Consider the following 57671-nt stretch of genomic DNA (forward strand, 5'->3'; position numbering starts at 1 on the left):
GGCGGCAGCAGCGTCGCCCGCTGCCGCCCTATCACCGCGCTGCGCAGCTTCGCTCGCGCGGCCCAGCTCTTGCCCGGCGGCGGCATCTGCCGCGCCGCCGTCCACACCAACGCGCGCGCTGGCATCCGCCGCTGCGCGCTGCGGCGCAGGCAGCGCCGGCCGCGCCACTGGCTGCGGCAGCGCCCTTACGACCTGCGCCGCATGCTGCGCGGCACGCTCCGCCAGCGCCGCAAGCCGCCCTAGCGCCCCGGCTTGCGCATCAAGCGCCGCAAGCCGGCCTCTCACGTCTGCAGCGGCTGCCTCGCTCGCCGCTGCCACATGCGCCGTCAGCGCATCAATCAGCTCATTGCCGCGCTTCCGGTAAAGCTCCTTCACCTCCGCGGCTAATTCGCGCGTATACGTCATCGTATATTCATTGCCGAATACGGCTCCCGTATTTACGCGCTGAATGAGCCAGGAAGCATCCGGCTGCCAGCTAAACTGCTCGGCAAGCTGCTGCTCCAGCGTATCCGCTGCGTAGCCGACCCGCTCAGCGCCGCGGCGCAGCAAATCCTTGACATGCCAATCCACTGCCGCATTCACTTGCCCAGCAAAATCATGACAGAACAGCTCCGCACGGCGTTCCTGCTCAGCCGCCGTCTTCGCTCCAGCGAACAACAGCCCTGTCTTAAAGCCCGGCTTTCTGCTTTCTAGAAACGCATGCGCCAAATCACGCACCGGAGCTGGCGTAATAATCGCATTGTCTACCAGCGCCTGCAAATCCCGGCGCAGCTCCAAACGCAGCCGTTCAGGCTCTGCTTCGAGCTGCTTCGCTTGCAGCGTCAGCTCGCCTTGCTCCGTCTTCACCCGCTGAGCTTCCTCTTCTCCGCCTGCCTCGGCAAGCAGGCGCTCCTTCTCCGGCTCATCTCGCATCTCGCACCATTTCAAATGCTCCGCTGCAAGATGGCGCAGTGAAGCATCGACGCTGTAAGCAGCGAGCGGCTCACGCAATTCCTTCAGCTCGTCAAGCAGCCGCGTAAGCGCCTCCCATTCCTGATGCGGATGATCCGGCTGGCGCAACGACAAATAAACGATTCCCGCTGGCTCCAAATGCCAGGCTTGAAACGCCTCTTCTACGCTTTTGCGGTAATCAGCAAACGTTAGCTCGCGTTCCCTGTGTTTATCAATCTGATTCACGATAAAATATAACGGCTTGCCCCAATCCTTAAGCTGCTTTGCAAACGCAAAATTAATTTCCGATTGCACATGATTATAATCCATGACATAAAACACGACATCCGCCAAATGCAGCGCTGATTCCGTTGCCATTCGGTGTGCATCATCCGTAGAGTCAATGCCCGGCGTATCCAGAAGTACCGTATGATTGCCTAATCTTTCTGTTGGATACGTAATCGAGACCGATTGGAACTGCTCACCGTCTACGCAATAGCGATCCAGATCCTCCAAAGGAACACTGAGGCTAAACGCCTCGCCATCCTTCTCCGTGATGATGCTTGCCCGCGCCTCTGCTCCGCCTCTTATGGATACTACGTTCGCACTGGTCGGAATCGGACTCGAAGGCAGAAGCTGAGCCCCGCACAGCCGATTGATCAGCGTGGACTTGCCTGCGGAAAAATGACCGCAAAAAGCAACAGTAAGCCGACCCTCGGCCAGCTTACTGTGTACCTCCATAACTTGTTTGGCGTGCAGCGCATCACCTGCGTCCGTCATTTCGCGGGCCGCCAGGACTGTTGCTTCTTCAATGCGTTGTACCGTCATTTCAGCCATAATCTATGCAATTTCCTCATCATCGGAAGGCATGCAAATTTCGAATACATTGCCATGCTGCAAAATCATAATGTTACGCTCTTTTTCACGCATAACAACGACTTCCGGTTTTTGACGCATACGCTCGATGTATTGGTCAGGCACGTCGCCGGAGCCGCTAACGGTTACGCCTTCCACTACGATATCTTCGTTTTCTTCTGGCGGGGAGCTCAGCACCTGCTCATAAATATCGGAGAAAAGCTCAAAACTATTTGTATACACGGAAATACACTTCACTGTCATCATCCTTCATTTTAAAAGTATTTGCTTCTTAGCCAACCTTATTTAGCCATTTTCTTAACAGTCTTCTTGTTTAAGCCTGGCTTCATACGTTGTTTTCCTTCTTTGCACATATCCAGCAGCGGACATACCTCGCATTGCGGGTTTTGCGCCTTGCAATGATAGCGGCCGAAAAAAATGAGCCGATGATGGGTAAGGGTCCATTCGTCTTTGGGAACAAGCTTCATGAGCTTCTTCTCAACTTCCAGCACAGAATCATCAGGCTTCGCTACACTAAGGCGCTTGGATACACGCTCAACGTGAGTATCGACGGCAATAGCCGGCACATTAAACGCATTAGACATGACGACATTAGCCGTCTTGCGTCCAACGCCCGGCAGCTCGACCAGCTGCTCATGCGTGGAAGGAGTTTCTCCATCATATTTATCAATGAGTATGCGGCACAATTTTTGAATATTGGAAGCTTTGCTTCGGAATAAACCGATTCTTCGAATATCCTGCTCCAGCTCTTCCAGCGGAACCGCCACATAGTCCTCCGGCTGCTTATACTTCTGAAATAAGTTTGCGGTTACTTTGTTCACCATTTCGTCGGTACATTGTGCAGACATCAGAACGGCAATCGTCAGCTCAAACGGATTAGAATGGTTCAGCTCGCAGTGTGCGTCCGGAAACATCTCCGCAAGAGTATCCAATATGTGCCCGATCTTCTGCTTCGCATTCATCGTCCTCTCTCCCATTCCAAACACTATCGTTCAAAGTGTAGCGAAAAACGTCCCGCCATGCAACTATAATCCACCATAAATATTGAAAAAAGCATAAAAAAACTGCCCCGTAGGGCAGTTTGTCACATAACCTTACCAATTTACACTTTTACAATTTCCACGGCTTTATTTTTGAAAGCATAAACGATGATCTGATCGCCGTATTTAATATCCTGCAGCGAAATCGTTTTTCCATCTTTTAGCAACTTCGTTGAGCCTGTCACATAAAAATAATTGGCGTTGTCGGCATCTGTCGTTTTGAGCGTCCACAGCTGTCCTGCCGTAGCGTCATACTGCCAAAATGTTCTCGTCTGGCCAACAGCTACAGTTACCAGCACGACATCATTTTCATTTTTGCTCAGTTGGATCCGGTCTCCCGTTGCAAGCGTTGACGTAGTCGCAGAGGTCGATGTGCCCTTCGTAATTAGAAATGATTGGCCAAGTGCAGCCGTTGTTGTCTGGCCATTCTCATTCGTCAGCGTAATGCTGTTCGTGCCTACCGATTGAACGGTTCCATAAGAAACGACGATGGATTTCACCGCAGTAATTTGCTTGCCAATGTAGCTGACATTAATGAAAGTGCCCGGAACAAGTGTATCGATCGCCACTTTGCTTCCTGTTTCATTCGTAATGTCGATTCCCGACAGCACTAGATCAGTCTGGACATTTTGCGCATTAACGACCGTAACCTTTTTAGTTCCAGTGTTGACAGCACGTACTTCATATTGGATAGGACGATGAACTTGAATGAGTGTTGCCCGATCCTGATTCACATTCATCACCGTTGTAATCGTATCGCCAACTTTAAGATCAGTCAGAGATGCTGCTGCAATGCCCGGAACTTCTACCGTTGGCGCCGAATAAGTAACCGTAACATCTACGCCGCCAGGCACGCTCATCGTAACGGAATTGCTCGAAGCATTAATAGAGACGAGCTTTCCTGTATATTTGCTTGCAATCGACAAGGACACAACCTTGTCGCCGCTGTAAGTAATCGTCAGTTTGCGGTTTTTAGTCAGCCAAGTGCCGATGTCCTCCAGCTTGATTGCGTTGCCGTTGTTGTCAATTCTCGTTTTCTCAGTCAAATAAAGCGGGTAGGCTTTTGTTCCTGTAGAGTCAAAAACAACAAGGAATTTTTTGTCCGCATTATAGCTTTCCACCTGAGCGCCAACGAGCGTCTGAACGTTGCGGTTTACGACCTCGATTTTTGTAATCTGATCCTGGTCATTCGTAGTAATTTGCAGTTGATCCACATCTTTAATCAAATCGCCAATCGTTGGCCCAACGATGCCTTCGATTATAATTTCAACCGTGCTGCTCAAAAATTTGGAGTTCAGCTTGCCGGCGCTGTCTTCATAAGTAAGAACACTTGCATCGCCTGAAATAAACGTGCCTTTGAGCACGGCCGCTCCTGTTTGCTGGTCAACTGTAATTTTCAGTGCTTTGGGGGATGTACGGAACGTATCCTGCGTCACTGTAATTGCGCTGTTTTCTTTCAAGTCGCTAATGGCAATCGTCTTGCCAGACGTTTCGGTTACGATAAGCGAGTCGTCATAATAAACCTCTATCGGCTTATTATCTATCCACACATACAGCATCTTCTGATCCGGCAGCACACGGCCAACCGTACCTGTTATCGTTTTAATTTGCGGCTTGTCATCCTGGAGCTCCACGTAAGCAGCCCCGCTCGATTTCGTAATGACTGTTACATTCGCATATTGCACAAGATCTTTGGCTGCAATTGGCGTTTCTGAGTCATAGCGATAGATGACCGTATCCGGGCTAAGTGTATATACAACTGATTGAGACTTGCTGTATATCGTAACTCCCGTCTCGCTTGCTTGCAGCAGCACACCCGTTGCTTGGCCTGCATACTCAACCGGATACAGTTTCTCAGCACGGCTGAACAGCGTTGCAAGGCTTGCACGGTTCACATTCGCTTTAGGATCGAACTTGACTGCCGTTACCCCTTTAACCAAATCTAGAGAAACAGCCGCATTCACATAGCCACGGTAGCTGCTAGCAATTTGATCCGCATCATTAAAAGACGAAACGGCGTTTTGCAGGCTGTCCGCTGTACTCTTCTGGTTAATAGCACGAATAAGCAGCTTTGTCACCCATTCACGAGTGGCAGGGCGTTGTCCCCAGCCTACAGCTTGATCGCCGGAAGCGGCAAGCGCATATTCTTCAGCCTGATCCAGCAAGCCTTTATCGAAAGCAAGCTTCACTTCGCCTTTAAAGTCGCTCTTAACGACAAACGTTTCTGGAAAAGCAACGGTATCATCAGCCGGAGCTTCACTTGCTGCGCCAATAAAACGCAAAGCCATAAGAACGGCTTCCTGCTGCGTTACATTATCAGACGGACGGAACAGGCCGTTAGAGCCATTAATGATGCCTTGAAGCGACAGCTTCGTAATATGCTTTTGCGCCCAGTGATTCGATGCTACATCGCTGAACGGATTGGAGCTGACAGACGCCGCATACGAAATAGGGGCGGGAACCGCAAAAGGCCCCGCCAAAATGGAAAATGCAATCGTACCTGCAATGATAGATTTAGATGATCGTGACAATGCCATCGTTATCGTTCCCCCCAAATAGTTTCAAAACGTATTAAATGGAATTTCTATTTTATTACACTCTTTTATTCATTATCTATCATTTTCTTTCTATCAAGCGTAAATGGCTGAAGACGTCCTCTGGCCGCTAAGCTACGGCTTTAGTGTTGGATGCTCAAGCTCAACATGGCCCATCAGCGTATCTGCGCTGTCTCCATCGACAAGCAAATCATAGGATTTTACAAAGTCGAACTGGAACAATGTTTTTTGGAGCGTCTCCAGCACTAATACTTCACCAGGCGAACCAAGCCGCGACTCGTCAGACAAATGAAGATCAATCGTCACCTGTCCATCGCTTCCCAGCAGCACTGATTTAATTTCAATCAGCTTCCACAGCGATACAGCGCCTTCGCCCTCCGCATGCTGCAGTGCTGTGATTGCGTTTTGAACTAACTCCAGATCTGAGCTATATGCAACTTGAACCTGCTGCTCCACTATGCCATCCAGTTCTTCACTTCCCGCGTATACCTTTATTTCTGCTGTCTGTTTTTCAGGCTCAATTGACGGCTCAGCCGTCGGAGCAGCGGATGGCTGAATAGAAGACGACGGGCTGCTGCCCGCGCCTGATTCAGCTGGCTTGTTTACCGCCGCACAGCCCGCAACGAGCCCAACTATACATAAAGTCAATATAAACTGGCTCACCGTTCGCAGCATCTGTTATCCCCCTGTCTCTACGATAGCATCAAATAGTCCTTGATTCCTGCTACAATTCCGGCAGCGATTTTATTTTGCACGGATTCATCAAACAGCTTCTTGTAATCGTCTGCGTTAGACAAAAATCCTGCTTCAAGCAAAATCGCCGGCATCGTCGTTTCTCTCGTCACATGCAAGCTTTGCTGCTTGACGCCGCGATCCTTAAGGCCAGTTGCTTTCGCAAACTGCTTGTGTACCGCATCGGCAAACGCTTTGCTGCTAGCTCTTGTGTAGTAGGTTTCCGTGCCCATTGCGGCGCTGCTCGGATTGCTGTTGGCATGAATAGACAGGAATAGATTGGCTTTAAGATTTTCAGCAAACTTTACCCGGTCCTCCAGCTTGACATAGTTATCATCTGGACGGGATAAATAAGCTTTTATTTTCGACTCCTTATCCAGCAGAGCCTTCACTTTCAAAGAAACGCTGAGATTAAATTCTTTCTCCCATCTGCCGTTAATCCCTTTTGCCCCTGGGTCAGAGCCGCCATGTCCCGCGTCAATTACGATAGAATACACACCGTTTGCTGGCAGTGTCGGACCTGCAGTTGGCGTTGGCGTCGCAGAAGGCGTCGGTGTTGGCGTAGGAGTAGCTTGGACTGGCAGCGGATCAATGACATTGATGCGAATTTCGCCTAGCGCACTGTTCATGACATCCACGTCGGCATCTGCTTTCAGATCAAGCACGATACGTACAGTTGCCGGGCTTGACGAGAACAAGGAATAGCGGATTCCGCTCAAATAAGGATGCTCGCCTACCTCAAGATTGATCTGTCCTGAGCCCAGCTGCGCTAACAGCGTATCCGAATAGGACACCTTGGGTATGTCCATTACGATTCGTTTCGGGCTTTCGAGCTTAAAAGGCTGATTGTAGACAGCGCTTCCCTCGTAATGAATAATAATCGCATTTTCATTGTCATACGAAATGTCTGTCACAACGCCATCAGGCTGTGTAACAACCGGATCTGTTGATGGAGTTGGCGTAGGTGTTGGTTCCGCTTCTTTAAACAATTGGACGGATTTTGTCGTTTGGTCCCAATTGACCTGCATTCCGAGAGATTCCCCAACGAAACGCAGCGGAATAAGGGTTGTCCCTTTTTGCAGCAAAGCTGGCGTATCCAGCTTCACTTGTACATTGTTAACAAAAGCGACGTCCTGATTAATAGTAAGAACGATAGAATCAGAGCCATTATGTACAGTAACTGTCTGTGTAGCTGACGACCAGCCTACATTGTAGCCGATGCTCTCCGACACGAGCCGAATCGGCACAAGCGTATACTTGTTGTCTACAATTTGCGGCGCTACCTTCGAATCCAATAAAGCCCCATTCAAATAAAGCTTTGGCACAACCTCGGAAGCATGTCCTGCATTGGAAAACAGCGTGAATAAAAACGACATGAGCAACAGAATCGGTACAAATTTCTTCATTTTCCACCTCGATGACTGAAATTGCCCTCATCGAATGGGGTGCATTCGACTTAAACAGACTAAAATATTAGACGCATAGCGTCAGAAAAAGTTGCGTATAGAGGAAAAAAGAGGACAATTTTTCCGACAGGAAATTGCCCTCTTTTTTTAAATATAGGAAAGTATGTAGTTTTTTCATCCTTCGCTATATTTCTCGAAATGAAACGCGCTGCGCCGCCAAAGGACGGCGATAGCCGTTTCACCTTATTTGCAGCCTATGCGTGCGCTTTTGCAGCGCGTTTTTGCTCGTAAGCTGTAATTTTATCTTCATGCATCAGCGTAAGGCCGATATCATCAAGACCTTGCAGCAAAAACTGGCGACGGTGCTCATCGAGCTCAAAGTTGATTTCCAAACCGTAATCATCAGTCAGACGATTGTTTTCCAGATCAACATTCAGCTTGTAGCCCTCATGCTTCGCCGTACGCTGGAACAAATCTTCAACCTGCTCTTCGCTCAGCTTAAGCGGCAAAATGCCATTTTTGAAACAGTTGTTGTAGAAAATATCTGCATAAGACGGTGCGATAACGACTTTGTAGCCATAGTCGAGAATGGCCCATGGTGCATGCTCACGTGAAGAGCCGCAACCGAAGTTAGCGCGTGAAATAAGCACGGAGGCACCTTGATAACGAGGCTTATTCGGTTCAAATTCAGCGTTTACTTCCCCGTTCTCATGAAAGCGCCATTCGAAAAATAGAAATTGTCCAAAGCCGCTGCGCTCAATGCGCTTCAAAAATTGTTTAGGAATAATCGCATCCGTATCTACGTTAACGCGATCGACTGGAGCAACAATGCCCGTAAACTGTTTAAATGGTTCCATATCGGTAATACCCCTCTCACACGTCCTGATTAGTTCAATACTTCTGTTTTGATATTCCAATCACGCACATCTGTAAAGCGGCCCATAACAGCTGCAGCAACAGCCATTGCTGGAGATACGAGATGCGTACGGCCTCCGCGGCCTTGACGGCCTTCGAAGTTGCGGTTCGATGTCGAAGCGCAGCGTTGTCCTGGCTCTAGAACGTCCGGGTTCATCGCCAGACACATCGAGCAGCCTGCTTCACGCCATTCGAAACCTGCTTCGATAAATACTTTATCAAGGCCTTCTTTTTCAGCCTGAATTTTAACGCGGCCCGAGCCTGGAACGACGATTGCTGTCACTCTATCGCTAACTTTGTAGCCGCGAGCGATTTCAGCAGCAGCGCGAAGATCCTCAATACGTCCATTTGTGCAAGAACCGATAAACACATAATCGATCTCGATTTCGTTCATAGGCGTACCTGGCTTCAGATCCATATATTCAAGTGCTTTCTCAGCAGCTTTACGCTCATTTTCAGTAGGAAGCTGCTGCGGGAAAGGAACCGAAGAAGTAATATCCGTACCCATACCAGGGCTAGTACCCCAGGTTACTTGCGGGATCAGCGAATCAACGTCAAATTCTACGATAGTGTCGTAAGTTGCGCCTTCATCAGTGGAAAGCAATTTCCACTCTTCTACAGCCGCATCATAATCTGCTGGAGCATATTCACGTCCACGAAGATAGTTGAACGTTGTTTCGTCAGGAGCGATCAGGCCTGCGCGAGCGCCTCCTTCAATCGACATGTTGCAAACGGTCATACGCTCTTCCATCGTCAGCGAGCGAATCGCTTCGCCTGTGTACTCGATAACGTAGCCCGTTGCGAAGTCCGTACCGTATTTTGCGATAACGCCCAAAATCATATCTTTTGCCGTTACGCCCGGTTTACGGCTGCCCGTGAAGCGAACTTCCATCGTTTTTGCTTTCGATTGCTGCAGGCATTGTGTTGCCATTACATGCTCTACCTCGGAAGTACCGATACCAAATGCCAGCGCGCCGAACGCACCATGCGTGGAAGTATGGCTGTCGCCGCAAACGATCGTTTTGCCCGGATGCGTAAGACCAATTTCAGGGCCCATAACGTGTACAACACCTTGGTCAATGTTGTCAAGATCAAACAGCTTTACGCCGAAGTCTTTACAGTTTTGCGTCAGTGTATCAATTTGCTGCTTGGAGATAGGATCTGTAATGTTGAAGCGGTCTTTCGTAGGAACGTTGTGATCCATCGTTGCAAATGTTAAATCTGGACGACGTACTTTACGGCCAGACATGCGAAGACCTTCGAAAGCTTGCGGCGATGTTACTTCGTGAACCAGTTGAAGATCGATATAAATGATACTTGGCTTGCCTTCTTCTTGATTAATGACATGATTGTCCCAAATCTTCTCAAACATCGTTCTTTTAGCCATTAAATTCACCCCATTGTTCGACTTCTCTTCAAAAATGATGCTCTAAGCATAACACTTGGCACTTGATTGATCCAAGATATAATATCTATAATGTCTATAGGTAACGACTATAACGGTAAATGAAGAAGCTCTTCCCAGAAAAATAGAAAGCGAAGGATGCCCATGGAGCTCAGACAACTGCAGTATGTGCTGCAAATCGCAATTGAAAAAAACTTCTCCCGCGCAGCGGAAAAGCTGCATATCGCCCAGCCCTCGCTTAGCCAGCAGCTGTCTAAGCTGGAACAGGAGCTTGGCGTACTCCTGTTTCGGCGCACGACCAACTCGGTTGAGCTAACGCAGGCAGGTCAGGTTTTTGTTGAAAAATCTCAAACGATTCTCGATGCCATTGAGCAATTAAAGCAGGAAATGGATGATATGGCGCAAATGCGGCGCGGACGGCTCGTCGTCGGAACGCTGCCGATAACGGGCTCGCATATTTTGCCGCTCGTCCTGCCGGTATTCGGCGCCCAATATCCACAAATTGAAGTGGTGCTCGTAGAGGATACTTCGGCAAAGCTGGAGCAGCTTACGGCAAGCGGCGGCACCGACCTCAGCTTGCTGTCCCTTCCGCTTGCTGACACCTCGCTAGCATGGGAGCCTTTAATGGAAGAAGAAATTTGCCTGGCGATTCCGCCGCAGCATCCGCTTGCGGAAAGCACGGAGCCTGTTCCGATAAGCATATTGCGCAATGAACCGTTTATCGGTTTAAAAAAGGGCCAGGGCTTCCGGCAAATTACAGTCGAGCTGTGCCAGGCTTCTGGCTTTACGCCGCAAATCGTATTTGAAAGCAGCAATATTGAAACCGTCCAATCGCTCGTAGCGGGCGGCATGGGCATCGCTTTCGTCCCGAAAATGCTGACCCGGCAAAGAGGGAGCGAATTCGCCCCCATCTACTTGCCCCTGTCCCCCAAAGCGTCACGGACACTAGTCATCGCCAGCCGCAAGGGGCGCTACCTGTCCAAAGCTACGGAGGCTTTCATTCGAACGATGAACAAAACGATCGTCCATTATAAATAAATGATTCATTAACTAATTGTATTAAACAGAAACGGCTGAATGTAAAAAGGTCGGGCTGCCCGCACGAGGGCTATTTAATCCCAACCTTTTCAATCCTCTCGACTTATCTAACCAAGCTTTTAATACAAATTTGGCCGACGGTCTTCGAATACGGGGATTTTCCCGCGTACCGCATCAACGAGCGAAAGGTCGATTTTCGCATAAATAATCGCTTCGTCCTCTCCACCCTCAGCAATTGTTTCTCCCCACGGATCAAGGACGAGCGAATGCCCGAAAAAGCTCGTTTCCCCGCTTTGCCCTACCCGATTGCAGGCAATGACGAACATTTGATTTTCAATCGCTCTTGCCGTCAACAGCGTTTTCCAGTGATGCAGGCGCGGATTCGGCCATTCAGCTGGAACGAACAGCAGCTTTGCGCCTCCAAGCGCCAGCTTTCGAGCAAGCTCAGGGAAACGGATATCATAACAAATCATCATGCCCGCTTCCTGTCCGCCAAGCTGAAACGAACCAAGCTTATCGCCAGCCTGCAAATATTTTTCCTCGTCCATTAAACGGAACAGATGAATCTTAGAATAATCCGCAATCATTTCCCCTTCTCGGTCGAAAGCAAAAATCGTATTGTAAACGCCATCCGCCTTGCTTTCCGCAATCGAGCCCGCAACAATATTCACTTGATGCTTGGACGAAAAGGCTGACAAAAACTGCTTCGTCCTCTCCCCATTCGCATCAGCAAGCGTTTCGATTTCCGTTAGCGCATAGCCTGTGTTCCACATTTCAGGAAACACGATGACATCAAGCTTGCGATCTCCGCCTACCGCTTGCTCCAGCATTTGCGCAAGCTTGGCAAAGTTCGCCTCCGGATTTCCTGCATTTATGTCCATTTGCAGCAGTGCAAGGTTTAATTTTTCATTATTCATCTTCGTCAGGCCTCCTGTATGTTGCAACCATTCATTTTCCCTAATGATACCTTCACATGGTTCTGTGTCAAGATGGGGATGATAACTCAAGTACAATTACCAATCCATATACAGACAAGGAGCATGCATAACATGAAGCTGCAAAAATGGATAGCTGCCCTGTGCGCAGCTTGCTCACTATTTATTTTCGCCTCCACCGGATTTGCCCAGGAGACAGCGAAAGAGCAACAGACGGTTGGACCCGTCCAAGTTTTTGATGTAAAAGCTGGCAAGGTCGTGCTGACTGTGCCGAATGACAAAGACTATCAAAAGCTGGCAAACAGCTGGCTTGGCTCTATTACAGGTCTTGCCCCCCAATTAACGAATGACAACACCTGCACCTATGTATATCGCGTTCCTCTTGCTAAACCTTACAAGCTGAGCACGAACAATATTTCGCTCAATGCAACCGAAGTATTTCTGTTCGTATGCGGAGGCAAAGCGCCGCAGCTGTTAGTTTTTGATGAACAGCGCAGGCCGCTGCTGCTGTTGTTTACAGCCGATATCGCAGCTTTTATTAAAAAAGTCGGCATTCCAGCCACTTAACCATCCATTCCAACTGAATCACTCGACATAAATGGTTTTTGCGTGCTACAGTAATGCTTAACAGCTTATTGTTCATGAGCAACTATTGGATGTGGAGTGTGAATAAAATGGAAACAAAGCTGGAACAGCATTTCATTAAACCAGCAGATCGTATGACTGGCTTGCCTACGCAATTTTTTGCTAAATTGGTTGCTAAAGCTAATGCCCAAGTCGCAAAAGGCCGCGACGTTATTAACCTTGGACAAGGCAATCCCGATCAGCCGACTCCGCCGCACATTGTGGCCAAGCTGCAGGAAGCAGCCGCAAACCCTATGTATCACCGTTATCCGCCTTTTAGCGGCTACCCTTTTCTCAAGGAAGCCGTCGCAAAGCGTTATAAGGAAGATTATAACGTCGATATAGACCCAACGACAGAAGTAGCCATTTTGTTCGGCGGCAAGACAGGTTTGGTGGAACTTAGCCAGTGCCTGCTTAATCCAGGCGATGTATGCCTCGTGCCTGACCCGGGCTATCCCGATTATTGGTCTGGCGTGGCACTCGCTGGAGCGGATATGCATTTTATGCCGCTAACGGCGGAAAACCGCTTTTTGCCTGATTATGGCGTCATTGACGAAGCCGTCCTTAGGCGTGCCAAGCTCATGTTTATGAACTATCCGAATAATCCGACCGGAGCGGTAGCGAATGCTGATTTTTATGAACAGACGGTAGAATTCGCCCGCCGCACAGGCGTCGTTGTCGCAAGTGATTTTGCTTATGGCGCGATTGGCTTTGATGACGAGCGTCCCGTCAGCTTCCTGCAAACGCCGGGAGCAAAAGAAGTGGGCATAGAGTTTTATACATTGTCCAAATCCTACAATATGGCGGGCTGGCGCGTAGGTTTTGCACTAGGCAACCCTGAGGTCATTTCTTTAATCAATCTTATGCAGGATCATTATTATTGCAGCCTGTTTGGCGGCATTCAGGAAGCGGCGGCTGAGGCGCTAACCGGATCTCAGCAATGCGTGACGGAGCTGAATGCCACCTATGAGCGCAGACGTGAAGCGTTGTTTGGCGCGCTGGATCGCATCGGTTGGAAAGCAGAGCGTCCGGGAGGCTCCTTCTTCTGCTGGCTGCCTGTTCCAGAAGGCTATACATCTGAATCGTTCGCGGATCTCGTATTGCAGGAAGCAGATGTCGTTGTCGCGCCTGGAGTCGGCTTCGGCACATTCGGCGAAGGCTATGTCCGGCTTGGATTGCTTACGAGCGAAGCCCGGCTGGTGGAAGCGGTTGAACGTATTGGAAAGCTCGGCATTTTCAAAGCCTAACCGCCTGCAAATGACTCTCTTTACAGCACCCGTCGATCATGATATGCTTACATCAACTGAACATGAAACGTTATGACGGGACCAGTAAGCTTGACTAGGTCGTGCCCAGAGAGTGAATTCCAGAGGCTGCAAGAATTTACCTCGACTGCTCGCTGAACCTGCCCCTGAACGGCCGATGATGAATCGGACAGCACCTCCTGTTACGAGGCCCAAGCAGGATTGTTTGCCTTAACCGGCCTACAGTCAATTAAGGTGGTACCGCGGAAGCATATAAGACTTTCGTCCTTTACGGACGGAGGTCTTTTTTATTTTGTCAGGAAATGGGATGATGGATAAATGGCGGAACGAATCATTGTAAAAATCGGCAGCAGCTCGCTAACTTCCGAGGAAGGCGGACTGAACAAAGAACGCATCGCTTATTTTGTTTCCGAGCTTGCCGCGCTGCATGCAGCAGGCTGCTCGGTCATATTAGTCACCTCCGGTGCCGTTGCCGCAGGCTTTCGCCAAATTGGCTATGAGTCACGGCCCAAAGCCTTACACGAGAAGCAAGCGGCCGCCGCAGTTGGGCAAGCGCTGCTTATGCAAGCTTATCAGGAAGCTTTTAGCCAGTTCGGTATCGGAGCAGCACAAATTTTGCTGACGCGGGCAGACTTTTCTAACCGCAAGCGAATTCAGAACGCTTTGATGACTATTGAAGAGCTGCTCAGGCTGCGCACAATACCGATTATTAACGAGAACGATACCGTCGCAACCGATGAGCTGAAATTTGGCGACAATGACAATTTGTCAGCACTGGTCGCAACAATGACGAAAGCTGGACAGCTCATTATTATTACGGATATGGATGGCTTGTACACGGAAGATCCACGGAAAAATCCGCAAGCAGTCAAAATCGAGCGAGTCGGCAGCATTTCCGCAGACATTATGAAATTCGCCGGCGGTGCCGGCTCGGCAGTCGGAACGGGCGGGATGCGCTCCAAAATTGAAGCCGCCCGAATTGCCATGCGCGGCGGCGTACCCGCTTTTATTGGGAAAGTGCAGCAGCCTGGCGATCTGTCGCTTGCGACAAGCGGCTCCGGCAAAGGCACGTATTTCGATACGGAGATGCATAGCCTGCCGATGAAGAAGCAATGGTTGGGCTTCCACTCTTTGCCTCAAGGCACGATATCAGTCGATGCAGGAGCTGAGCTTGCGCTGCTTACAGGGGGCAAAAGCCTCCTCCCTGCCGGCATTACAGGCAGCAGCGGCGATTTCCATCCCGGCGATATCGTGGAGGTGCTTAGCGCCAGCGGCGAAACGATTGGGCGCGGCGTCGTCAATTACGCTGCTTGGCAGGCTAAGGCCGCAGCCGGACTTGGCAGCGAAGAAGTGAAGCGCAGAATTGATGTGAGCCGGATTGAAGTCATCCACCGGGATGAATGGGTATCATTAAAATAAGCCCTTGTCCATATATAGGGCCAATCGTTTTTATCACTTATTTTTAGGAGGAACAAACCTATGACAAGCGAAGTCGTCCAAAAAGCCACATTGGCAAAACGTGCTGCAAGTATTATGAACACTGTAACGACCGACCAGAAAAATGCCGCACTGCTTACGATCGCTGACGCTTTAATTACGCATACAGCTGATATTATTGAAGCGAACAAGCTCGATTTGCAAAATGGAGAAGCAGCCGGCACAAGCCGCTCCCTGCTCGACCGTCTCGCTCTCGATGAGGCAAGAATTGAAGCAATTGCTCAAGCGCTCCGTGAAATCGCTGATCTGCCTGACCCAGTTGGCGAGCTGCTGGAGCAGTTCGACCGTCCGAATGGTCTGCAAATTGAAAAATCACGTGTTCCGATCGGCGTTATTGGCATCATTTATGAAGCGCGTCCGAATGTGACGGTCGATGCGGCTGGATTATGTCTCAAAACAAGCAATTGCGTCGTGCTCCGCGGCGGCTCGGCAGCACTTGAATCGAATCGCAAAATTATCGAGGTGCTGCGCCAGGCGCTTGACACGACGGCATTGCCAGCTGATGCCCTCCAGCTCATTGAAGATTCCGATCGCGCGTCGGTCAATGAAATGCTCAAGCTGAACGGACTGCTCGATGTTATTATTCCACGCGGCGGGTCAGCACTCATTCGCACTGTCGTTGAAAATGCTACTGTTCCGGTTATTGAAACCGGCGCAGGCATTTGCCATACTTATATTGATGCGAGTGCAAACGTGGAGATGGCGGCCAGCATTTCGCTCAATGCCAAAGCACAGCGTCCATCCGTCTGCAACTCCATGGAAACGCTGCTTGTACACGAAGCTTTTGCCAGCAAGTCGCTTCTCTCCATTGCTGAGCAGTTTACAGCAGCAAAGGTGGAGCTTCGCGGGTGCGAGCGCGTTATGAAGCTTATTCCGCACGCCAAGCAAGCGACGAATGAGGATTACGCGACAGAGTATAATGACTATATTCTGAACGTGAAAATCGTAGATAATCTGGATGAGGCCATCGCTCATATTAGCAACTACGGGACGCAGCATTCCGAATGCATCGTTACCGAGGACGCAGGCCATGCAGCCCGCTTTATGCAAGAAATTGATGCGGCTGCCGTCTATCACAATGCTTCCACTCGCTTCACGGATGGCTTTGAATTCGGCTTTGGCGCCGAAATTGGCATTAGTACGCAGAAGCTTCATGCACGCGGGCCTATGGGCTTGCCTGCACTCACATCAACCAAATACCGGATTACCGGCTCTGGACAAATTCGCGGCTAATTAAGCGTTCACTTTACGATTTCGAAAATAATGGAGGAAACCGTTATGTCAATAGATACAGACACCAAGACGATTGATCGCATTCAGTCGCTGCAAATCGCTTTCTACGGCGCAGGCTCCATGGCGGAAGCCATCGCCCGGGGCATGATTAATCAGAACCTGACGCAGCCGAAACGCATTGCCATGCTCAATCGGCAAAATGCCGATCGTTTGAACGAGCTTAACAGCCAGTATGGTGTTCAGACGATTTTGCAAGGCTCCTCAAACGAAGCTTTTCTGAAGGAAGCCGATATTATTTTTCTCGCCATGAAGCCAAAAGATGCGGTCGAAGCCATTGCAGGCATTAAGCCTTATATTTCGGAGCATCAGCTTATTATTTCGGTTATTGCCGGACTATCGATTTCTTCGATTGAGCTGCTTCTGGGCCGCAAGCTGCCTATCGTACGCACAATGCCGAATACGTCCTGCACGATCGGGCTCGGTGTTACAGGCATCAGTTATTCCGAAGCGGTGACGAAGGAGCAGCAGCTGCTGGCGGAAGCTATTTTCCAATCCGTTGGCATCACCTCCGTCGTTGAGGAGAACTATCAAGACGCCATTACAGGCGTATCGGGCAGCGGCCCGGCTTACGTGTATTATTTTATGGAATCGATGATTGATGCGGCGAAGGCAATGGGCCTTAGCGAAACGGCTGCCAAGGAGCTTGTTACGCAGACGGTGCTTGGTGCCGCAGAAATGGTCCGTGCAACTGGCGAGGAGCCTGCGGAATTGCGCCACAAAGTGACATCCCCGAACGGGACGACACAAGCAGCGCTTGAGCTGATGAGCCAGCAAGGTTTAGCTGAGACAATTGCCAGCGGCATGAAGCGTTCCGCCGAACGCGCAGCCGAAATCGGAGCCGATATTGAAAGGAGCTTGAAAAAATGAGTGAATTTTGCATTGCTACCTACCGCAGCTTTGATGATAAAGCTGATTTTGATAAAAAAGCGTTATCCATTGCCGTCGGCCTGACGGTTGGTAGCTGGACCGATTTGCCAGAAGCGCGCAAATCCGAAATGGAGAAGCATCTCGGCAAAGTATTGTCCGTTGAGGTGCATGAAGGCGGAGAAGGCAATCGCTACGCTGATATTCGCATCGCCTATCCAGATATCAACTTCAGCCGCGATATCCCTGCCCTGCTCGTTACGATTTTCGGCAAGCTGTCAATGGACGGACGAATTAAGCTGATTGATATTGAAGTTTCACAGTCGTTCGGCTCTGCTTTCCCGGGTCCGAAGTTTGGCTTGCAAGGCGTTCGAGGCCTGCTCGGCGTACAGGAGCGCCCGCTGCTGATGAGCATTTTCAAATCTGTTGTCGGCCATGATCTGGCGAACTTGCAGGAGCAGTTTTATAAGCAGGCGCTTGGCGGCGTTGATCTGATTAAAGATGATGAGATTTTGTTTGAAAATCCGCTGACCCCGCTGGAAAAACGCGTTGAGGCTTGTATGGAAGCTGCCGAGCGCGCCCAGCAGGAAACGGGCCAAAAGCTGCTGTATGCCGTCAATTTGACGGGCCCTACTTCGCAGCTTGCTTCTCAGGCGCGCAAAGCGATTGCCGCTGGTGCTAACGCCCTGCTCTTTAATGTGCTGGCATACGGCTATGATGTGCTGCATGAGCTTAGCAAAGATCCGTCGATCAGCGTACCGATTGCAGCGCATCCGGCTATGGCAGGCGCGATGTATCCTTCGCCGCACTATGGCATTGGCGCTTCCGTGCTCCTGGGCAAGCTTATGCGCCTTGCGGGAGCTGATCTCGTGCTGTTCCCTTCTCCTTACGGCTCGGTCGTCATGCCGAAGGAAGAAAATCTCGCCGTCAAGGAAGCGCTGCTTGCCCCATCCAGCGAGCTGCTCACCAGCTTCCCTGTTCCATCCGCGGGCATTCATCCAGGCCTCGTGCCGCTTATTTTGCGCGACTTCGGCACCGATGTAGTCGTCAACGCTGGCGGAGGCATTCACGGCCATCCGATGGGCACCGCTGCTGGCGGACAAGCCTTCCGCCTCGCGATTGATGCAGCGATGAATGGCGTTCATCTGCGCGCTGCTGCCGCAGCTCCTGGCGGCGAAGCGCTGCAAGCTGCTATTGACGCTTGGGGGATTAAAGAATGACAGCAGCAAAAAAACGAATCGTGTTCTGCGATTTCGACGGAACGATTACGGTAAACGATAATATTATTGCGATTATCCGCCATTTTAACCCGCCGGGCTGGGAGCCGATTGTGGAGCAGACGATTACACAGCAAATATCCATTCGTGAAGGGGTAGGCAAGCTGTTCCGCCTCCTCCCTTCTTCTATGCAAAAAGAAGTTGTCCATTTCGGCATTACGAATGCCCGCATTCGCGAAGGCTTTGGCGAATTCCTCTCCTACTGCCGGAAAAATGAGATTGAATTTTACGTGACAAGCGGCGGCATAGACTTTTTCGTCTATCCGGTGCTTGAGCCATTCGATATTCCACAGGATCATATTTATTGCAATGGCCATGATTTCAGCGGTGCTAATATTGAAATTACATGGCCGCATCCCTGCGATGGACAATGCAGCAATGAATGCGGCATGTGCAAAACGACCATTATGCGAGGCTTCCCCGCTGAGAAATATGAACGTATTGTCATTGGCGATAGCGTGACGGACTTTGAAGGCGCAAAGCTGGCGGATACGGTATTTTCCCGCTCACACCTGACGACGAAATGCCAGGAGCTTGGCCTGCCTCATTCCGAATATGAGACGTTCCATGATATTATTCGCGTGCTTGACAAGGGAAAGGATGAATCGTAATGACATTTGAGCAAATGACAACCGAGCAGAAGCAGAAGGCACTCGCTGATCTGCGTGAAGTAAAGGAGCTGTTTGCCTCGCGCGGCTGGTTCCCTGGCACAAGCGGCAATCTGTCCGTGCGCGTAGGGGATTTCGACCCCGAGCAGTTCCATTTTGCCATTACGGCAAGCGGCAAGGATAAGACGGTTCATACACCGGAAGACTACCTATTCGTCGATAAAGAAGGCCAAGCTGTCGAAGCGACTAAGCTTAAGCCTTCGGCGGAAACGCTAATCCACTGCGAAATTTACCGCCAGACGGGCGCAGGCGCTATTTTTCATGTGCATACCGTCTTTAACAGCGTCATCTCGGAATGGTTCTGGGATCGTAAATCCGTTCCGGTTGACGGCGTAGAGCTAATTAAAGCTTTCAATATTTGGGACGAAGAAGCGCATATCGACATTCCGATTGTGTCCAACTTCGCCAACATTCCGCAAATCGTTCCTGAAGTGACGGAGCGCCTGCAGCCGGAAATTCCCGGCATTTTGCTGCGCAAGCACGGTATTTATGCTTGGGGAGCGACTCCGTTTGAAGCGAAGCGCCATTTGGAGGCGTTTGAGTTCATCTTTGAATACGTGTATCGCTGGGAGCTGTTGAACGGCCGCAAATAATGCGCTGTTTCAAACACAGGCTATATTAGGATAAGACTATTAAATACGGCGAAGAGCTGTCTCGATGCACACCCGTGCGGAGGCGGCTCTTTTTTCAAGGGGGAATCAGCTGCAGACTGAATGAGCATCGCCAAAAAAAGCTTGACCCTTACGTTAGGGAAAGGTGCATGCTTAGTAAAGGAGGGATGACTGTGAAAGTATTTGAAGCGGCACGGCTGCTGGATACAACTCCGCGTACGCTGCGGTTTTATGAGGAAAAAGGGCTCGTTACGCCCGCGAAAGCGCGCGAAAACGGTTATCGCCTGTATAGCGAGGAAGATATTGAGCGGCTGCGCTGGATTATTGCGCTCCGTGAGCTGGGCATGCCGCTGGCTGCCATTGGCGAGGTGCTGCAAACGGCACGCCAGCCTGATGATTTTCTGCGACTAGCCGATCGTGCGCGCGCTCTCCTCTATGAGGAATGGGTCGCAGCGGGGCAAAAGCTGCAGGCGCTTGATGATACGATAGCCAAATGGCGGCAGCAACCACAGCCAGAGCTTGGCGCTGCTGAGGTTGCTGCGGAAAAGATGAAGCATTCCCGCTCCCAGCGAAGCAGCTGGAATGATCGCTGGGATTATGATCGTCTAGCGCTGGAGCATGGCGAGGCTGCCCCAATGGCTGTTTTAGCAAAGGTGCTGACCCCCACCAGCTATGAACAAGCGTTAATGAAGACGCTGGAATGGATTGATCCGATTGCAGGCGAGTACGGTGCCGAGCTTGGCGCTGGAACAGGCAATCTGTCTGTCAAGCTCGCAGAAGCCGGTGTACGCTTAACAGCTATTGAGCAATCGGCGCAAATGCTGGGCATTTTGCGTCGGCGTTTGCCGCATGTGGATGCGAAGCTCGGCAACCTGCTCACCCTGCCGCTTCCGGATCGAGTATGCTCCTTCATCGCTTGCAGCTTTGCGATGCATCATTTGAATGCTTCCCAGCAACTGCTTGCTCTGGCTGAGATGGATCGTATTCTGCTGCCTGGTGGACGAATAGCCATTACCGATATTAGCAGGAATAGCGAAGCAGCAGACTCATCTAAATTTGCCGCTGCCGGGCAGCCAATTGCTGCGGCAATTGAGCCTTTACGCTTGCATGAGCTTCAAAGCTGGCTTCAGTCGCGCCGCTACTCCATCTTCGTTAAGCGGTTGGAGAGCGCTGCGATCATGATTTTTGCGGTAAAATCAGAACAGTCATAATATATCGGCTTAGGCCCGTTATTTAAATCCATTCCTTTTGCTTCAGCAATTGTTGTGTCTCTCTCCACAGCCTAGACTGCATTGCCAGATCGCCGCCGGGGCGCACAGGAAGGATCGATTTGCCTGTCCCAACGTTATAATATCCGCCAGTAACGTCTTGATATTGCGTATCAACTGCTAGGCGGGTAATAATCTCGGCACCTTTGCGCGGATCTCCAATACGCAGCCATTTTAAAATTCGTTCAAGCAGTGGGGCAAACCAGAGCTCGCGGCCAAGTCCGGTTACATTAAATCCAGGATTGAGCGTATGAACAGCTACACTAGTGCCAGATAATTGACGGGAAAGCTCTCCTGCAAACATAATGTTCAACAGCTTCGTTTTTCCATAGATGGCTGACGAGCCCCTCGCTGTAAAGTCAGCGGTATCCGTCAAATCTTCAGGCAGCGTCAGCACCCCATGATTGCGTGACGCTTCTGATGCCACATTGACAATTCTCGCTTTGTTTGAAGCCATGAGCGACGGCAGTAAAATTTTCGTCAATAGCCAGGGAGCCAAATAGTTGACGGCCATCATTTCCGAGAGGCCTTCAGAGGTGATCCGCTGTTCAAAAGCATGCAGACCCGCATTATTTACGAGCACATCGATTTTGGGATAGGCTGACCTGATTTCCTCCCCTATCCGTTTCACATCCGCCATAATAGATAAGTCACCGTAAAAAAAGACCATTTCTGAATGAGGCGCAACCTCATTAATCCTTCTGGCTGTTTCCTCCGCTCGCTTTCTGCTTCTGGCAGTTAATGCAAGCTTCATGCCGCGCTTGGCTAAATCCATTGCCGCAATCTGTCCAATGCCGCTGGTCGCTCCTGTTATGACAGCCACTGAATTCATATTCATACATTTCTCCTCCGTCATGCTGAATTTATTTTGACACCTTCTAGACAAAATCATATAATTGACATAAATCAACTATATGATTTTGTTTGATATATGTCAATTAAATTCAAATGTAAATCTATGGAGCCAACGGAGATGTTTATTATGGACAATAACCAATCAGTGCAGCTTTCACCGAGAACACAGCTTGAGCTAAAGCTTGGTGAGCAGCTTAATGCGCTTATCAGCGCCTCCCACGCCTTGAATGTCAGAGCTGCTGCGCGGTTCGACTCTACCTTGCAGCCCGCCGCTTTTTTAATTGTACGGTGGCTCCTTTCCTATGGAGCAACTAGCGCCACTGCTTTAGCCGAAGCAACAGCTATGGACCGCAGCTCCGTCAGCCGTCTGGTCAACCAGCTTAAGGGGCTCCACTATGTACAAAGTGAAACAGCTCCTGAGGATCGCCGCGGCGTGCGCTTATCTTTAACCGAGCTTGGACGAGAACGAACTTTGGAAGCCTTGAAGGAAAAAGAATCCGCCTTCTATGCCAGCATTTCACAGTGGGATGATGCCACGCTGAAGCAATTCACCGAAATGCTCCAAAATTTCAATAGCTACAATTTGAAATAGCATATGTACAATTAAAATAAAAGATTAGAGCTGCCCGACTTCAAGAAAAATCGGTTGCCATGGACGAAAAAATAGGCCAACCGGAAATCTCTGGTTGACCTATACGAAATTAGTTCATCAAGCTATTCCCCTCATCTAATCCAAGCATGAGATTCATATTTTGCACCGCAGCCCCTGATGCACCTTTACCTAAATTATCGTACCTTGAAATAATATTCACCTTGCCCTTTTGTCCAAAAACAAAAATTTCCAATCGGTTCGTGTTATTGCACTCCGAAATCATAAAGTGTCCTTCATCAAGATTTGCTTCTGAATCATATGGCATGACATGTACAAAACGCTCCGCTTCAAAATACGCGGATAATGCTTCATGTACCTCTTTTGCAGAAGCGTTTTTGGTCAAAATCCTGCTAATTAAGGGGACTGACATTGCGAGTCCTTGTGCATAATTGGCTTTTATGGGCGTAAATAATGGTTCATATAAAAGTCCTGAATACATCAACATCTCAGGTATATGCTTATGATTGTGCTGCAGCGCATAATGTCTTGGAACATGAAGTTTTCTTTCAGCAACTAATGCTGAATTCTCATATTCTTCTATTCCGCTTTTGCCAGCTCCGGAGTAGCCAGTCAAGGAATAACACGTTACAGGGTAATCTTGTGGAAGAATGCCTGCTTCAATTAGCGGTCTAATCGTAAGAATAAAGCCCGTTGCATGACAGCCTGGAACAGAGACTCTTGATGCCGACTGTATGAGCTCTCTTTGATTTTTCAACTCAGGCAGACCATATACCCAGCTTTTATCCGTTCTAAAAGCAGTGCTGGTATTAATGATTCTTGTTTTGTTATTTTTCACAAGCTCAATTGACTCTTTGGCAGCCGCGTCGGGCAGACAAAGAAATACGATATCTGCACCATTAAGGAATTTACTTCGTTCTTCAGGATCTTTTCTTTTGTCAGAGTCAATCCTAAGAACTTCAATGTCCGACAGCTTTGCCAGATACTCAAAAATCTTCAAGCCTGTCGTGCCTTCTTGTCCGTCAACAAATACCTTAAATGTCATAAAGCTCTCCTCTGTTATGAATATATATTCTTAATAATGAATAATTATACATAGTTTTATAGCTTTAAGCAAATTTCATTTGCAACGTTTATGACACGTCTTCCCCGATCCATCAAGATGTGGCTAGCTCATACAAATGCGCAGGCAATGTCTGCACGAATGGCGACCAATTGCCCGCCGTATAAAGATTAAGCTGATGCATAGCCCGTGTACATGCCGTGTAAAGAAGCTTGCATTCGTTTTCCTGTCCGTAAGCTTCGGGCGAAGCATCATAGATCAAGACTGCATCGAACTCGACACCCTTGGCCAGATACACAGGAATGACCATTACTCCTTTTTCAAAGCCCAACGTTTCCTTCGTAATGAGCTGCAGAGCTGCGCCTCCATAAATCCGCAACGATTCATGAGCCTTCCGGCTTTCGGCTGCAGTCTTCGTAATGACGGCAATGGAATCGAAGCCCTCGGCCCTGAGCGCTGCGATGTCTGCTATCATTTGCGCATCACGCTTTTCCCCGCTGTCCATTCTCTTCAGAAGGGGTTTCTGGCCTCCCCTTTCAAAAGGTTCAATTTCTTCCCCTCCTGGAAGCATCAATCTCGTAAATTCAACTATCTCCCTGGTTGAACGATAACTGCGTACAAGGCAGACAAGGCTCGTTTCGGCTTCGCCATAAAGGCGGACCAGCGGCGAATCGGAGGGGGACAAACTTGTAGCCTGCATGAAGATCGCTTGCCCAAAATCACCAAGCACCGTCATCCGAGCACGTGGAAACAGCTTTTTTATATATTCATATTGAAACGGCGAATAATCCTGACCCTCGTCAACGAACACATACCGGATTTCCTTGTTCGTCCGGACGCCTTCGATCAGTTCTTTTACATACAAATACGGAGTCGCATCCTCGTAGAATAGCTCATTGCGAAGCAGCGATTCCTTCGTTTGCCTGCATATTTCAGGCCACAGCGGAGGGACGACAGCCCCATTCGTTTTTTCTTGATAAGCGGCCTCGTCAACAAACAGTTGGCCATATATACCTTTGATATCTACGAACGAGAGCTTCTTCACCATTTTCCGTAGCGGTTTAAAGCATTCTTTCACGATCCTTCGGCAGAGCAGCTCCTCCTCCCTTGTAGCGAAGTCAAAATCGCCTTCATCTTCCCGAAGCTTGTTGCTTATTTTCTCGCGAACTACGGCGTATTGTTCCGCAATGTCGAATACTTCCTTATCTTTATGCAGCATTCCGAAAACTTCCGCGTACTGCTCGGCATCGAGATAATTCAGCTCTTCCTGCACCCAAGGCGCTTCCCGCTCCTTACGTTCCAGCAAAACCAGTTCTTTCTGCAGCCATTCCTGTAAAAGTTCGATACGATTGAGCAACGGCTGAGAACGATCATATTCGTAAAATTTCGCTTTTATTCGCTCTGCGGTAATCAGATCGCGTTCTCGAAACCGGATACCGTTGAATCGCATGCCTTTTTGTCCCAACCACATGCCATAGTCCTTCAGGGCTTGCAGGAAAACCTCGGAAGCTTTATATTCGATCCCCTGAAGTCGAGCCTCATAACCTGGCACCCCTTGTGCGGTCAGTACATATTCAATCTGATCAAAGGCATCCTCAGGCCGTAATGAAGAACCTAGCCAATAGTCGAGATATTCTTGAAAAGTCGTCTGCTGTATATTCTCTTCACCAAGCTCCGGAAGGACGGTGGAGATATAACTGGTAAACATCGGATTCGGCGAAAATAGAACGATCTGATCGGCCTTGACCGACTGGCGATGTTTGTAAAGCAAATACGCCACTCGCTGCAATGCCGCGGAAGTTTTGCCGCTTCCAGCCGCCCCCTGTACGATTAGCATCCGGCTTTTATCATTTCGAATGATGGTATTTTGTTCCCTCTGGATGGTGGCTACGATACTCTTCATTTGCGAGTCCGCCCCTTTGCCGAGCACTTGCTGCAGCAATTCGTCTCCGATCGTTTCGCTCGCATCAAACATGCTCTGGATTTGCCCGCTTTGAATCTGAAACTGGCGTTTGAGCTCCATCGTCCCTTCGATTTGTCCTGCTGGCGTGACATAAGAAGCCAAGCCGGGGGAGTAGTCGTAGTAAAGGCTCGCAATGGGCGTACGCCAGTCATAAATCAGAAAGCTCAAACCGGCATCGTCGATGAAGGAAGATACGCCGATATAGATTTGCTCGCTGATGCCCAGACCATCTTCCTGAAAATCGAGGCGTCCGAAATAAGGAGATGGAAGCAGACGTTTCATGCTGTCCCATTGCTGCGCCAACAGCTTGCGGCCCCGCTCCCGTTCGGCCAATACCGCGGACTGCTGGTTAATCGTATAGAAGGTTTCTTCGAAATCTTCTTGCGTGCTTGTGTTGATCGTAACCTCTTCCCAAAACCGCTTGCGAATGTCCGCAGCCTGATCGCGCAGCCCGGCAACCTCCGGCTCCAGTTTGGCGATTCTCGCCTGCAGCTTGTTCCTGACCCCTTCCAGTCGCTCCTGTTCCTGCCGCCAATCCTTCGTATCCATTCTCCTGAACACACTCCTTTTTCCGTTTTTCTGGGATAAAAAAGAGCATTGACAAATCAAAGTTCCAGATGTACAATTAAAGTGGGAATAAAATTGGATACATCCTCAATGTGCATCGTCAATGACGCTATCGATTATATCATGGCGTTATTTTGTGTTCAATCTATTTTTTGTTACCCTCTCCTCCTTCAGTCTGAACACTGATCCGGATGTGCACAGTTTATACAAACCACCGCGGAATTAAGCGGTCATGAGAAGACCCTCGAATTCATCAAGGGTCCTCTTTTTTATTTCAAACCTGTACTAATAGTTTGTGCCACTCCAAGATTTGGCCTGCGTGTCATCAGGCTTATTTGCATCTCATTAGCGGTATCGTTTAATAAACTCGACAGCTTTGCGAATATCCTCCTCTGGCTGCGTACCCACCTCGCGCTCAATCGTCAAATAGCCCTGATAACCGATCGACTGAATCATCTTAAAATAAGCATCAAAATTTACGCTGCCCTCGCCAAGCGGCAGCTCTGAAAAGTCCGGGCCTTCGGAAGCCATTTGCGCGATTTGCCCATGATCCATTTTTTCATAGCCTAGCGCCCCATATACTAGCCGGGGGTCCACAACACGGTGGCGGACGCCATCCTTCACATGCGTATGCACAACATAATCCCTTAAAATGTATAGCCCATTCACAGGATCATCTCCAGTAACCATGACCATATTCGCCGGATCAAAATTAACCGAGACGCCCCGCGAGCCCAGCGTATCAAGAAACGCTTTCAAATGCGCCGCTGTTTCCGGCCCCGTCTCAATCGCAAAATACGCCTGATGACTAGTTGCATAATTCGCCAGCTCCTCACACGCCTGCTGCATGGATGCATATACTTCGCTATTCGGATCGTCCGGCACGATTCCAATATGAGTTGTTACAATGTTCGTTCCCAGCTCAACTGCTAAATCCAGAATGCGTTTGGATTTTTCGATTTTTAACGGATTGGCACGTTTATCCTGAAAACCATGTCCACCTAAATCGCCGCATAACGCCGATATTTCAAGCCCTAGCTGGGCAATTTCCTCCTTGAGCTGCTTGCGCTTGAATCCTGTCAGTACAGCAGGGTCCATTTCTCCATCCACTGCATATATCTGCACGCCCTCCGCTCCAGCATCCTTTGCCAATCGTAATCCTTCACTTATGCCGACGCCAAAGCTATCAACGATTACTCCAATTTTATTTGTAAGCTGCATGCTTTGTTCATCTCCTTTAATAAAGCTACTCCATTTAATTCGCTTTCCACTATCGTAATTCCTACCTCTCGTACATATAGCAGCTGAAAGCTTGCTGGTGCATAATTAGCCAGCAACCAAAAGTCAAAAATAAAACGGCCGCCACCCTAAAAGGGATGACGACCGTCGCTATATTCAATCCGAAAAACGCATTGCTTACAACCAGACTTCCCTGCACTTATCCCCTGCCGCCGCGAAAACGCTGCGCATGGGCGCGGGCTTCATCCTCGTTCGTTACACGATTGCGGCTCCATTCAATTAAGATGCGGTCAATGTAGCGGAAGCTTAGCTTCCCGGCAAATACCGCTTCCTTAAGGGCAAAGCGAATAAGCTCTTCCGCATATTTATCTTCATCCATCCACCCACTAATGGTCTCGCATTCGATTGGAGATAGCAGCCGGCCAAACTCCTGTTCAAAAATATTAAACAGATTGACCGGATTTGCTGCGCGCTGCACCGGCTGGCGCTGCGCCTTCTCCGCTTTTTTCGACTCGCGTTTTTCCAGAGCTGCCCATTCCGCTGCCTTAAGCAGCCAGCCGCTCCAGTTATATTGCTCGGATTGGATGCCGGTATGGGAGTCCAGGTGCTCATCAATCGCCAGAAAGCCTTCTTTCATAAGCTTTCCGAGCTGCTCGACAATGCTGCGCTGGCTTGCGTCCATACGCTCTGCCAGCTCGTCTGGCGTCGGGAAACCATTTCCCTCCGCATCACGAAATGCCATAAGCTGCAGCAGTAGCAGCAGCTCGCTATCCGTCAGCCCAAGCTGCCGATAAGATCGCAGCAGCAGAGCGGATATATGCACACCGCCCTCCTCCATTACAGCCGCCATACCGCGCGAGTAAGCTTTCCAGATGTCATCATTGCTCACTGCTTGCCCGCCTTTCCATTAAGCCTGCTTTCTTTAAACGTTTGTTTCTCCAGCAGCCTGTGCTTTTACCAATGAAAACGTATCGCGAGCGATCAAGAGCTCTTCATTCGTAGGAACAACCAGCACCTTCACGCGCGAAGCTTCTGTCGAAATAACCCGCGCATCCTTACTGCGCCTTGCATTTTTCTCTTCATCCAGCTCAATGCCAAGGAAAGTGATGCCATCGCATACCGCTTTGCGAAGCGCCGAAGAGTTTTCACCAACGCCTGCTGTAAACAGCAGGACGTCAATGCCGTTCATCGCAGCTGCGTAAGCACCAATATATTTACGAACGCGATACGTGTACATATCAAAAGCAAGCTTCGCATTACGGTCGCCTTCCTCCATCGCTTCCGTTACTTCACGCATGTCGCTGCTGATGCCTGAAATCGCCAGCATGCCGCTATGCTTATTCAGCATGGAATTAACTTCGCTAAGGGTCAGCTCTTCTTTATTCATGACAAAAGGAACGATCGCCGGATCAAGATCGCCGCTGCGCGTACCCATCATTAAACCTTCAAGCGGGGTCATGCCCATGCTCGTATCAAACGATTTGCCATCCAAAATCGCCGTACAGCTCGCGCCGTTACCAATATGAGCCGTAACCATTTTAAGCGACTCCAGCGGCTTTCCAAGCAGCTCTGCGCCTTGCTGGCTCACATATTGGTGCGATGTACCGTGGAAGCCGTAGCGGCGTACCTTGTGGCGACGATAGAGCACCTGTGGGATCGGGTATAGGTAAGAGGTGTTCGGCATCGACTGGTGGAACGCTGTATCGAATACAACAGCCTGTGGAACGCCCGGCATATTCGCCTCAACCGCCGTTATCCCCATCATATGGGCTGGATTATGCAGCGGCGCCAGATCAAACAAGCGGCGAATTTCAAGCTTAACTTCAGGTGTAACAAGCGTGGAGCTGTTGAATACTTCCCCGCCATGCACAACGCGGTGTCCAACCGCCTCTATTTCATCCATGGTCGCAACTGCGCCATGTTCCGGATGCGTCAGCATGTCGATAACCTTTTTAACTGCCGTCACATGGTCCAAAATTTCGCTCACATCACGCACTTCCGGCTTGTCCGCTGGTTCATGCGTTACGATGGAGGAATCCATGCCGATCCGTTCAACCCGGCCGCTTGCCAGCACCGATTCATCGCGCATGTCATAAAGCTGATATTTTAGAGAAGAGCTTCCTGCATTAATAACGAGTACTTTCATTAGATCCGGTCCCCATCCTTGTCATATTTGAAAAAGCCAACGCCCGTTTTTGCGCCCAGTTGGCCAGCACGCACCATTTTTTTCAAGACGATGGAAGGGCGGTATTTGAGCTCGCCATATTCACGGAACATCCGGTCCAGTGCAGCAAGCACCGAATCGAGGCCGAAGCGGTCTGCCATCTCGAAAGGACCGTGCTGGAAGGAATAGCCGATACGCATCGCGCTGTCGATATCTTCCGCTGAAGCGACGCCTTCCTCCAATACATGCAGAGCTTCGTTTATGAATAAGCAAATAAGGCGGGATGTTACGAATCCGGGAGATTCAAATACCATGACGCCTTTTTTATGGATAATTTCTTCAACGAAATGTTTGGTGCTCGTAAAGGTATCCTCGCTCGTTTTAAGACCACGAACAATTTCTACCAAATCGATTTTGAGTACCGGATAGATGAAATGAAGTCCAATCACCCGTTCCGGATGTGCAGATGCACTAGCCAGCTCCGTCAAGCTGAGCGTCGACGTATTGCTCGCCAAAATAACATCAGCGCCGCAAATGTCGTCTATTTGGCTAATGACAGCTTTCTTGCTTTCCAAGTCCTCGGTAACCGTCTCAATGACCAGCTCGCATTCGGCCAGTGCATCATAAGATAAAGTCATATGAATACGGTTCATAATCAGCTTCTTCTCAGCCAGTGTCAAAGCCCATTTCTCGATTTGTTTGTCCAGGCTAAGCTCAATCATTTGCCTGCCATATGTCAATCGTTCTTCCGAAATCTCGATTAAATGAACGTCCAGCCCATTAGAGGCCAACATTTCAGCAATACCCTGGCCCATTGTTCCTGCGCCAACTACGCCAACTTTTTTGATAGACATGATTCTCTCCTTGTCGTTTCCCTACACCATGTAAATGAGAAACATTCTCTTTATAGTTATGTTCAATGTTTATTATAACGGTTTTCTGAAAAAAAAGAAGACAGACATGTCGTCTGCCTTCAAATTGTAATAAATTGAGGATAATTCATGATGAATTATTATGCGCTTTGTGACAACTTCTTAAGCAATTCACGAAATTCAACGCCGCTGAGCGTCTCTTCACGAATCAGGACATCTAGCGCGTCCAGAAAAACTTGACGCTTCGTCGCCAGCATCGCAATCGTCTTGGCCATTAAATCGTCAAGGATGGAGCGATTAATTTTCGCCCAGGCATCCGGCGTCATCATTTCGGGATGAATAATGCCGAGCTCCGTTAAGCCTGATTCGACGAGCGTACGAACAATGTTCATCGCCTGATCAAAGTCGCCACGCGACCCTGTGCTGCGATTGCCGTAGAAGATTTCCTCGGCCGCCGCCCCACCAAGCGCAATCATAATTTGCCCATTCAGAAAATCCCTCGTATATAAATAACGGTCCTGCTCTGGATTATGACGCACATAGCCTAGAGCCTGACCACGTGGGGACAAAGTAACCTGAGATACGCTGCCCGGGCGGAGCAGCTCTGCCGAAATCGCATGTCCGAGCTCATGCAGCGCCACACGCTCGCGCTCCTCCTTCGTCGCCTCGCGATCCGTCTTCTCGCCCATCATAACCTTGTCAATTGCCATAGCCAGATGCTGCTCTTCAATAACCTCGCTTTGCTCCCGCATCGCATAAATGGCACCTTCGTTCATGACGCTCTCAAGCTGTGCGCCGGAGAAGCCGAACGACTCAGCAGCTACTTTCTCCAGCTCCACCGTATCGGCAAGCGGCTTGTTGGCTGCATGGATATTCAATATTTGATAGCGCGCTTTTTTGTCCGGCAGCTCTACGCCAATATGGCGGTCGAACCGTCCAGGCCTAAGCAGGGCGCTATCGAGCATTTCTTTACGGTTCGTTGCCGCAATAATGAGCAGCCGCGGTGCCGTATCGGCATGAATGCCGTCCATTTCCGTAAGCAGCTGATTGAGCGTCTGATCATATTCCCGATGCTGCCCGCCATCGCGCTTGCCGCCGATAACCTCGATCTCATCAATGAAAATAACGGCGCTTTCCTTGCCTGCTTTCTTCGCCTTCGTACGAGCTTCCTTGAATAAGTCGCGAATCCGGCCCGCCCCGACGCCAACGTACATCTCCACAAATTCACTGCCTGAGGCCGCCAAATAAATGGAGTCGGTATACTGCGCAGCTGCTTTCGCCATTAGCGTCTTCCCAGTTCCCGGCGGTCCCGTCAGCAAAATTCCCTTCAACGGCCGAATGCCGAGCTTGCTCAGTTCTTCATGCCGGACGAGAAAATCGAGCGCTTCGATCAACTCTTGCTTGGCCCGCTCCTGTCCGCCAATTTGCTCAAAGGAGAATGGCACGCTGTCCGATAGCTTCCGCCGCTTCATACCTGAAGCATGCGCAAGCTTACCTCTGCCGGTCGCTAAATAAACGACAGCAGCTGCGATAATGACAAGCAGCACAAAGGGCATTAAATTCACATTTATAAATAAAAGAAAAGCAATCAATACCGGAACAAAACCAATTGCCATTTCGATGCCGTATTTACGCATAACTGGACACCTCCAGCTGTGCGGCTACACGCGGAAGCACGATATACTTCGTAGCCGTACCATCTTTCAGCGTAATATATACATTGGTGTCATCCATATCGGTAACGGCCTTCACACCTGAATGTTCATCCGCCAAAGCTTTCAACGTCTCAGGAATAGTCGAATAGTTTTTGTGCTCCATCGCTTCAGCCACTTTGAATAAAGACGATGACCATAATTGATCCAGCTTGGCATTCGAGCTTGTATTCGCAATATCGAGCTGAATGTCGCGGCTTTGGGCGACAGATTTGCTTTGCTCGGCTATCGTTTCATATACATGCTTTAAATCTGCCCCAGCTGTAAGCGTCAGCGGGAAAGTAATACGGTCCGTATCTATAATAGGTGTCTCGGATGATGCAATACCTTCTATTTGATCAACCGCCTTGGCAAGCGGAGCTGCGAATGCAACCTGATGATAAATAAGCCAGCCTCCAAATAAAACGAGAGCGGACGCAGCAGCTGTTAGCAAAATCGGCATGATCTTGAGTTTGAACATCGTAAAAATCCCCCTCTCAATATGACGGTGATATACCAAACGCATATCCACTCCGATACACGAAAGTATATCACATCACCTGTTGAATAAGGGGGTGTAATAATAGCCAGCAATTCCAACTGTTACAGCTAAGGAAGCCGTTACAGCTAGGACGCCTTGTCACCTACTAAACTATATTTCTTCAAAAATGCGCCATCGCGGAACGAATAATACGCATAATAATATTTCGTTATCGCTTCATCACGGCTATAAAAAATTTCCCATACCGGCTCGCCGTTCAGCAATCCCGGCTGTGTTCTTTTAATATTCGCATCCGGCTCGCTGCTCAGTAAAGCAGTATCCGCCTGCTCTTGTGTAATATGCTCAGTCGCTTTTACCGTGAGCACAGGGCCTTCCGCTGTAGTCAGGAATACATAAACGTCTTGTTCATCAGCCGTGTTCCCTTTTACAACCCAAGAAATGCCATCCCACACCTGCTTTGTCATCCCGGTGACTTCCGTCAACTGCGCGGCTTCAATTGCATGCGCTTTAATCGGGGCTTCCTCTGCCCATAAATCCTTATGCACAGCACGGTAATAAACAATCGTAACGGCCAGCAATACGATAACAAAAATAACTGATAGAAAGACAGCTCGTTTTACCGTCCAAAACGGCTTTCTCGTTCTCGCCCGCATTATGCCTTCAACAGCCTCTCGAAGCTCGCCTGAGCATCATGACGAATTTTCTCCTCATCGAGCAGCGTGCATTCGCCATCCCGTACAACCTGGCGGCCGTCTACCCATACATGCTTAACGTCGCGACCAGAGCCGGCATATACCAAATGGGACACAATATCCGTCTGTGGATAAAAATGCGGCTGTTCAATATCGATCGCGATAAAGTCAGCCTTCATGCCAACGCGCAGGCGGCCAATGGAGTCCTCCTGCCAAATGGAGCGAGCGCCGTATACCGTTCCCATACGCAAAGCTTCAATCGCCGGCACAACCGTCGGATCGCCAGACACACCCTTATGCAGCAAAGCTGCAAGATTAATTTCCTTGAACAGATCAAGATTATTGTTGCTCGCTGCGCTGTCCGTGCCTAGCGATACCGTTACACCAGCGCGAAGCAAAGCAGGAACGCGGGCAATGCCGCTTGCCAGCTTGAGGTTGCTGACCGGGTTATGCGACACGGCTACTTTGCGCTGCGCCAGCAGCGCAATTTCCTCGTCATTCAAATGCACCGCATGAGCAACGAGCGCCGGGCGCGAGAAGAAGCCTAAATTGTCAAGATGCTGAACGGGGCGAACGCCATAATCGCGAACGTTCTGCTCTACTTCGGCAATCGATTCTGACATATGCGTGTGCAGCGGCAAATCATAATCATGAGCAGCCTGTACAAATTTTTCAATATAATCTGGCGGGCATGTATAAGGCGCATGCGGCGAAATCATCGTCGTAATCCGGCCATCGGCCTTGCCATTCCAATCGCGTGCGAAAGCAATCGCTTCCGCCAGCTTCGCTTGCTGCACTTCCTCTGGGCAGAGGCCAATGACGCCGCGCGTCAGACAGCCGCGAATGCCGGACTGTTCCACCACTTCGGCCAGCTGATCCATGCGGTCATACATATCCACGAAAGCCGTCGTACCGGATTTCAGCATTTCCACCACGGCAAGCGCGCTGCCCGCACGGGTATCAAGGTCGATGTATTTGCCTTCCATCGGCCACATTTTTTGCTCCAGCCATACTTGCAGGTTTTGATCATCGGAATAGCCGCGCAGCAAAGTCATAGCCGCATGTCCATGCGTGTTTACTAGACCTGGCATAATAACAAGCTTGCTGCCATCCAGCTTTTGCACGTCGGCTTGCAGCCCAGTTGGAGCTTCTGCTCCGATATATGTAATGCGATCATCGGTCACAACCATATGCCCTTGAAGCACATGCTCGCCATCCTCCATCGTTACAAAACGTCCATTTTCAATCCAAATTTGGCTCATTTTCGTCATCCCTTTCCCTCTCCAAGTAATAGGCCAGACTTAGCAGCTCTTTCGTAAAGTCAGCATGATGAATGCGAATTTCCTCAGGCACCTTCAATATCGCCGGGGCAAAATTAAGCAAGCCTTCAATGCCCGCGTCAATAAATTGATTAGCGACGTTTTGCGCTTCAAATCCGGGAACGGTTATAATGCCGATCCGGATATTGTTTTCCTCCACTGTTTGTTTCAGCATATCCATCGGCATAACGGTCAAATTATTAATTTGCGAGCCAATTTTAGATGGATGCACATCAAACACTGCGATGATTTTCATATTGTCTTTGGAGTATTTATTGTAATTGCACAACGCATGGCCTAAATTACCCGCACCGACAAGCGCGACATTTATCGTCTGATCAAGCTTGAGAATTTGGCGAATTTTTTCAATTAAATACGTCACATCATAGCCGATGCCCTTGCGGCCAAAATCGCCGAAATAAGCCAAGTCCTTGCGGATTTGCGCCGGATTTAAATCCAGCTTGACGCCAAGCTCCTGGGACGAAACGGTCTGCACCTCCCGGTTGTTCAGCTCGTTCAGCACTTGCAGGTAAATGGGGAGGCGTCTTACGACGGCCTCCGATATTTTCGTCTGCTTCACCCGTTCTCCTCCTCCTTCTCGGCACCAAGCCACTCTTTCATTCTCGGTACAATTTGCTCAATATGCATATGCTCAATTTTCGGGCCAGGCAAGGAATAGAGAAAATGCTTGCCATAATACGTTTCAATAACCCGCGTATCATAAATAATGACAATGCCTTTATCCTTCGCTGTTCGCACGAGCCTGCCGAATCCTTGCTTGAAGCGAATAACCGCTTGCGGGATCGACAGCTTCATAAATGGATTTTGCTTTTGGCGCTGCAGCAATTCCGACTTCGCCTCCAGCAGCGGGTGATTCGGCGGTTGGAACGGCAGTCTGACGATGGCAAGGCAGGTTAAGGCTTCGCCAGGAATATCAACGCCCTCCCAAAAGCTGCTTGTGCCAAGCAGAACGGACTCCGGCTGCTGCAAAAACCGCCGCGTGAGCTTCGTACGGTTGCCGCTGTCGATGCCTTGGCCCAGTACTTGAATGCTGGTGGCCGCAAGCGCCGCCTTAAGCGGATCGTATACCTGCTTTAGCATTCGGTAAGAGGTAAACAGCACGAGCATTCTGCCATTGGTCTGCTGCACCGCATCTGCCAAGGAAGAGACGAGCATTGAAATAAATGCGGGCTCTCCCGCTGAGCCTTTAAGCACAGGGAAATTGCGCGGAATAATAACGAGCGCTTGTTCCCGGTAATTAAATGGCGATGCAAGCTGTACGGTTCGCAGCCTTCCCGCTTCTTCAAAGCCGCCAAGTCCAAGCTGCTCTTCAGCGAACTGGAATGATTTTTGCACCGATAGAGTGGCTGACGTTAAAATAATGCTGTCCTTCACATCAAATAAATACTGCTGAAGCTGGCTGCTCACATCAATGGGCACTGCATAAAGATGCAGTGACCGATGCTTGTAGGTCATATTGGCCTCAAGCCAGAACACGTCCGTCGTCTGATCGACTTTCATGAAGCTGCGCAGGTCATCCTTCACTCTTGTCAAATCGCGCAAAGCGCCATTCAAGTCCGTTACAAGCGCCTGTACCGCCAGCTCATCGATGCGATCTTTAATCTCCTCAGACATCTTCTCAGCCGTCTTCAGCACGCGAATGAGCTCCGTATGAATATTGGTCTCTTCGGCCAGCACCTCGGACCAGCCTTCCGGGAGGCTATCGGCTCGCAAACGATAAACGGATTGATTATTCTCACCCATCGCATCCGGAGAAGCTTGAACGAAGCTGTACAGCATCTCAAACAGCCTTTCCCAATGCTCCTTTACTTCCGTGAAGGCGGGGATAATCGTATCAATCGTTTCCAGCCAGCCTTGCACCCGCTCATCGCTTTCCTGCTGTAGATGAATGCGCAGCGACGGGAGCAGGCCGGAACGTGCGTCCTTAAACATCCGAGTAAACGCATTCGTTATCGTATAGTAGCCAAGCTGCATGCCTAAATGCTTGCTTGCTACCTCCTCCACATGATGCGCTTCATCGACAATCAAGTGGCTGTAGGTTGGCAGCAGCCGATGGTCAGCCTGAATGTCTGTGAACAGCATGGAGTGATTCGTAATGCACACATCGGCAATATTGGCTTCATGCTTGGCACGATGATAATAACAGCGTTTAAACCAAGGACAAGCCCGGTTCAGACAGGAATCTGCATCGCTGGCAACGGTGGACCAGAAATCCGTTCCCTTGTTGCTGAAATTCAGCTCCTCCTGATCGCCCGTTTCCGTCTCGCCAAGCCACACGACCATTTGCGAGGCTGTTATTGCATCGTCAACGGGGGACATCATATCCCTTGTATTTATTTTACTTTCAAACTTGCGCAGGCACAAATAATTCCCTCGGCCCTTGAAGATAGAAGCTCGGAACTCTATCGGCAAAATCTGCTTAAGCAGCGGCACATCGCGTTGCCTTAGCTGCTCTTGCAAATTAATGGTATGCGTGCTGACGACTATCTTCTCATTCTGACGGATACCATAATAGAGCGCGGGAATTAAATAGCCGAGAGACTTCCCTGTACCCGTTCCCGCTTCAATGAGCAAATGGCGTTTGCTATCGAGGGAATCAAACACTTCACGGAACATCGTCGTCTGCGCTTCGCGTTCTTCATAATTAGGGAATTGTTCAATAAAGCGCTGCTTGATTTCATCCAAATATTGCTCGAATGACATATCCAGCAATGGCGAGGCTCCCTCTTCGCTGCGCGCGGACTTTTCCTCTGTCCATTCTCTGGCTTTCAATGCAAACTGATTGAAAAAATCATAATCCGGAACACCCATTACGATGTTCTGTTCCACCTGCTTAAGCGTCAGCGTAATAAACCAGCTTAAATCGCTGCCATTGTCTACAAGCGAAGATAACCGCTGCAAAGTCAGCAGCGGCAAGCTCCGTAGCTTTTGAACTGATTTGGCGAATATAACGGCGGTCGCCATCGCATCGCTATCAGCGCGATGATGATGATCATGTGTAATGCCGAACTGCTCAGAAACAGCACCAAGCTGGTAAGACGTAATCGATGGAAAAAGAATGCGCAGCAGCTCAATCGTATCGAGTCTGCGCCCTGCAAACGTATGGTAGCCGCTGCGATCGAGGGCTTGGTTCAGAAAACCAGCGTCAAAATTAACATTATGCGCTACAAGCACCGCATCATCAAGCAGCGGAATCATGTCCATCAGCACATCAGACAGCTCCGGCGCATCCGCCACCATCGCCTCGTCAATGCCGGTCAGCTGCGTAATAAACGGCGGTATCGCAATCGTTGGCTTTACAAACGAATTATACGTATGAATAACTTCAAGATCATCATCAAGGAGGACCAGCCCCACCTGCAAAATATCATCGGAGGCGCTGTGTCCGGTCGTTTCCAAATCAAGCACTGCATATTTCATAAAATAAATCCGATCCTCTCACAAGCAGCATAGCTCCGTACTGCCGAATAATAATGACAACTGCTGCGGACGTTCCCGGCAGCTCTGCAAATTATTCAGCGGATCCTTAAAGCTTGGGTCCAGCTCATAGGCTTTAAGGAAAAATTGCTCTGCCTGCTCCAAGTTTAAATGAACCGCTTGAATGCACCCAAGGGCATTATAGCTTAAAGCGAGCCATTTCGGATAGTCCGTAAGTCCAATTAGCAGTTGAAAATGACGCTGCGCCTCACTCCAATTTTGCAGGTGCATATTCGTCATAGCCAAAAACAGCCTTGCTAAATTGCATTCCGGCAGGTGGTTTACAGCAAGCTGGAACTGCTTTGCAGCATGGGAAAACATAAATAATTGATAATAGCCTTGACCTTTGGATATGAGCTCCGCTTGCTCTACAGTCATCCCAGAAATAGGCTGCTGCGAAACGTTTGGCTTTTCTGCTTGCTGCGGCGGCAAAGACTGCACAGCCGCTGGCGCTTGTCCTACATACTCCGTTGCTGCTGTAAGCAGTGAAGCATTTAAGGGCCCGGCTTCTGTGAAAACGGCAAATTTTTCTTCAAAATCAATCCATTGCTCAATTAAAGAATCGCTAATCTGCTTTAAAGCGTAAAGCTGCTCGTCATAATATTGCTTCTGCTCCTCCGCCGCCAGAGGGTAGGAATCAATAATGTTGTCGAGCATTTCGTTCATCGTCGCAAACATATGCTTGAACATCATGCATCCCGCCTTCACCAAAGAATTGAGGAGTGATAACCTCATTCTTTGTTAAGCGGGTGCTTTTCATACTTGGAACCAGCCTTTACATAAAGGAGGAACTGACGCCAGCCTGCTTACAATATCGTCGCATGAATTTCTTCCGTCATTTGCGACACCGGACGGTTCGCCTCATCCAAAATAACGACGCGCGGCATGTAATTTCTAGCCTCTTCCTCCGTCATCGATGCATAAGAAATAATAATGACCGTGTCTCCTGGCTGCACGAGGCGGGCGGCTGCGCCATTCAGACAAATAACGCCAGAGCCTCTTTCCCCTTTAATAACGTACGTTTCAAGGCGGGCGCCATTATTATTATTGACGATTTGCACTTTTTCATTAGCCCAAATATCCGCCGCATCCATCAAATCCTCATCAATGGTAATGCTGCCAACGTAATTGAGGTTAGCCTCCGTTACCGTCGCGCGGTGCAGCTTTGATTTCATCATCGTTCTAAACATTGCCATTCACCTCCACAGGTTCAAACAGCTCATTATCAATTAAACGGGTCGCCCCGAATTTTACGGCTAAAGCCAAAATGTAACGCTGCTGGGTACTTTGTAAAGGAACGTCAGCAACAGGTGTGGCAAGTGAAGGGTATTCCAGCATTTCGACATAATCGATATTGGCAAGTGGTGCTTCGCTAATCGCAGCACGTACTTTGTTTACCAGCGTTGCTGGCGTTAACGAGGCGTCCTTCATCCATTCCCGCGCCTTTGCAAGCGATGAAGAAAGGGCGACAGCCTGCGCCCGCTGCTCTGCATTCAAATACACATTGCGCGAGCTCAGCGCAAGCCCATCCGGCTCCCTTACAATCGGGCAGGGCACGATCGTTACCGGAAAATTCAAGTCCTTGGTCATTTGCTGAATGACAGCGACCTGCTGGGCATCCTTCATGCCAAAGTAGGCCCGATCTGGCTGCACCAGATGAAACAGCTTGCTGACGACCGTTCCAACACCGTCAAAATGACCGGGGCGCGATGCGCCGCATAAGCGGTCAGTTACATCGCTGACAAGCACCTTCGTTAGCACCTTGTGTGGATACATTTCGCTGGTCGATGGCATAAATACGATATCAATGCCATTTTCAGCTGCGATGGATAAATCGCGCTGCTCATTGCGCGGATACGTCTCAAAATCCTCATTTGGCCCAAATTGCAGCGGGTTGACGAATATCGACAACACGCTAATATCATTTTCTGCTGCTGCCTGCCGCATTAAACTGGCATGTCCTTCATGCAAATACCCCATCGTTGGCACAAAACCGATACTTGGCTTGCTGCCGCCACTATGCATCTTCATTTGCTGCTCTTTTAGCTCATCTATGGTTCGGCACAAAATCACGCTGCTCATTCCCCTCTCCAGCCTGCCGGCTTCCACCCGCACCTTCGACACCCTTCGTCTGCTCGCGGGTCGCTGAACCACCATAGAGGCTGTCTACAGCGTCCTCAGACCTTTTACCGAACACATGCTCCTCCGCTGGAAACTCACCGGATTTGACTTCACTTACAAATGCTCCGATGGCGTCGCGAATCGTCGATCCGATGTCTGCGTACACTTTCACCATTTTTTTCTTAATGACAGGTGATGAATATTGCAAAATATCGTGATACACAAGCACCTGTCCATCACATCCGCGGCCAGCCCCGATGCCAATCGTTGGAATCGACAGCTCGCGGCTAATACGGTCCGCAATCGTCTCCGTTACAAGCTCCAGTACGATGGCGTAAGCGCCCGCCTGTTCAAGTGCCTTGGCATCTCGAAGTATTTGCTCAGCTTCCGCTTCCTGCTTTCCTTGTACCTTGAAGCCGCCATGCGTATGAATCGATTGCGGCTTAAGCCCGATATGGCCCATCACCGGAATGCCTGCTTTGACCAGCGCTGACACTTCAACCGCAATTTCTTCACCGCCCTCAAGCTTAAGTGACTGGCCGCCGCCCTCCTGCATCATTCTGGCTGCATTGCGCAGCGTAGCTTCACGCCCTATTCCGTATGTCATAAAGGGCATATCCGTCACTATGAACGTATTGCGTGCCCCGCGTGCTACCGCTTTCGTATGATAAATCATATCGTCTAAAGTGACCGGAAGCGTCGTATCGTAGCCGAGCACCACATTGCCTAGCGAATCCCCAACAAGAATAATATCGACGCCAGCCTCCTCCGAAAGCATAGCCGACGGATAATCGTAAGCGGTCATGACGGTGAGCTTGTTGTTTTCCTCTTTCATTTGCTGCAAGTTCGTTATCGTTAAACGTTTCCTCATCTTGGCCTCATCCCTTCTTCAATTCTGTTTTAGGATAAACACAAAAAAACCTTTTAGCCGTCGCTAAAAAGGTCCCAAACGAAAAAGGAAACGTATCTCACTTTATTGCTTCCTTCTGTCTCGGTCCTTTCGGCTCAGAGCAGACTACTTGTAATTCCAACAAAACTTTCTTGCAATTCCATGCCAATGCTGGCATGAGGTTTAGCACAGTGCAGCTCCTTTCAGATACCGCCCGTTAACCCCATACTAGCAAAAATATGTCGCTTCGTAAATATTACTCTCCCCGCGGCTCGCCCATTTCTGCAGAAAAAATAAGCGCCTGGCTGCCATCCAGCTTTTCTACGATAAGCGCTCCGCTAACATCAAGCCCTCTCGGTGTGCCTTCAACGATACCTTGCGGCGTTAAAAGCGTAGCTGGCTTGTGAAGCGAAATCGAAAGCGACTCCCATAGCGTAACAATCGGGGCAAAGCCCTCGCCTTGATACAGCCCATATAGCTGCTCCCACTCCAGCAAAAAATCGGAAATTATCGCTTCGCGAACCTGTTTCTCGCCGCTTGCCATTCGCAGGGAGGTCGCTTTTTCCAAAAGCTCCTCGGGATAATCGGCCTGCTGCAAATTAACGCTGATGCCAATACCAGCGATGACATAGCGCAGCCGCTCATCCTCTGCGGCGGATTCGAGCAATATGCCGCTAATTTTTTTGCCATTAATGAGCAGATCGTTTGGCCATTTAATGCCGATGTCGAGCTTCGTCAGCCGCTTAAGGCTGCGGCAAAGCGCTACTGCCGTAAGCAGCGTTAGCTGCGGAGCAAAATAAATCGGCACCGTTGGACGCATGACCATGCTCATCCATATGCCTTTGCCCAGAGGCGATATCCACCCTCGCCCCATGCGGCCCCGACCGCTCAGCTGCTGCTCAGCAACAACGAGCGTGCCTTCCTCCGCGCCGCCTTCCGCTAGCGCTTGTGCAATATTTTGCGTCGATTCGACCGATTCCAGCACCTGCAGCTTTTGACCAAATTTTCTGGTTTTAAGACTGGTTAGCAAAGCAGCCATGTCCAGCTTGTCCGGCATGGAAAGCAGACGATAACCGAGTCTGCGTGAAGCTTCAAATTCATATCCTTGGGACTCCAGCTTGCGTATTTGCTTCCATACCGCCGTGCGGCTCACTTTCAGCTCGCGGCTAATATGCTCGCCCGATACATATTCGCCGTCGCGGTCCGCAAACAAACGCAGCAAGTTTTCATGACTCATTCGTCTCTTCCTTCCATCTGTCAACTTGTTTCAGCAGCTGTTCCTGCGAATTAGCAAGCTCCCCAAGCGCGACTAGCAGCAACAGCTGCTTCAGCGTTTCGCCCATCCAGGCTCCCGGTTTGCGCTCCCAATAGGCCGCAAGCTGATTGCCGTTTATCGCCAACTCCTTGAGCGAGGAAATTTCCATTTGCGACAGCCAAAGCTTCATCTGCGGCAAATCAGCCCAAAAAGCGTGTTCCCGCCCATTTGCTTCAGCAATATGCAGCCAGCTTGCTGCGGCTGCCCGTCCGTAGCGCAGAATGGCCTCAACCCAGCTTGTACGAAGCTTTTCTTCGTTTGGGCTCCGGTTTACGACCATTTCATGATGAAGCGACACTATCGCCATAATGACGCCGGTGCGGCTTCCTGACATACGCAGCGCCTGCAGCGTTGCTTTTGCCTCCTGAAGGGTAACGCTTGGCCGCGTCATCAATGCCGCATAACGAATGTCCACGCCATCTAGCTCAGTCAAATAGTCGAGCTTTATACGCTTCTTCTTCGCTGACTCAGCAAGCAAGGCTCGAGCGGCAGGCAAAGGCTCCAGGGTGTACGCAAGCAGGCCACTGCCTGTGAGCAGCCCGGCTGCATAATGCGGAGCGGGACCGCCAAGCATTTTATCAAGCTCGGCCTGCACACGCTCCATCGCTACGTAGCGCAGCAGCTCGCGGTGCTTGAGCAGCGCCCGCCAAGTGCGGTACACGATGCGAAAGCTGAACTGCGAAGCGAAGCGGAGAGCACGGAGCATGCGAAGCGCATCCTCCTGAAACCTTGCTTCCGCGTCGCCTACACAGCGCACCAGCTTCGACTGTATGTCGCTCATACCGCCATACGGATCGTAATAATCTCCGCTTAAGTGCAGCGCCATCGCATTAATCGTCAAATCCCGCCGCAGCAAATCCTCCTTCAGCTCCGATATAAAAGCAACACTCTCTGGCCTGCGATGCTTCTCGTATACAGATTCCTTGCGATACGTCGTGACCTCATATCCTGTCCCATCCTGTATCACCGTCACCGTCCCATGCTGCAGGCCGGTTGGAATACAATACGCAAATAAGGCAACAACCTGCTCCGGTGTCGCCGACGTCGCAATATCTACATCTTTAAGCGCGAGGCCCATAACGGTATCCCTCACGCAACCTCCAACGAACACAGCTTCATGGCCGTGCCCGTTCAAGGTTGCGAGAATGGGCAGCGCCTCTCGCATTGCTTGCGGAATCGAGGTGCAGCGCTCCATCTTCTCACCCTCTATCCTCTTATTCGCAAACGACCGCAGACGCAGGAAGCTCAGCTTCCATGCCCAGCACGCGATAATAAATCTCTTCATATTCAGCCGTAATGCGGTCATTACAGAAAGCATGGCAAGCGCGGAATATGCAAGCCTCCTTGAATTTCGCATGCAGCTCTTCGTCTGTCAGCAAACGAATCGCATTCGCGGCCATGCTATCCACATCGCCTATCGGGCTAAGGAAGCCCGTTTCACCATGCGTCACCAGCTCCGGAATACCGCCGGCAGTGGAGCCAATTGTCGGTACGCCGCAAGCCATGGCCTCAAGCGCAACTAAGCCGAAGCTCTCTTTCTCCGAAGGGAGCAGCAGCACATCAGCAAGCGATATCACTTGCGCCACATCCTCCTGCTTGCCCAGAAATACGACGCGCTCCTCCAGTCCCATTTCACGGATTTTGCATTGTATTTTCGATAGCTCCGGTCCTTCTCCAACTAACAGCAGCTTCGAAGGTACCGTTTTAGCAACCTGCTGGAAAATTTCAATGACGTCTGATACCCGCTTAACTGGGCGGAAATTGGAAATATGCATTAATATTTTTTCATTTGGGCTTGCATAATCCAGTCGCAGCGAAGCGACGTCCCGAGGATAATAAATGCGCTTGTCAACGAAATTATAGGTGAGATCAATCGGCTTCGTAATATCAAGCAGCCTTCTCGTCTCTTGAATCAAGTCCTGGGAAACCGCCGTTACAGCATCACTTTTGTTAATGGCAAGCCTAATCAAGTCCTTAAGGGACTCATCCTGCGCAAGCACCGTGATATCCGTTCCATGCAGCGTTGTAACCGTCTTGAGCTCATCGCCGATCATCTGCTTGGCGAGATGGGCACAGACGGCATGAGGAACCGCATAATGCACATGAAGCAAATCCAGCTTCTCCATCTTGGCAACCTGTGCCATCTTGCTTGCCAGTGATAAATCATAAGGCGGATACCGAAATACATAATAATCATTGACTTCAACTTCATGGAAAAAAATATTTTTATTAAAATGGCCTAACCGGAACGGAATGCTGTGCGTTATAAAATGAATTTCATGTCCCCGCTCAGCAAGCAGCTTGCCGAGCTCAGTCGCAACGACACCAGAGCCGCCAAGCGTAGGATAACAGGTTATCCCGATTTTCAACTTACGTGCCATGTCCTGCTCACTCCTGCCGTCTCTAGCATTTATAATCAATTATATTCCTAATGGTTTGTATATCTTGCCAAATCGGTAGCCTGACCTTCTAAAATAATTTAACCTCATGCGGCCGCTTTAAAGCAAATCCTTCCGCATACTGCCAGGAGCGTGCTTGACCGAGCAGCATATCTCTTGCTTCCACCCGTTCCACATAGCGGTCGGTGAGCGGCGTCGAAACGCGGTCTTCCGCCCCAGAAACCGCTTGAAACTGCGAACGGTAAGCCAGCAGCGATTGGCGCTTCGTTTCGTATTGCTCACTAACGTCTACGACGAGTGAAACCTGCTCCATGTCATTTATGTAATAATAAATGAGCTGCTGCACCTGAACAGGCGGCAGCTCCGGCATATACTTTCGCAGCTTGGCATTAAATACAGCTTCCTCGACCAGCTTGCTGCATGCAATATGATCGGGATGCCGATCAACCCAATACGGCGCAAATACGATGCGCGGACGGCTGCGGCGGATTTCCGCCACAATGCTGTCAATGTTGCTGCGGGTATGCTCAAGGCCGCGATCTGGCAGCTGCAAATTGGTCCGTGAATAAAGACCAAGCACCGCAGCAGCGTCATCAGCTTCTCGCCTTCGCTGCTCTACGGTGCCATTCGAAGACATTTCCGCTTCGGTTAAATCACAAATACCAACCAGCAAGCCTGCCATCGTATGTTTGGCAATGGTGCCGCCCATTCCAATTTCAGCATCATCTGCATGAGCGCCAAATACGAGAATATCTAACGGCTCACTCATAACGGCAATTCAGGCTTGTACTTATGAACAAGCTCTCTCCAGGCAAAATCCCCGCGTTCCAGCGCCTTGACTAGCAATTCGGCTGTCGCTACGTTTGTCGCAACCGGAATGCCCTGCACATCGCAAAGGCGAAGCAGCGCAATAATATCTGGCTCATGCGGCTGGGCCATAAGCGGGTCGCGCAGGAAAATAATCAGATCCATTTCATTTTGGGCAACAAGGGCTCCGATTTGCTGGTCGCCGCCAAGCGGGCCCGACATAAAGCGATGGATGCTCAAATTCGTCTGCTCCATAATTCTCGTACCAGTCGTGCCCGTTGAATAGAGTTCATGGCCAACAAATACCTGCTCATAGGCAATAACAAAGTTCACGATCTCTTCTTTTTTTCGGTCATGCGCGATGAATGCAATTTTCATAGGTGAGGCCCCTCTTCCGCTGTCTAGTTCAAACCTTCTATTAATCCATTAAATGCTCGAAACCGTATATTAATCCGCTGTAACCCATCACTTTCTTAATCGCAACATTAACGCCTGGCATATAGCCTGCACGGTCATAGGAGTCATGGCGAATTTTGAGTGATTGGCCATAACCGCCAAATACAACCTCCTGCTGCGCAAATACGCCCGGAAGTCTCACACTATGTATACGGAAGCCATTGTAATAACCGCCTCTTGCTCCTTCAATCGTTTCTTTCTCGTTAGGATTGCCTTGGCGCAGCTCCTGACGAGCCTCAGCAATAAGCTCTGCCGTCTTGATCGATGTGCCTGAAGGGGCATCAAGCTTGTGGTCGCCATGATATTCAATAATTTCAACATGCGGCAAATATTTAGATGCCTGCGCTGCAAATTTCATCATCAGAATTGCGCCAATCGAAAAGTTAGGCGCGATAAGCCCGCCAAGCTGCCTCTCGATACACCGCCCGTTGAGCTCTTCAATTTGCTCAGGCGTAAAGCCCGTCGTTCCCATAATAGGACGAACCCCAAATTCAATTGCTGTTTTTGTATGTTCATAGGCTGCATGCGGAGCCGTAAAATCGACCATAACATCGGCCTTTGCACTGCTGAGCGCCTCTTCAATCGTCCTGCAAGCGATGACGCCGGTATTCGGCTTGTTCGCAAAGCTTCCTGCATCTACAGCGCCTGCTGAAGGCGCGACGGCGGATACAAGCTCCAGCGCCTCATCCTCCAGCACCATTTTTACCACTTCACGGCCCATAAGACCGCCTGCTCCGATTACTGCTACTTTAATTGTATCCACTTATCCATCACCTGTTCCTTCGTCTATGTTGTCCGTTGATTCGGTAGCGCATCAAGCGCCGCCGACGGCTCACATCAGCAAACAGCCTTCTGGCGGCTGAATGCTCAGGGTCAAGCCGTATCGCTTCACGAGCATGGACAGCAGCTTCATCCAACTGCCCAAGCTCAGCGTACGTCATAGCGATCCAGTAAAAAGCGTCAAAGCACAGCGGATCAAGCTCCACCGCCTGCTTTAGCAACAACAGCGCCTCTTCCAAAGCCGGAGGTTCTTGTATCAGCTGCTGCTGCGCACTGGAAAGCCGCAGCCTCGCTTCAATCGTCTGAATATGGTAAATATATTCAGGTTCATCATCCACTAGCTCAAGCGCTCGGCGGGCATGGTCATAAGCTTTCACCCATTTCCCGCTGCGCGCGCATGAGATCGCGCACTTATGATAATAACTGGCATTGTCAGGCTCTGCGGCAATCGCTTGCTCAAACCAGACAATAGCCTGTTCAAAATCGCTGGTCAAAATGAAAGCATACGCCTTTTTGATACAAGCATCCCCGTTCATTACCGCCCATCCTCCTTGTACACAGGTTGATGGTACAGCATATGTGAGATGAGGTATTACTGTTCAGTGTTTTTTAAAGTCCAGCGGTTTTTATCCCGGGTATTGAATTTGTTCATTACTTTATTATGTGCTTCCGTTAAATCAATATCGAGCGAATTGGCGAAGCAGGATAGTAGAAATAAAATATCGCCAAGCTCCATCTCGATGGAGTTGTCGGCTTCATCCGCCTTCTTGCGCTTCTCGCCGTAGGAATGGTTCACTTCACGCGCAAGCTCGCCAACTTCCTCGCTCATTCTTGCCATCAGCGCCAGCGGACTGAAGTAGCCTTCTTTAAATTGAGAAATATAATCATCCACTTCTTGCTGGATATGTGCTAACGTTTTTTGAGACATACGTGAAATTCCCTTCTTTCAAGACTAGCGTTTTCCACATCTATAGCAGTTGGAAAACAAGCCTAAAACTTATTGTTGTCAATAATTCATATGTTAACGCAAAGAGACGATGAAAACAATGTTTTTGAACGATGAAAATTGCGCTATACTACAGAATGGAAACCGCCTTCCGATCAACAACGGCGTTTTCCGGCTGTCCCATGTAAAAGATTAATCACAAGCAGTGGACACCGAAGCAAATAAGTGAAATAATGGCTTCTTTATGCTTATCATTCAAGTATAAACGACAATCGCCGTCCTTGGCCGGCAAAGCTTCCTTTTGCGCTGAAATATAAGCCTGTTATAAAAGGAAAACGTATATGCTTATTTTAAAAAAAGGGGAATTCTAATGATGCTTCGTATAGTGACTAAACAATTGCAAATTATTTTGCCTATTCTGCTAGGCACAGCCATATATGCTTTCGGGCTGCACTATTTCCTTATTCCGAACCTGCTTATGGAGGGCGGTGTAACCGGCATAGCGGTTCTGCTCAATTATGCAGCCGGATGGCCGCTGTCCATTACGACGCTTGTCCTCAACATTCCGCTGTTTCTGCTTGGCTGGAAGACGCTTGGCCGTACCGAGATGCTTTATACACTCGCTGGCATCGTATCGCTCTCCTTCTTCCTTGCTGTGATGGAGCAGCTTATTGCCAGAGGCTGGGTCATTACCTTCCACACTTCAACCGATTACATACTTGCCGCTTTGTATGCCGGCGTTACGCTCGGAGCGGGGCTTGGCATCGTCTTCCGCTTCGGTGGAACAACAGGCGGCGTGGATATTATAGCCCGAATCGTATCACGTCGCAAAACGCTGAGCATGGGGCAAATTATTCTTTTACTCGATATTGTCATTATCGGGGGCTCGCTCTTTTTTATTCCTATCGAAAAAGTGCTGTATACGCTCGTAACGGTATTCGTTTCCGCCAAGCTCATTGATTTCATTCAAGATGGTGCCTATGCCGCCAAATCCTTCTCCATTATTACAGACAAAGGCACGCCGATGGCGCAGCGCATTACGATTGAGATGGAACGCGGCGTGACGCTGATGCCGGCAAAAGGCGCCTTTTCCGGCCAGCAAAAGGAAATCGTTTATTGCGTCGTTCAGCGGCAGGAGCTGCGCCGGCTCAAAGCTATCGTGCGCAGCGTAGATCCACGTGCTTTCGTTATCATTAATGATGTCCACGATGTGCTGGGCGAAGGATTCAACGAGGAATAAAAGCCGCTCCCATCATGGGAGCGGCTTTATGCCGTAAGGCTGCTGCTTGTATTTACGCCAGCTCTTATAAGCAAGCACAGCCATAATAATAGCGCCAAGCAGCAGCGTCCAGCTTACCGGATTAGCCGATGCGGGAGGCGCGAGCGCTGGCTCCTCCACGATAGTTTGCGGCTTGTCCGTAAACAATCTGCTTACCGCCGCTCCGAGCTGCGTCAGCGCCTCGTCGACTCGGCCCGCTTGCGCTTGGTCTTTAGGCCCAGCGGATAACAGCACGTTTGTGTAGCGTATCCGCTCTTGCAGCTCTTTAGCCCGTCCTTCCGGACGCAGCATAAAGGCTGGACCCTCAACGAGCGCCAAATGCGCGCTTAAGTTGTCCATCACCGCTCTTGCAGCATCCGCACGCTCCTCATAAGGGCGCTTCCACGCTTTCCGCACGCGGCTTACATCTTCGAGCATAACCCGCTCATATTGCATCCATAAACCGCTTGCCGGCCTAAGCATCGCATCCGCTGTTAAATGAATGCGGGCAGATGACTCCATCCACGCTACGGACTGCTTTTTGCTCAAAAGCTCATCGGAGACAGCCCTGATGCTCTGCTGCAGCTTTGCCCAGCCAGCTGGGCGGCCTTCTATGCCTGTTTCCAGCTGCGGCAAAAGGCGCTCCAGCTGCTGGACATATTTATAGCCAGCCTGGCGGTTGTCTGCATAAGAAGCCTTATATAATGAATGAGCCGCTTCTTCGAAACGACGCATTAGCTCTTCAGCATCGGCAGCCTGCGCTTGTCTCGTGCCAAGCGGCTGTTCACCCGCATAAGCCCAAGTCGCAGAGACGGAGCCTAGCAACATCGCGATACATAATACAATGGGTATTGCAATACGCGTTCTCATGGACATCCCCCCATAATCCAGCTTATGAGGGGATGTCCATCGTTATGCTTTTTTATGCTTGTTTTCTCGCGCGGAGCGCCAGCCAGCCCACGATAAAGCTAAAGATAGATAAGCCATATGTAAACAGGCGAACTTGCGGCAAATCGTCCATCAGTTCATCAGCGAGCCACGGAAATACGCCGAACGTATAATCAATGGTGTCATTAAGCAGCAGCCAAGCTGTGGCAACAACGACTGCCTTGAATCCCGCCTTCATAAAACGAGCATACAGAAGCACCTCAACAGCCATGCCAAGATGAGAAAAAACGAGCATGCCATGCTGCCAATTCAGTTCCCCGCCCTGCGCTCCCGTCGCCACGATCATCGACACCGCCCACAAGCCATACTTCACTGACGTAACGACCGCAAGTCCTTCGATAATCATTCTAGTCACCTGAACGAACCTAGATGCCGATTCAGACGGCGGGAACAACAAATAAAGCAGAGTAAGGGTAAAAAACAAACTAGCCGTCGGACTATCCGGCACAAATACAAGCAGCCAAGACGGAAAACGTTCGTAAGTATAAACCAATTGATTCCAGTACCATATGTAACCGTAAACAGTTCCGAAAAAATTAACGATAAACAGCAGCCACAATATCGTACGATTCATCCATAGCATGCGGCTCCATAACCATGACAATCCCATTATTTTCAACCCCTATATTCCTAGCCTTGTTACAGCGTTTGTACATGGTCCTAATAAGTTTGAAAAGAACCTGATTGCAATGAAGCAATCAGGTTCTTGCTGTTACTCTTTATTCAGTTGAAGCTTTCTGCTTGGAAAGCCACGTTGCAATTTGATCAATCTGCTCAGCGCTCAGGCTGTCTTTGAAAGAAGGCATATTGCCGTTTCCGTTCGTGACGGTCGCTACAATCTCTTCTTTAGATAATACATCGCCAATTCCCCGTAGTGCAGGAATTTGCGGTGGGTTACCCTTCATATCAGCTGCGTGGCAGGTCAAACATTTGGATTGCTCCATCAGCTTGTGTGCTGGATCATCCGCTTCTACAATTGCAACGGATGCGGTTTCAGGCTTCTTCGTTGTGCTAGGAGCCTCTTCACCCTTAGCCGCTGCTTCTCTTGCTTTCTCTTCACGAATGTGATGCTCAGGTATCGTATTGGTAATTTCCAGCTGGTGCTGGTAGTGATCCCAAGATATAACCGTCAAATACACACAGGCGATCAATGATAAAATCATCAGTGAGGAAGCAATCGGACGACGGTAAAATCTGCGCTCTTTGCCTGTATCGAGGAAAGGAGCAAGCAGCAAGCCGCCGAACATAACACCAGGAATACCCATCGTACCGAGTACAATGTAATCCTGTGATACATATGGATATTTCAAAAATTGATACAGGAACAAGAAATACCAGTCCGGCATCGGAATAAACGATGCGTTTGTCGGATCTGCCGGATAGCCTAGCGGAGCCGGCTCTGCAATCGTCCATACGAGAAATCCGACGAGCACGACGCAGCCAACCATCCACTCTTTCAGCAGGAAGTTAGGAATAAACGCTTCTGACTTCCCTGGAAAAGACGTGTAGTCCGGCGGAATATTCGGATGATTGTTTTTCTTCACCCGCGAATCTCCGACGAATACAACCTTTTCGTCTGATTTGTGACCATGTGCCATCATAAAGTCCTCCCTTCGCTTAAAGTGGTCCCGAAATACCTTGTTTCCGAATCATCAGGAAGTGAGCTGCCAGCATAGCAAGAAGCGCACCTGGCAGGAAGAAAACGTGAATCGCGAAGAAGCGAGTTAACGTTTGAGCTCCTACGATGTCGCCGCCATACAGGAACTGCCCGATGTAAGGTCCGATGTACGGAACGGATTCCGCGATTTGAACGCCGACCTTTGTTGCGAAGTAAGCTTTGTTATCCCATGGAAGAAGGTAGCCTGTGAAACCAAGGCCCAACATAATGAAGAAAATAAGCATACCCACTACCCAGTTCATTTCGCGCGGCGCTTTATAAGAGCCGGTGAAGAACACGCGCAGCGTATGTAAAAACATCATAACAATAACTAGACTCGCACCAAAGTGATGCATACCGCGAACGATGCCGCCGAATGCGACCTTGTGGTTCAAATAGTCAACGCTTGCATAAGCATTCAAAATGTCCGGAACATAATACATCGTCAGAAACATACCAGACAAAATTTGAATAACGGTAATAAAAAACGTCAAGCCGCCAAAGCAGTAGACAAATGCCGAGAAATGATGTGCAGGGTTAACGTGCTCCGGTACTTCGTGATCCGCAACATCCCTCCACAACGGCGTAATGTCAAGACGTTCATCAATCCAATTGTATACACTTTTAAACATCTGATCATTCGCCTCCTTAGCCTACCCGTGAATTTGGCTTAACTGGACCCAAGTAAACAAATCCATTCTCAAGCTTCACTTCGTATTCATCCAATGGATTTGGAGCAACTGCAAGGTTCTTGCCGTCTTTCGTATAACGTGCGTCGTGACATGGGCAGTCATACTCATCTTTACCCTTCGCGTTCCAAGCAATTGTACAGCCCAGATGCTTGCAGATCGGTGAAAGCGCAAATATTTTGTTGTTTGCATCTTTAGACACCCATGCAGACAACTCAGGATCACTGACGTACCATCCATCAACTTGGTGAATTTGGAACTTAAACTCTTGCGGATCTGTCGTAATTTTGCTCTCTTCTACTACTTTAACAAAGGTGCCCTCGGTTTTTTTCTCTAATAATGGGTCTACCGCAAAACGCACCATTGGAAGCACGGCTCCGCCCATCATAAATGCGGTTGTTCCACCGAGCGTATACGACAAAAACTGCCGTCTTGACATCTCTTTGCGTTGAAGCGGCTTATGTGCCGATTCTTGATGTTCGTGGTTACTCATCTTCTGTTCTACCCCCTTTGCCAACCATTTCTTGTGTTTTAGCCCATGGCAAAACACATGACGAACTAGGACATACTTATAATAGCCTAGGTGCTTAGGAGCGTCAAGAATATGGCTGATGATTGACTGCCTAATAAAATGTTGATTTTTAATTTGTAATTAATTTGTCACATTTAACCTTGCATGGCATTTGTTTTCCCCAATAAACTTCCCGATTATGCAAAATTGAAAAATCAGGATGGCTCCTTTGGATTCCACATAAGCGAAACGCGCTCCTTCACGTCGGCTCCAGAAGGCAGCTCGCCTGCTTGATCCGGTTCCAGCAGCAAATCGGCCTGAATACGGGCCAAATCCAGCTTGCCTGATGCGGTCGCTACAATTATATATCGGAATCCCGATGCTCTAAGTGAAGCGCATACATCATTAATCATATCGACAGCGGCGTGGCCCCCTACATAATGAAGCGCCGGATAAGTGACGACTCGCCCTTTAAAAGGAATTTCGATCAAATCCATTACATCGCGCAGACGCTCCAGGGCAGCGGTCGCCTCATAAGGCTCTTCTTCGCCGCTCATGCCGGTCACAGGCAGCATGCAAGTGTCCAAATAAGGACGCAGCTCTTCCCACTGCTCTTCCTGTACATCGCTAAATTTCATTGCTAAGAACTCCTTCCGCTTGCAGCTTCAGCTGACTTATTGCTTCTAGCAAAAACTAGCTAGCTTCCTTTTTATAGATCAAACCTTTGTCTATGTTAACGGTTTATTTCCCATTTGCCAATGGGTCTTCTCCATCTACCTGCTGATTTTATTCGATGCGCAGCAAAATAAGCTTCTACCTCAGCCCGCGAGCTTTCTCGCCGGAGCCTCTGATGGAAGCTTATTTTGCCCTTCATTCTTGCTGTCCACGTTATGCCTTCACTTCATTTCGTTCAATTCTTTAGCTAAACGATAAAACGTATCCTCATCGCCAGCCGCAAGCGACTGGTCAATTTCGCGGTATATACGCTCCGCACGGAATTTTCGCACCGCTTCATCGAGGGCCATTTCTGCTGCTAGTGACAGCATCGCTTCGTACGTTACCTTCATTTTATCCATAGGATACACCTCCACACCGGCGTTAAGAGATCCTATATTCTTCGCCTTTCTTCACGTAGCTTTCCATCGTTCGTTTCATTCGCAGCAAATCGTCCTCTGTAAGCTCTCTAACGACTTTAGCAGGTGAACCAAGAGAAAGCGTATAGGGTGGTATCTTCTTATTCTCCGTAACAATCGAACCGGCTCCTACTAAAGCATATTCACCAAGCTGCGCGCCGTTAAGTACGATTGCCCCCATTCCAATTAATGTACCTTTGCCTATCGTACAGCCATGGATTATCGCCGCGTGCCCAATGGAAACCTCATCTTCCAAAATGAGCGGCTGGTTCGTATTCACATGACCGACAACTCCATCTTGTATGTTGCAGCTATGTCCAATGTGTATCGGAGCCAAATCTCCGCGAAGCACCGCGTTAAACCATACCGTGCTGCTGGGGCCGATTGTTACATCACCAATCAGCCTCGCTCCTTCCCCGATATAAACACTGGAATGAATCGTTGGCCTTACTCCCAAATAAGGTAGCAGCATCTTGTAAATTCCCCTCTCATATGCACTGGAAAATCAGCATTCAGTTGCTATGCATCCATTCCTTTACATTAACGTGGGGTGATTCTACCAACTGCCACAGCCATTGTCAATACATGAACAATCGGTTCTGCTCTTCCAGACTAATGCCCAGTATGACCGCTTTGCCCGCTTTCGTCGTTTTGATGACCACGCCGTGTTCCTCATGCTCTCCAAGGCGTATTAAACCGAGATGGACGAGCATGCCAAGCAATCTGTGCTGAAAAATCCGCTCCGCATCATCATAATAGAAAGGTTTAATGAGCGGGACAAGCACTTGGCTGAGCGACTGTGCCGTTACCCACTGTTCCGACAGTCCGCCAATCCATTGTACGAGCGCTAAAATGTTCGGAATGGGCCCTTTATACTGCTTAAGCCAGCATTTGTACAGCTGCTGCAATTCATTTGCCGGAGCGCTAAGCAGCCTTTCCTGCCCGCTTGGCGTAAGCCTGAGGCCAAGAGGCTCCTCTAGAAAATAGTTCATTTGCACACAGTAGTCATACAGCAGCGACATTCGATTCGGATAATGGTGAAAATATTTGCCGTAGCCGAATCGCCATTCCCCTTTGCCGGGAAGCTCCTCCTTGATCGAAAACAAATCAAGCAGTTGCAAGCTGAAGCGCTTGTAAATGGAACCGTCAGCCGCCATCGTCACTTCGTTGTGATGGATGTAATGCAGCAATTGACGAATATCGGCTTGCAGCAGCTCCTGCTCATCACGATACACATGAGGCTCGTCCGCATACACAAGCTGTGCTGCAAATTTGCGCTTCAACGTTTCACGAAATCGCTGCTTCAAATCCTCCGGCACCTGAAACAAATAACGGTTCGGCCCAGTGAAGCCGTTAAACAGCCAGCCCTGATGCTTGAATTTAACGATTGTATCCCGGGGGCTGCTTTCCTTCATGACAGGCGTTTTCTTAGAGCGGCGCTTCGGTTGTTTTGCTTTGGTCGACTTCTGAATAGAAGAAGCTTCCTCTCCAGAAATCTGCTGCTCCCCTTTCGTTTCCTTCTGGGCAACGCTCGCCGTCTCCGGGCTGCTGAACTTGCTCTGCTGCGCACGAGCCAGAAGCTCCTCCAGACTAAAAGCATCTCTTGTCTCGAACAGCAGCGAGTTTAAAAACCGCAAATCCTCAATCGCCATGCTGCTAATTTGTTGCTCGAAAACATCATTTCTGCTTACAGCGCCAAGAATCGACTGAATCAATTCATTTTTGGAGTTGCTATTGCACTCGCATTGATAGACGGAGGCAATGCGGCTGAGCTGCCCGATATCTGCGCAGCCGAGCATATCCGATAAATTCATAGTCTCTCCTCCTTCGCGCTTAACTGCTGCTTAATGAACAGCTTTGCTTGCACTCATGATTGTAGAGCAGCCTTTTTTTATTACCATTATGGGAAGAAACTCAGATTTTATAACCGCATTACCGGAAAAAATAGTTTTTATGCTCCTTTTTCGAAAAAAGCATCTCTAGCAGCAACCATAAAAAAACGCCATTCCTCCCATAGGAGAAATGGCGCCGCCATCGATTGAACCCAGCTGCTCCTGCAATTATTAAAGCAGCTTTCACACTTATTTTAAACGCCGACTTGATCAAGTTGTTGCAAATGCCGGCTGCAATTGTACAGCAAAGATTTCCATTCATTTTCGGTGAACTGGAGAATCGAATAGGACATATTATCGAGAAACTGTTTATCAAGTCCCGAGCAGAGCTCATCCAACAGCTGGGCGAGAAAACTCCCATGCGTGACGACTAGCAAACGCCCCTGGGGATTGCCTTGCCGCCATTCCTCTACAAAAGAACGACCACGCCCGCGCACAGTCTCATCAGACTCCTGTCCAACTTCCGCTTGGCGCCAATGCTCACCCCAGCGCGCTATTCGCTCCTGCTCCGTCGTTCCTTCTATATCGCCATAAAAACGTTCACGCAGCCGCTCATCCGGCGCAAGCAGCAGAATACCCAGCTTATCCGCGACAATTCGGGCTGTCTCACGGGCACGCTGCAAATCACTGGAAATGACAGCATCCCACAGCTTCTGATCTTCGCTTAGACGGTTAGCGAGCGCAACAGCTTGCGCGACTCCCCGCTCATTCAAGGGAATATCGGTCTGCCCTTGTATTTTCCCAAGCTTATTCCAATCCGTATTGCCGTGACGTACCAGACCCATTATCATCCCGCTAGCCTCCCCAGCTTAGTTGCAATCTATTACCGCAACGTAACGCAAAACAAGGACTCCTGTCAAGGAGCCCTTCGCGTTAGCTGCGTGTTCTTGATAACCAATTCAGCATAAGCAGCGTCATGACCATGCCAAGCAGCGATAGCGCTACCCAATACTGTGGAAAAGCCGGAACGACCTTAAGCACGAAAGGATCGCTGATGCTCGCAACTGGCACCTCATATTCAGCGCTAATGACTAGCCCGCTGCCCGAAGCATTAGCTGTGTCCATAAAACCAGTTAGCTGGGCTAATTGATCCGGACTTGTACTCGTTTCGTTGCCCACGACGAAAAATACGAGCGCACAAACGAACATCGCCATGCAGCCTGCCACAATAAGGGCTACATTGCGACGAAAGGAAGGAGAAAACTGATAGCTTTTGTGTGTAACCGGCATTAGCCAGGATTCCTCTGCATAAATGCGATCCATGACTCCGCGCGTCACATGATCCATTGGCGGCAATTGTACAGAATCATCCTCAGCAATACAACGAATCAGCTCCTCGCTCTCTTCCCACAAACGGAGCTGCTCCATGCAATGCTCACAATCAAGCAGATGGGCCTCCATCTCCTGCCGCTGCGGATCTTCCTCCGGCAGCTCCCAGCAAATATGGAGTTTGTGTTGAACGTCTTCGCATTTCATCGCGTTTTCATCCCTTCATATTCTTCCACTCCGAGAGCTTCGCCAAAATAAGGCTCCAATTGCACCTTCACACTGGCTCTGGCTCTGAATAACAAGGATTTCACAGAACTGACCGTCTGCCCTAAAATGCTGGCAATCTCCTGATAGTCCATCTGGTCAT

General features: G+C 49.5%; 58 protein-coding genes (1 of these 58 running past the window's edge). 12 read left to right on the forward strand and 46 right to left on the reverse strand.

Features of this window, described 5'->3' with window-relative positions; all coding sequences use genetic code 11:
* The 8 genes from ABEW34_RS06590 to leuC all read right to left on the reverse strand — a co-directional run.
* On the reverse strand, positions 1-1767 hold a 1767-nt coding region (locus ABEW34_RS06590; RefSeq protein ID WP_430156220.1), incomplete at its 3' end, for a dynamin family protein.
* A gap of 3 nt (positions 1768-1770) precedes the next feature.
* Complete coding sequence (locus tag ABEW34_RS06595) at positions 1771-2043, reverse strand: NAD/NADP transhydrogenase alpha subunit (RefSeq protein ID WP_338551653.1); 273 nt, start codon at positions 2041-2043, stop codon at positions 1771-1773.
* 44 nt (positions 2044-2087) lie between these two features.
* Positions 2088-2768, reverse strand: a complete 681-nt coding sequence (nth, locus tag ABEW34_RS06600; protein WP_430156223.1) for an endonuclease III — start codon at positions 2766-2768, stop codon at positions 2088-2090.
* Between the two features lie 140 nt (positions 2769-2908).
* Entirely contained in the window at positions 2909-5383 is a 2475-nt protein-coding gene (locus ABEW34_RS06605; protein WP_430156226.1) for an S-layer homology domain-containing protein, read from the reverse strand.
* A gap of 132 nt (positions 5384-5515) precedes the next feature.
* The gene (locus ABEW34_RS06610) at positions 5516-6076 is read right to left on the reverse strand and encodes a GerMN domain-containing protein (protein WP_430156228.1); all 561 of its coding nucleotides are present in this window, start codon (positions 6074-6076) and stop codon (positions 5516-5518) included.
* A 17-nt stretch (positions 6077-6093) separates the two neighbouring features.
* Complete coding sequence (locus tag ABEW34_RS06615; RefSeq protein WP_430156231.1) at positions 6094-7539, reverse strand: N-acetylmuramoyl-L-alanine amidase; 1446 nt, start codon at positions 7537-7539, stop codon at positions 6094-6096.
* A gap of 254 nt (positions 7540-7793) precedes the next feature.
* Positions 7794-8396 carry a 3-isopropylmalate dehydratase small subunit gene (leuD, locus tag ABEW34_RS06620; protein ID WP_430156234.1) on the reverse strand — a complete coding sequence of 201 codons (603 nt, stop codon included), beginning with the start codon at positions 8394-8396 and terminating at the stop codon, positions 7794-7796.
* Positions 8397-8425: 29 nt separating this feature from the next.
* Positions 8426-9841, reverse strand: coding sequence for a 3-isopropylmalate dehydratase large subunit (leuC, locus tag ABEW34_RS06625; RefSeq protein WP_430156237.1), 1416 nt, complete (start codon positions 9839-9841; stop codon positions 8426-8428).
* Between the two features lie 162 nt (positions 9842-10003).
* Between leuC and ABEW34_RS06630 the strand changes: the two genes are divergently transcribed.
* Positions 10004-10897 (forward strand): LysR family transcriptional regulator, encoded by an 894-nt coding sequence (locus ABEW34_RS06630; protein WP_430156240.1) that lies wholly within the window; start codon positions 10004-10006, stop codon positions 10895-10897.
* Positions 10898-11016: 119 nt separating this feature from the next.
* Here the strand turns inward: ABEW34_RS06630 and ABEW34_RS06635 are convergent, their stop codons facing one another.
* Positions 11017-11814: a carbon-nitrogen family hydrolase gene (locus ABEW34_RS06635; RefSeq protein ID WP_430156243.1), complete on the reverse strand. Its 798-nt coding sequence runs from the start codon at positions 11812-11814 to the stop codon at positions 11017-11019.
* 132 nt (positions 11815-11946) lie between these two features.
* Between ABEW34_RS06635 and ABEW34_RS06640 the strand changes: the two genes are divergently transcribed.
* From ABEW34_RS06640 to ABEW34_RS06680, 9 genes are all read left to right on the forward strand, one after another.
* Entirely contained in the window at positions 11947-12399 is a 453-nt protein-coding gene (locus tag ABEW34_RS06640; RefSeq protein ID WP_430156246.1) for a hypothetical protein, read from the forward strand.
* Between the two features lie 107 nt (positions 12400-12506).
* Positions 12507-13703, forward strand: a complete 1197-nt coding sequence (locus ABEW34_RS06645; RefSeq protein ID WP_430156249.1) for a pyridoxal phosphate-dependent aminotransferase — start codon at positions 12507-12509, stop codon at positions 13701-13703.
* 336 nt (positions 13704-14039) lie between these two features.
* Positions 14040-15140, forward strand: a complete 1101-nt coding sequence (gene proB / locus ABEW34_RS06650) for a glutamate 5-kinase (protein WP_430156252.1) — start codon at positions 14040-14042, stop codon at positions 15138-15140.
* Positions 15141-15200: 60 nt separating this feature from the next.
* Positions 15201-16451 (forward strand): glutamate-5-semialdehyde dehydrogenase, encoded by a 1251-nt coding sequence (locus tag ABEW34_RS06655; protein WP_430156254.1) that lies wholly within the window; start codon positions 15201-15203, stop codon positions 16449-16451.
* A gap of 45 nt (positions 16452-16496) precedes the next feature.
* Entirely contained in the window at positions 16497-17378 is an 882-nt protein-coding gene (proC, locus tag ABEW34_RS06660) for a pyrroline-5-carboxylate reductase (RefSeq protein ID WP_430156257.1), read from the forward strand.
* Entirely contained in the window at positions 17375-18595 is a 1221-nt protein-coding gene (locus ABEW34_RS06665) for a 2,3-diketo-5-methylthiopentyl-1-phosphate enolase (protein WP_430156260.1), read from the forward strand. The genes proC and ABEW34_RS06665 overlap by 4 nt, the downstream gene beginning before the upstream one ends.
* Entirely contained in the window at positions 18592-19263 is a 672-nt protein-coding gene (locus ABEW34_RS06670; RefSeq protein WP_430156263.1) for a 2-hydroxy-3-keto-5-methylthiopentenyl-1-phosphate phosphatase, read from the forward strand. Before ABEW34_RS06665 ends, ABEW34_RS06670 begins: the two co-directional genes overlap by 4 nt.
* Positions 19263-19913 carry a methylthioribulose 1-phosphate dehydratase gene (gene mtnB, locus ABEW34_RS06675; protein WP_430156266.1) on the forward strand — a complete coding sequence of 217 codons (651 nt, stop codon included), beginning with the start codon at positions 19263-19265 and terminating at the stop codon, positions 19911-19913. Before ABEW34_RS06670 ends, mtnB begins: the two co-directional genes overlap by 1 nt.
* A gap of 191 nt (positions 19914-20104) precedes the next feature.
* Positions 20105-21142 carry a MerR family transcriptional regulator gene (locus tag ABEW34_RS06680; RefSeq protein WP_430156269.1) on the forward strand — a complete coding sequence of 346 codons (1038 nt, stop codon included), beginning with the start codon at positions 20105-20107 and terminating at the stop codon, positions 21140-21142.
* 22 nt (positions 21143-21164) lie between these two features.
* On the opposite strand, the gene ABEW34_RS06685 is transcribed toward ABEW34_RS06680, so the two are convergent.
* Complete coding sequence (locus ABEW34_RS06685; protein ID WP_430156272.1) at positions 21165-22037, reverse strand: SDR family NAD(P)-dependent oxidoreductase; 873 nt, start codon at positions 22035-22037, stop codon at positions 21165-21167.
* A gap of 144 nt (positions 22038-22181) precedes the next feature.
* Between ABEW34_RS06685 and ABEW34_RS06690 the strand changes: the two genes are divergently transcribed.
* On the forward strand, positions 22182-22646 hold the full coding sequence (locus ABEW34_RS06690; RefSeq protein WP_430156275.1) for a MarR family winged helix-turn-helix transcriptional regulator: 465 nt from the start codon (positions 22182-22184) through the stop codon (positions 22644-22646).
* Between the two features lie 109 nt (positions 22647-22755).
* Here the strand turns inward: ABEW34_RS06690 and argC are convergent, their stop codons facing one another.
* From argC to ABEW34_RS06810, 24 genes are all read right to left on the reverse strand, one after another.
* Entirely contained in the window at positions 22756-23709 is a 954-nt protein-coding gene (gene argC / locus ABEW34_RS06695) for an N-acetyl-gamma-glutamyl-phosphate reductase (protein WP_430156279.1), read from the reverse strand.
* Positions 23710-23821: 112 nt separating this feature from the next.
* Positions 23822-26239, reverse strand: coding sequence for an RNA polymerase recycling motor HelD (gene helD, locus ABEW34_RS06700; protein WP_430156281.1), 2418 nt, complete (start codon positions 26237-26239; stop codon positions 23822-23824).
* A gap of 363 nt (positions 26240-26602) precedes the next feature.
* The gene (locus tag ABEW34_RS06705; RefSeq protein ID WP_430156284.1) at positions 26603-27478 is read right to left on the reverse strand and encodes a sugar phosphate isomerase/epimerase family protein; all 876 of its coding nucleotides are present in this window, start codon (positions 27476-27478) and stop codon (positions 26603-26605) included.
* 217 nt (positions 27479-27695) lie between these two features.
* The gene (locus tag ABEW34_RS06710; protein ID WP_430156287.1) at positions 27696-28385 is read right to left on the reverse strand and encodes a DnaD domain-containing protein; all 690 of its coding nucleotides are present in this window, start codon (positions 28383-28385) and stop codon (positions 27696-27698) included.
* Positions 28386-28418: 33 nt separating this feature from the next.
* On the reverse strand, positions 28419-29642 hold the full coding sequence (locus ABEW34_RS06715; RefSeq protein WP_430156289.1) for an acetate/propionate family kinase: 1224 nt from the start codon (positions 29640-29642) through the stop codon (positions 28419-28421).
* Entirely contained in the window at positions 29642-30514 is an 873-nt protein-coding gene (locus ABEW34_RS06720; RefSeq protein WP_430156292.1) for a 3-hydroxyacyl-CoA dehydrogenase family protein, read from the reverse strand. Before ABEW34_RS06720 ends, ABEW34_RS06715 begins: the two co-directional genes overlap by 1 nt.
* 158 nt (positions 30515-30672) lie before the next feature.
* A complete protein-coding gene (locus tag ABEW34_RS06725; protein WP_430156294.1) occupies positions 30673-32169 on the reverse strand; it encodes an AAA family ATPase in 1497 nt (498 codons plus the stop codon).
* Positions 32162-32704 carry a hypothetical protein gene (locus ABEW34_RS06730; protein WP_430156297.1) on the reverse strand — a complete coding sequence of 181 codons (543 nt, stop codon included), beginning with the start codon at positions 32702-32704 and terminating at the stop codon, positions 32162-32164. The genes ABEW34_RS06725 and ABEW34_RS06730 overlap by 8 nt, the downstream gene beginning before the upstream one ends.
* Positions 32705-32850: 146 nt before the next feature.
* On the reverse strand, positions 32851-33378 hold the full coding sequence (locus tag ABEW34_RS06735) for a hypothetical protein (RefSeq protein WP_430156300.1): 528 nt from the start codon (positions 33376-33378) through the stop codon (positions 32851-32853).
* A complete protein-coding gene (locus tag ABEW34_RS06740) occupies positions 33378-34679 on the reverse strand; it encodes an amidohydrolase (protein ID WP_430156590.1) in 1302 nt (433 codons plus the stop codon). The genes ABEW34_RS06735 and ABEW34_RS06740 overlap by 1 nt, the downstream gene beginning before the upstream one ends.
* Positions 34660-35316 (reverse strand): redox-sensing transcriptional repressor Rex, encoded by a 657-nt coding sequence (locus ABEW34_RS06745; RefSeq protein WP_046232083.1) that lies wholly within the window; start codon positions 35314-35316, stop codon positions 34660-34662. Before ABEW34_RS06745 ends, ABEW34_RS06740 begins: the two co-directional genes overlap by 20 nt.
* A complete protein-coding gene (dinG, locus tag ABEW34_RS06750; RefSeq protein WP_430156302.1) occupies positions 35313-38177 on the reverse strand; it encodes an ATP-dependent DNA helicase DinG in 2865 nt (954 codons plus the stop codon). Before dinG ends, ABEW34_RS06745 begins: the two co-directional genes overlap by 4 nt.
* 18 nt (positions 38178-38195) lie before the next feature.
* Positions 38196-38924: a tetratricopeptide repeat protein gene (locus tag ABEW34_RS06755; RefSeq protein WP_430156303.1), complete on the reverse strand. Its 729-nt coding sequence runs from the start codon at positions 38922-38924 to the stop codon at positions 38196-38198.
* A 116-nt stretch (positions 38925-39040) separates the two neighbouring features.
* Positions 39041-39424, reverse strand: a complete 384-nt coding sequence (gene panD, locus ABEW34_RS06760; RefSeq protein WP_430156306.1) for an aspartate 1-decarboxylase — start codon at positions 39422-39424, stop codon at positions 39041-39043.
* Entirely contained in the window at positions 39417-40307 is an 891-nt protein-coding gene (panC, locus tag ABEW34_RS06765; RefSeq protein ID WP_430156592.1) for a pantoate--beta-alanine ligase, read from the reverse strand. The genes panD and panC overlap by 8 nt, the downstream gene beginning before the upstream one ends.
* Entirely contained in the window at positions 40282-41226 is a 945-nt protein-coding gene (gene panB / locus ABEW34_RS06770) for a 3-methyl-2-oxobutanoate hydroxymethyltransferase (RefSeq protein WP_430156308.1), read from the reverse strand. Before panB ends, panC begins: the two co-directional genes overlap by 26 nt.
* A 274-nt stretch (positions 41227-41500) precedes the next feature.
* Positions 41501-42481: a biotin--[acetyl-CoA-carboxylase] ligase gene (locus ABEW34_RS06775; protein WP_430156311.1), complete on the reverse strand. Its 981-nt coding sequence runs from the start codon at positions 42479-42481 to the stop codon at positions 41501-41503.
* The gene (locus ABEW34_RS06780) at positions 42471-43754 is read right to left on the reverse strand and encodes a CCA tRNA nucleotidyltransferase (RefSeq protein WP_430156312.1); all 1284 of its coding nucleotides are present in this window, start codon (positions 43752-43754) and stop codon (positions 42471-42473) included. The genes ABEW34_RS06775 and ABEW34_RS06780 overlap by 11 nt, the downstream gene beginning before the upstream one ends.
* 19 nt (positions 43755-43773) lie before the next feature.
* Positions 43774-44940 carry an N-acetyl-alpha-D-glucosaminyl L-malate synthase BshA gene (gene bshA, locus ABEW34_RS06785; protein ID WP_430156315.1) on the reverse strand — a complete coding sequence of 389 codons (1167 nt, stop codon included), beginning with the start codon at positions 44938-44940 and terminating at the stop codon, positions 43774-43776.
* Between the two features lie 88 nt (positions 44941-45028).
* Positions 45029-45727: a bacillithiol biosynthesis deacetylase BshB1 gene (gene bshB1, locus ABEW34_RS06790; RefSeq protein WP_430156318.1), complete on the reverse strand. Its 699-nt coding sequence runs from the start codon at positions 45725-45727 to the stop codon at positions 45029-45031.
* Complete coding sequence (locus tag ABEW34_RS06795; RefSeq protein WP_056028730.1) at positions 45724-46143, reverse strand: methylglyoxal synthase; 420 nt, start codon at positions 46141-46143, stop codon at positions 45724-45726. Before ABEW34_RS06795 ends, bshB1 begins: the two co-directional genes overlap by 4 nt.
* 40 nt (positions 46144-46183) lie before the next feature.
* Complete coding sequence (dapB, locus tag ABEW34_RS06800) at positions 46184-46942, reverse strand: 4-hydroxy-tetrahydrodipicolinate reductase (RefSeq protein WP_430156595.1); 759 nt, start codon at positions 46940-46942, stop codon at positions 46184-46186.
* Between the two features lie 49 nt (positions 46943-46991).
* A complete protein-coding gene (locus ABEW34_RS06805; protein ID WP_430156321.1) occupies positions 46992-47537 on the reverse strand; it encodes a tetratricopeptide repeat protein in 546 nt (181 codons plus the stop codon).
* A 56-nt stretch (positions 47538-47593) separates the two neighbouring features.
* Positions 47594-47929, reverse strand: a complete 336-nt coding sequence (locus ABEW34_RS06810; protein ID WP_430156323.1) for a nucleotide pyrophosphohydrolase — start codon at positions 47927-47929, stop codon at positions 47594-47596.
* 388 nt (positions 47930-48317) lie between these two features.
* Here ABEW34_RS06810 and ABEW34_RS06815 point away from each other — a divergent pair, with 388 nt between their 5' ends.
* On the forward strand, positions 48318-49187 hold the full coding sequence (locus ABEW34_RS06815) for a YitT family protein (RefSeq protein WP_430156325.1): 870 nt from the start codon (positions 48318-48320) through the stop codon (positions 49185-49187).
* Between the two features lie 12 nt (positions 49188-49199).
* Here the strand turns inward: ABEW34_RS06815 and ABEW34_RS06820 are convergent, their stop codons facing one another.
* The 12 genes from ABEW34_RS06820 to ABEW34_RS06875 all read right to left on the reverse strand — a co-directional run.
* Positions 49200-50075, reverse strand: a complete 876-nt coding sequence (locus ABEW34_RS06820) for a sporulation protein YpjB (protein WP_430156327.1) — start codon at positions 50073-50075, stop codon at positions 49200-49202.
* Positions 50076-50127: 52 nt separating this feature from the next.
* Positions 50128-50763 (reverse strand): DUF1405 domain-containing protein, encoded by a 636-nt coding sequence (locus tag ABEW34_RS06825; RefSeq protein WP_430156329.1) that lies wholly within the window; start codon positions 50761-50763, stop codon positions 50128-50130.
* A 109-nt stretch (positions 50764-50872) separates the two neighbouring features.
* Positions 50873-51751, reverse strand: coding sequence for a menaquinol-cytochrome c reductase cytochrome b/c subunit (locus ABEW34_RS06830; protein ID WP_056028744.1), 879 nt, complete (start codon positions 51749-51751; stop codon positions 50873-50875).
* A 19-nt stretch (positions 51752-51770) separates the two neighbouring features.
* Positions 51771-52442 carry a menaquinol-cytochrome c reductase cytochrome b subunit gene (gene qcrB, locus ABEW34_RS06835; RefSeq protein WP_046232067.1) on the reverse strand — a complete coding sequence of 224 codons (672 nt, stop codon included), beginning with the start codon at positions 52440-52442 and terminating at the stop codon, positions 51771-51773.
* Between the two features lie 16 nt (positions 52443-52458).
* The gene (locus tag ABEW34_RS06840) at positions 52459-52992 is read right to left on the reverse strand and encodes a ubiquinol-cytochrome c reductase iron-sulfur subunit (RefSeq protein ID WP_056028748.1); all 534 of its coding nucleotides are present in this window, start codon (positions 52990-52992) and stop codon (positions 52459-52461) included.
* 233 nt (positions 52993-53225) lie between these two features.
* Complete coding sequence (locus tag ABEW34_RS06845; protein ID WP_430156331.1) at positions 53226-53648, reverse strand: DUF2487 family protein; 423 nt, start codon at positions 53646-53648, stop codon at positions 53226-53228.
* A 258-nt stretch (positions 53649-53906) separates the two neighbouring features.
* Positions 53907-54086, reverse strand: a complete 180-nt coding sequence (locus ABEW34_RS06850; RefSeq protein ID WP_056028751.1) for an IDEAL domain-containing protein — start codon at positions 54084-54086, stop codon at positions 53907-53909.
* Between the two features lie 22 nt (positions 54087-54108).
* Complete coding sequence (locus ABEW34_RS06855) at positions 54109-54615, reverse strand: gamma carbonic anhydrase family protein (RefSeq protein WP_430156333.1); 507 nt, start codon at positions 54613-54615, stop codon at positions 54109-54111.
* 106 nt (positions 54616-54721) lie between these two features.
* A complete protein-coding gene (locus tag ABEW34_RS06860) occupies positions 54722-55957 on the reverse strand; it encodes a hypothetical protein (RefSeq protein ID WP_430156335.1) in 1236 nt (411 codons plus the stop codon).
* 272 nt (positions 55958-56229) lie between these two features.
* Positions 56230-56826, reverse strand: coding sequence for a histidine phosphatase family protein (locus ABEW34_RS06865; RefSeq protein ID WP_430156337.1), 597 nt, complete (start codon positions 56824-56826; stop codon positions 56230-56232).
* A gap of 82 nt (positions 56827-56908) precedes the next feature.
* The gene (locus ABEW34_RS06870; protein WP_430156340.1) at positions 56909-57511 is read right to left on the reverse strand and encodes an anti-sigma factor family protein; all 603 of its coding nucleotides are present in this window, start codon (positions 57509-57511) and stop codon (positions 56909-56911) included.
* Positions 57508-57671, reverse strand: the end of a protein-coding gene (locus ABEW34_RS06875; RefSeq protein WP_046232059.1) for an RNA polymerase sigma factor. The gene runs 433 nt beyond the window's last position; only the last 164 of its 597 coding nucleotides appear in the window; the start codon falls outside the window, past its right edge; it ends in the stop codon at positions 57508-57510. Before ABEW34_RS06875 ends, ABEW34_RS06870 begins: the two co-directional genes overlap by 4 nt.

The organism is Paenibacillus algorifonticola (assembly GCF_050481745.1).
GTDB lineage: Bacteria > Bacillota > Bacilli > Paenibacillales > Paenibacillaceae > Pristimantibacillus > Pristimantibacillus algorifonticola_A.

What these genes read in the sequence shown, in the direction of transcription:
- nth (WP_430156223.1), bottom strand. Translation starts at nt 2,768, where the DNA reads ATGAATGCGAAGCAGAAGATCGGGCACATATTGGATACTCTTGCGGAG.
- ABEW34_RS06605 (WP_430156226.1), bottom strand. Translation starts at nt 5,383, where the DNA reads ATGGCATTGTCACGATCATCTAAATCTATCATTGCAGGTACGATTGCA.
- ABEW34_RS06610 (WP_430156228.1), bottom strand. Translation starts at nt 6,076, where the DNA reads ATGCTGCGAACGGTGAGCCAGTTTATATTGACTTTATGTATAGTTGGG.
- ABEW34_RS06615 (WP_430156231.1), bottom strand. Translation starts at nt 7,539, where the DNA reads ATGAAGAAATTTGTACCGATTCTGTTGCTCATGTCGTTTTTATTCACG.
- leuD (WP_430156234.1), bottom strand. Translation starts at nt 8,396, where the DNA reads ATGGAACCATTTAAACAGTTTACGGGCATTGTTGCTCCAGTCGATCGC.
- leuC (WP_430156237.1), bottom strand. Translation starts at nt 9,841, where the DNA reads ATGGCTAAAAGAACGATGTTTGAGAAGATTTGGGACAATCATGTCATT.
- ABEW34_RS06630 (WP_430156240.1), top strand. Translation starts at nt 10,004, where the DNA reads ATGGAGCTCAGACAACTGCAGTATGTGCTGCAAATCGCAATTGAAAAA.
- ABEW34_RS06635 (WP_430156243.1), bottom strand. Translation starts at nt 11,814, where the DNA reads ATGAATAATGAAAAATTAAACCTTGCACTGCTGCAAATGGACATAAAT.
- ABEW34_RS06640 (WP_430156246.1), top strand. Translation starts at nt 11,947, where the DNA reads ATGAAGCTGCAAAAATGGATAGCTGCCCTGTGCGCAGCTTGCTCACTA.
- ABEW34_RS06645 (WP_430156249.1), top strand. Translation starts at nt 12,507, where the DNA reads ATGGAAACAAAGCTGGAACAGCATTTCATTAAACCAGCAGATCGTATG.
- proB (WP_430156252.1), top strand. Translation starts at nt 14,040, where the DNA reads ATGGCGGAACGAATCATTGTAAAAATCGGCAGCAGCTCGCTAACTTCC.
- ABEW34_RS06655 (WP_430156254.1), top strand. Translation starts at nt 15,201, where the DNA reads ATGACAAGCGAAGTCGTCCAAAAAGCCACATTGGCAAAACGTGCTGCA.
- proC (WP_430156257.1), top strand. Translation starts at nt 16,497, where the DNA reads ATGTCAATAGATACAGACACCAAGACGATTGATCGCATTCAGTCGCTG.
- ABEW34_RS06665 (WP_430156260.1), top strand. Translation starts at nt 17,375, where the DNA reads ATGAGTGAATTTTGCATTGCTACCTACCGCAGCTTTGATGATAAAGCT.
- ABEW34_RS06670 (WP_430156263.1), top strand. Translation starts at nt 18,592, where the DNA reads ATGACAGCAGCAAAAAAACGAATCGTGTTCTGCGATTTCGACGGAACG.
- mtnB (WP_430156266.1), top strand. Translation starts at nt 19,263, where the DNA reads ATGACATTTGAGCAAATGACAACCGAGCAGAAGCAGAAGGCACTCGCT.
- ABEW34_RS06685 (WP_430156272.1), bottom strand. Translation starts at nt 22,037, where the DNA reads ATGAATATGAATTCAGTGGCTGTCATAACAGGAGCGACCAGCGGCATT.
- ABEW34_RS06690 (WP_430156275.1), top strand. Translation starts at nt 22,182, where the DNA reads ATGGACAATAACCAATCAGTGCAGCTTTCACCGAGAACACAGCTTGAG.
- argC (WP_430156279.1), bottom strand. Translation starts at nt 23,709, where the DNA reads ATGACATTTAAGGTATTTGTTGACGGACAAGAAGGCACGACAGGCTTG.
- helD (WP_430156281.1), bottom strand. Translation starts at nt 26,239, where the DNA reads ATGGATACGAAGGATTGGCGGCAGGAACAGGAGCGACTGGAAGGGGTC.
- ABEW34_RS06705 (WP_430156284.1), bottom strand. Translation starts at nt 27,478, where the DNA reads ATGCAGCTTACAAATAAAATTGGAGTAATCGTTGATAGCTTTGGCGTC.
- ABEW34_RS06715 (WP_430156289.1), bottom strand. Translation starts at nt 29,642, where the DNA reads ATGAAAGTACTCGTTATTAATGCAGGAAGCTCTTCTCTAAAATATCAG.
- ABEW34_RS06720 (WP_430156292.1), bottom strand. Translation starts at nt 30,514, where the DNA reads ATGTCTATCAAAAAAGTTGGCGTAGTTGGCGCAGGAACAATGGGCCAG.
- ABEW34_RS06725 (WP_430156294.1), bottom strand. Translation starts at nt 32,169, where the DNA reads ATGCGTAAATACGGCATCGAAATGGCAATTGGTTTTGTTCCGGTATTG.
- ABEW34_RS06730 (WP_430156297.1), bottom strand. Translation starts at nt 32,704, where the DNA reads ATGTTCAAACTCAAGATCATGCCGATTTTGCTAACAGCTGCTGCGTCC.
- ABEW34_RS06735 (WP_430156300.1), bottom strand. Translation starts at nt 33,378, where the DNA reads ATGCGGGCGAGAACGAGAAAGCCGTTTTGGACGGTAAAACGAGCTGTC.
- ABEW34_RS06740 (WP_430156590.1), bottom strand. Translation starts at nt 34,679, where the DNA reads ATGAGCCAAATTTGGATTGAAAATGGACGTTTTGTAACGATGGAGGAT.
- dinG (WP_430156302.1), bottom strand. Translation starts at nt 38,177, where the DNA reads ATGAAATATGCAGTGCTTGATTTGGAAACGACCGGACACAGCGCCTCC.
- ABEW34_RS06755 (WP_430156303.1), bottom strand. Translation starts at nt 38,924, where the DNA reads ATGTTCAAGCATATGTTTGCGACGATGAACGAAATGCTCGACAACATT.
- panD (WP_430156306.1), bottom strand. Translation starts at nt 39,424, where the DNA reads ATGTTTAGAACGATGATGAAATCAAAGCTGCACCGCGCGACGGTAACG.
- panB (WP_430156308.1), bottom strand. Translation starts at nt 41,226, where the DNA reads ATGAGGAAACGTTTAACGATAACGAACTTGCAGCAAATGAAAGAGGAA.
- ABEW34_RS06775 (WP_430156311.1), bottom strand. Translation starts at nt 42,481, where the DNA reads ATGAGTCATGAAAACTTGCTGCGTTTGTTTGCGGACCGCGACGGCGAA.
- ABEW34_RS06780 (WP_430156312.1), bottom strand. Translation starts at nt 43,754, where the DNA reads ATGGAGCGCTGCACCTCGATTCCGCAAGCAATGCGAGAGGCGCTGCCC.
- bshA (WP_430156315.1), bottom strand. Translation starts at nt 44,940, where the DNA reads ATGGCACGTAAGTTGAAAATCGGGATAACCTGTTATCCTACGCTTGGC.
- bshB1 (WP_430156318.1), bottom strand. Translation starts at nt 45,727, where the DNA reads ATGAGTGAGCCGTTAGATATTCTCGTATTTGGCGCTCATGCAGATGAT.
- ABEW34_RS06795 (WP_056028730.1), bottom strand. Translation starts at nt 46,143, where the DNA reads ATGAAAATTGCATTCATCGCGCATGACCGAAAAAAAGAAGAGATCGTG.
- dapB (WP_430156595.1), bottom strand. Translation starts at nt 46,942, where the DNA reads ATGGGCCGTGAAGTGGTAAAAATGGTGCTGGAGGATGAGGCGCTGGAG.
- ABEW34_RS06805 (WP_430156321.1), bottom strand. Translation starts at nt 47,537, where the DNA reads ATGAACGGGGATGCTTGTATCAAAAAGGCGTATGCTTTCATTTTGACC.
- ABEW34_RS06810 (WP_430156323.1), bottom strand. Translation starts at nt 47,929, where the DNA reads ATGTCTCAAAAAACGTTAGCACATATCCAGCAAGAAGTGGATGATTAT.
- ABEW34_RS06815 (WP_430156325.1), top strand. Translation starts at nt 48,318, where the DNA reads ATGATGCTTCGTATAGTGACTAAACAATTGCAAATTATTTTGCCTATT.
- ABEW34_RS06820 (WP_430156327.1), bottom strand. Translation starts at nt 50,075, where the DNA reads ATGAGAACGCGTATTGCAATACCCATTGTATTATGTATCGCGATGTTG.
- ABEW34_RS06825 (WP_430156329.1), bottom strand. Translation starts at nt 50,763, where the DNA reads ATGGGATTGTCATGGTTATGGAGCCGCATGCTATGGATGAATCGTACG.
- ABEW34_RS06830 (WP_056028744.1), bottom strand. Translation starts at nt 51,751, where the DNA reads ATGGCACATGGTCACAAATCAGACGAAAAGGTTGTATTCGTCGGAGAT.
- qcrB (WP_046232067.1), bottom strand. Translation starts at nt 52,442, where the DNA reads ATGTTTAAAAGTGTATACAATTGGATTGATGAACGTCTTGACATTACG.
- ABEW34_RS06840 (WP_056028748.1), bottom strand. Translation starts at nt 52,992, where the DNA reads ATGAGTAACCACGAACATCAAGAATCGGCACATAAGCCGCTTCAACGC.
- ABEW34_RS06845 (WP_430156331.1), bottom strand. Translation starts at nt 53,648, where the DNA reads ATGAAATTTAGCGATGTACAGGAAGAGCAGTGGGAAGAGCTGCGTCCT.
- ABEW34_RS06850 (WP_056028751.1), bottom strand. Translation starts at nt 54,086, where the DNA reads ATGGATAAAATGAAGGTAACGTACGAAGCGATGCTGTCACTAGCAGCA.
- ABEW34_RS06855 (WP_430156333.1), bottom strand. Translation starts at nt 54,615, where the DNA reads ATGCTGCTACCTTATTTGGGAGTAAGGCCAACGATTCATTCCAGTGTT.
- ABEW34_RS06860 (WP_430156335.1), bottom strand. Translation starts at nt 55,957, where the DNA reads ATGAATTTATCGGATATGCTCGGCTGCGCAGATATCGGGCAGCTCAGC.
- ABEW34_RS06865 (WP_430156337.1), bottom strand. Translation starts at nt 56,826, where the DNA reads ATGATAATGGGTCTGGTACGTCACGGCAATACGGATTGGAATAAGCTT.
- ABEW34_RS06870 (WP_430156340.1), bottom strand. Translation starts at nt 57,511, where the DNA reads ATGAAATGCGAAGACGTTCAACACAAACTCCATATTTGCTGGGAGCTG.